Raw genomic sequence first — 57,671 nt, 5'->3', positions numbered from 1 at the left:
GGACGTGGCGATCGTTTCGTCAACGATCCCGTCGCGGTAGTTGGCGATGGCGATCGCCATCTGCGTGGTCGCGACACCATCGACCTCACCGGTTGCCGGATCAACGACCAAGGGCAACATGGCCAGCACCTCGGCGGGAGCCGTGTTGATGTTGATCCGCCCCTGCACGGGAAGGAGACGCTCGGCGTCGTTGTTCACCTGCTCGCGGCTCAACGCGCTCGGCCGAAACACATCGAGATCGTTGTCGATCGGCTTCGGGAGCGTGTCCCACATGGCGTCGGGCATTTCGGCACCGAAATCGCCGGCGTTGTCCGAACGAGCCGGGCCATCGGTGAGACGAAAGTCGTAGAGCAGCGTGTCAACGCTGCCACCGGCCGCGTCGACGTAGGGTCCCCACTCCTCACGCCGGACGTTAGGGAAGTAGTCGTTACCCGGCACCTGCCCAGCACGAACCACCTCGAACAGATCGGCGGCGAAGGTGTAGTCATCAGTGAACCCGCCCTGTATTGGATCGAACCGGCCGATGTTCGACGGGATGCCAGACACCGTGGCGGTGGTGTCAAGCGGGTCGGGGACGGTCATGTAGCCGAGGTCCATCGAAACGGACGTCAGCTCAATCACGCGTCCATCTGCAGCATTCGCGATCGCGTCGGACGTGTTGTTGCCAGTATCGTCGTCTTGCAAAATCGTACCGACCGCAGGGCTGACGAACAGTTTATGGCTTCCGAACATCGTCACCTGCAATAGGTCGCCGTCCCGCGGAAACATGCCGAACGGGAAGGCCCGAAGCTCAGGAGACGCGGTGGTGCTGCCATCGGGCAACGTCTCGCCGTCTTCGAGAGTTGTGCCAAGGTTGGCTGCGTCCGACTCGCGGAAATTCTGCACCTGGATTTCGGTGACGGACTGAACCGTGGGTTCGTTCGGGAGGCCGAGGGTGTAACGTGTGCCGAAATAACCGGGGTCCTCCGCAAGCAGAACTGATGCGGCTGGGTTATGAACTTCGATATCCGTCTGAGGTAGGCCATCCAGTGGCGCAGCCCCGTTGTTCGACAAGGCAATGCCGTCAGGGCCAAACGTGGGTGAATTGGTGACGTTGTCGACATCACTGCGATCATGTCGCCCGGGATACACCATGGCCCAAGATCCGGTCTGACGTTGGTAGAGATAACGATGATCGTCTTCGATCATGTTGCGTAAATCGACCTGGTCGACCGGAACCATATTGGCGAAGTTTGGGGCCGAAACAGTACCCGATTCCTGACCATGAAGCTCAAGTCCGGCCACGCCAAGCTCCGTAGCTTCCGTATCAGACTTTTGAATCTCACCATCAAACAAGTTGTCCGAATCGGTAGCGGGTAAACCGGTTTCGGCCAGCGGACGCATGAGATACATTTCCTCGTCGACAAACGCAGCGAGATCAGCACCGGAATCAAGGTCGGTATCGAGGAAGAACTCGCCGCCCCCGAACGTGCCAGGATTACCAATGGTGGCTTTCCAAGTCGTAGCCCCTGGTGCGATTGGAGTTGGATCGCTAGCAATAACGACATATCCGTTCGCCGGCACAACAACCGAGTCGAGTGAGATTTGAGCCGCAGGTGTCGCAGGCAACGTAAGTTCTGCAGCCGCACCAGTAGTTCGGTCACCCGCGACGAGATACCAATCATTGAGGGTAATGTCCGCTTCGTGAGGGTTGTACAACTCGATAGCGACGCTGTCGGTGCCGCCAACATCCCACACCACGACCTCGGTGATGTACGGCTGGCGCTCCACGCCGTAGACGATCGCCGAGACGTTGGTGCCGGCCCAATCGGTACCGCCACCGTAGATCTCGTCGCCATCGGGGTCCGTGGCCAGCGGGCCGAGGTCGATCCAGTAGGCGGTGATGTCGTCGTCGGCGTCACGCAGGTCCTTGGTATTGACTGCAGCGGTGAACGCACGGAGCAGCGCCATTTGGGCCGCGCTCAGGTTTGGTTCGGTCCCTCCCGCAGTCCTGGGATACCGAAGCGTGGAGCGGAACACGCTGTTCTCCGTACCGTTCACATCGTCGACCCCGCCAGCGTCAAGGGTCCCTTCGAAGCCCCCCGGCTGTGGGATCGGCACCTCGCCGGCAAGCCTGTTAGTCGGGTCGGCCATCAGGTGGTAGTACGCCCTGCCCAACTCGCGGACCGTCGAGGTGTTGGCCGAGGCGGCACTGGCAGCGATGGCCGCGTCACCGTCGGGCGTAAGGCCCGGGTTGGTCACCACCAGCGGTTCCTGGGTCCACCCCAACAGCAGGTGCGTCCGTGCCAGAGCCTGGGCCGAGGCAGAACCGTACAAACCGGGGTCGGTCGGATTGGCCGGTGTCCCGACCGTATCAAGCAACTCGATCGGCTGAACACCGAGGACGATGCCGTTCTCGGTCGTGATCAGGGAACGCAGGGAGCGAAAATACGCAAACTCACCATCATTTGCACCATGCAATACTCCGGGACCGACGAACCGGCTGTTCTCAGCGGAGGCGTCGGAGAATTTCCAGGTATACGCCTCCGGGGAATTACCCGCGAGAAGAAAGTCTGGATCATCGGTGAAGATCTTACCGGCTGCAAGCCAAGAGCCATGACCGTCGGCCGGGGCCACGTTGGGGTCGAAGAACGCACCGTCATTGATCGGAACAACGGCATTGATCGTGCCGCCGGTCCCGTCGGCCGTCTCGAGTTGGAAGATCCGATCGCCGTCATCTTCAACGACCATGAACGGGTAGACCTGGCCGAGAAACGGTTGGGCGACGACATTGAAGCCGCCATCGATCAGCGGACCACGGCCGCCGGACTGGTTGTACGCCGGCAAGCCGACGGTGATGCGCAGGTCATCCGCCACCGACGAATCGCCAAACCGCGGCTCGTAACCGCCACGGAAGTGCAGCGCGTTGCTCTCGATCTTGAGATACGGGGCAGCTGCCAAGACGTCAGGCTCTTCCCGGTCCGCAGCCCCGTCCCAGTCCGGCGACTCGAAGAACCGGCCACCGATGTCGGAGCGGGCCGCGAGGTTCCACTCCATCACGTCGCCAACACCGTTGTAGTAGAAATCGGTACGAACCTCCGGCTCACCGCCACTCGCCGAGAGGGCCACGGTGTTGTCTCCCGCGTCCCAGTCGTTGTTGAACACGTCCAACGGTCGCGCGAAAATCTGGGCCACCGTCGGGATGTCGTTGCCAGGATCGCTTTCGTTCACCAAGCCAAGCCGGGCGCGATCGAGTTGATGCAACTCCCGCAACCGTGCCAAGGTCGCATCTTCCGCGTCGTCGAAGGTCACGGCGTTGAGCCCGGAGAACTCGAAAAGCTCGATCAGCCCGACATCCGAACGGAAGAAGCCCCAACGCTGCGGTTCGGCCAACGTCGGCCCGAAGATGTTGCCGCCGAACTCGCCGTTGTCCTGATCGGTCAACGCCTCGAGTTCGACATTGCCATCGGTCGTGGCAAACCGCATCCCGTCACGACTCCTGGCCGTGTTCACGTTGACCTGAGCGTTCTTGTCGACGATGCGATAACCGACGACGTAAATCCGATCGCCACGCAGGTAACGGTCGATGTCGCCAACGGGGAACGAGTCATCGAGGACCACCAACGACATGCCGCAGTCGGCGATCCCGTCACCATCGGCATCACCGGCGAAAACGGGCTGTCCTTGCTGCAGAAAATCACCCGCATCCGTCAATTCACCAAGCGAATCCAAAGGACGCAAAGCCGGGAAGATCCGCTTCCGCTCGGGCAGCGCGGCCTCCCCGCCCTGGTACCACTCCAACTCTTGATCCCAAATCCCGACCATGCGGCCATCGTCGGAAAGACCGTACACGCCGTTATGCCAACGAAACCCCGCCGCATCGGTGAAAGGGTCTTTGATACTGCCGATGAAAAAGTCCTCGGCGAACGTCGTCGAAGCAATAGCTCCTAGCGGCGCGGAGACTTTCGGCCAAACGCCAACGAACTCTTCGCTACTCGTCGCATCCGTCTCCAAAACCAAACGCGGCAACAGCGAGGCCATGTATCCGTCGCCCAAACCATCCACATCCAACAACGGGTCGTTCGACAACCCCTCCAACACCGCCTCGACAGCTTGGTCGTAGACGTCGCGGATGTTGGGGTCGCGCTCGATGTTGCGGCCGCCGAGGTTGCCGATCTGCATGCGGTCGATCCGGGTCGCGCTCACAAACGCCGCCCCGATGATCGCCAACAGCACCAGGAACACGACGACGAACACGAGGATCACGCCGCGATCGCCGTGTGGAGTGGATCGGCGGCTGGGCGCGGGATTGGGCTGAGGATTCGACATGGGGGCGTGGGTGTCGATGGGCATGGTGGGATCGCTCCGTGGGTCGAGCCGGGGATCGGTCGTCGATCGGCCGGCTTCGGGGAACTGTCAACTATTCGCACTGTCCTGCCCCACCGGCCCCAATGCAAGCCCGCCCCAAACCGACACCGGCCGCCCCGAAACGGGTCGGCCGGTGGGCGGAAATCGCGTGATTTTAGGGCGGAACGCGGGAAAGTAAGCCGCGACGACGTTCAGTTCACCGGCTCAAAGTTCGCCGGCCCCCGAACCCGGAAAACATGCTCCTGAAACACCGTCCCCTCAAGCCGACCCTGCGGATCGGTCGCCCCGACGACAATCCGGATGAGGGAGGGACGGAGGCGAATGTTCACTTGCTGACCACCGACATTCGCAACAAAAGCTGGCTCGCTGTAGGTGCCAAACAACTGCGGGCTCCAAGAGACTTGGTACACGCCATCCCACCTTACATTATCATCTGGATCAATACGCTCGAAATCGCCGTACAAACCACTGCTGTAATCATCACCGTTGTATCCATAGCTTTCATCTGACTCAGGGCGTTCGCTGAAGTCGAGATTGTCGATCGGATGGAGCCGTTCAAACGGCCACGCCGTCTGAGCACCCGTGCCACTCGTTCCCTGCCACGGAATCCAATCGAACAACGGAAGGATGTCCTCGGAAATCTCGTCATTGCTGGGATCTCCGTTCTCGTCAGGCCGTTCTCGGGCGATGATTCCATCACCGTTACCGTCTCGTGGATACCCATACCAACGGATGCGGCGAACCTCCTCCGTATCATCATCTGCCTCTCCGCTTGCGTCGCTTCCGTTGAAATCCTCATTAGCGATGTAGAAGTCGAGCACGCCATCCGGGAGTGGTGAAATATATTCACCGTCGGAGTTTTGCGTCGCAAAATCTCCAGCAAACTCAACGATGAACTGCGACGCTCCGGGCATTAGGATGTGATGTCGCTGCGCCATCGAATCTGGATCGAAATACAACTCATCGCTTGCAGAGAAATCTGGCAAAAGTACGTTCCCCATAAACCGGAAAGCCTCGTTTGTTGTCGTGCTGCCAGATGTAAGCGGAAATGCCCCGAAAGCGACACGCCTATCCCACCAGTAAGGATTGGTAAGCCCAAGCCCAGCGACATAGTCGACACGCTCGCGAAAATCTTCGAGGTTTACCGATGCAAGATCAACGCGAGCTTCATCCATTGAGAAATCAAGACCGTCAATATTCTCAAGGCCTGATTCAACATCCGTTACACCATCACCATTTGTGTCAACACTGAAAACCACACGGCCGCTGCCCCCTGACGCGCTCAAAGGCCGCATTCCCGTCGTACTGTCGTCATTGGGTTCGGCCCAATTCCGATTTATGTAGGCGGTTCCAGGAGCCAAGCCTTCCAAAACACCGTCGCCATTAACATCATCTGTTGGATCAGCGAGCAAAATAGCCATACGGCCTAAAACCAAGTCGCTGGCAAACCGATTGTTGCCATTGACCCCTGCTCCGCCTTGAGTAAAGCGGCGACCCGGGTACCCGTAAGCTGATGTACGATTTAAATTGGCCCAGTCCCCGTTGAACATACGAAGGTGTCCATAATGCACGAATGCTTGATCAGCGTCGTATGGATCAACATAACTCTCTAGCCCGCTCTGTGATCGGAACTCGCCGCGCGTAAAAAACATCAATGTGTCCACTCGAGAGTTTCGAGCCTCGAGAATGGGACGTGGGATGATCTCTTCTCCCGACACCGCTCCGTCACCATTGAAGTCGTCATCGCGAACAATGTTGTCCCACGCCTCGTCACTAACGGACCCATCCGTCAGATCAGGAGCGTCGTCATCAAGCTCCGCAGCAATCGCATCAGGGAAAACCGCAACACGAGACATCACAATGCTGATGAACGGCGTCTCCGCCGTGTCGATGATTCCTGATGCACGGAGTTGTTCTTCGTTGCCGGGGGCGTCGGTGCCGGTGAAGTCTCGGGCGAGGACTTCGCGGACGGCTTTGTGGTTGCGAGTGATCTCGCTCAGGGCGGTGCCGGCGGCGACGGTGTCGCTGGTGACGGTGAACACCTGCACCACGGCAACGCCGAGCAACAACACCAACGCCGTCGCGATCAATGCCTCGATCAACGTGAACCCGCGTCGCAGAACGGATCGGCCTGTAAATCGTAACGTGTGCATGGCGAAAAGAGTGTTCGTGGAGTCCGGCCGATGGTGGGCAGCGAGTCAGAAACGCCGACCCATCACCGCAGCGGCATCCTGGCCTGAAAGAACCCGATCGGCATGGGCTGGCCTTCGAAGCCGGTTACCTCGGCGTCATTGTCAAAGTTGATGACCGCCTGTCGGCCGATGACCCAGACCAGCGGGTTTTCATCGCTCCCATCGGGAATCGCACCGCTGGGCGTGTCGATCACGGGCAAGCCGAAATCCGGATCAAGCTCGTACGTCCGCACATCTTCGTCCGAGCCATCGTCGGTGCGCCGGCCAAGGCGTAGCACGACACCTTCCAAGTCGTTGTACAGCTCCCGGTCGGTCTCGATGTTGTCGTTGGCGACAACCACATACGCCCCTTCGGCTATTGCCCCCATCTTCGTATTGCTGTTCCAGTCAATGTCGCCGGTGTAGTCGTCATTCGGATAGTCGCCGGAGTAGTAGCCATCGGTGGCTCCATCAATGTCCGTGTCGACGAAGGTGATCGACGCTGGAGTGAGTACGCCCTCATTGAGGGTTTCGCCGCGGAGTTCACTGATTTCGAAGAGGTGGGGCTGGTTCGCCGGGTGCCACACGTCGCGAGTGGTGAACGCTCCGCCGGATTGGTTCTTCAGTGCGATGACGGTTGCAGTGATGGTATTGGAGGGCACCACGCCAGGACCGGTGCCGTCTTGGGTAAGGGCGCGTTGGTACAAGACAATCCATGCAAAACGTGGGTCAGACGTAAGCAGCCGATTGCCGAAGGTCCGACGCATGGCCGAGTTGTTTGGTCCCATCGACGCGGCAAGCCGTGCCCCTCGCTCGTCTCCATCGGCTAAGGGAAACGTGACATAACCGTTAGTCGGATCGGCAAAGCTGTCGACGTAATCGTCGAGATCGGTACTGTCGACCAGCATGGTGCCGACGGCAACCTGTTCGCCAATATCATCCGCGCTAGCGATGTCAGACAAATCCTCCGTGACGGGGAACCCAATGGGGAAGTAGCCAATGAAGTTTCCGCCACCGCTGTTAACAGCCAGAACATCCTCATTGGCGGCGGCCTGAAGCGTGAAGAAGCCGTTTTCGGCGATGGCGCGGCCGGTGACGTTGTCGGCGGTTTCGGTGGTCTGGCGCATGCCGACCGGGAGCAGTGCGGCGACCATGATCAGGCCGATGCCGAGGATGACCGTGGCGAACATGACCTCGACGAACGTGAAGCCACGCGTGGCGAGGGCCGCGCTGCGGCTCGGGTTGGTTCGGGGCGAGTACTTCATCAGTTGACGCTCCCTGCGCCGTCGGTGTTGAACGGCGTGCCGGTAAAGCGGTTGATCATCAGCGGCGTGGCGTTGCGATCGAGCCATTGCTCCTCGATCAGTTCCGGACCGGCACCGCCTTCGCGGTAGTCCGTGACATCAAAGAAGCCGTCCGCGACATTGGGGATCGCACTCCGGCCGACGTACGGACCTTCGTCGGGTGTGATGATTTCTCGACCCGAGTCGAACCAGTCGGCGTCTGTGCGATTCTCGTCGGCGGTGAAGTCGGCGTTGTTATAAGCGACGATGCCGAAGCCGGTGGCAAAGGTCACGGACAGGGGGACATCATCGGTGCCGTCGGTAGGTGTGTCGTTGTCGAGTCCCAGCAGTACGCCGAGTGACGAGTTGACGTTGAGTTCGACCGTGGTGGAGAGCAGCTTGCCGTCGGCGTCGAACATGATGACACCAGTGCGGGCGTAGCGGTCGGAGATGGGCTGGCCGGAGGTGTTGGTGGCCGGCTGGATGATGACCTGCAAACCGACGCCGTTGGGCAGGACTTCGGTGCCGAGGGTGACGTTGCCGGTGGAGTCGCCGTTTTCCTGGTCGAAGAGCAGTTCGAGGCCGCCGGACGGGACGGTACCGATCAGGCCCCATGTCCCGTTGGAGGTCGCCGGCGGCTGCGGCGGTGCGTTGGCCGGGTCACTCGTGTGGTCGGCGATGCAGACGAACTTGCGGACCAACGGCCGGCCGGTCTGGTCGTCCTGTTGCAACGCGATGACCACGTCGGCGGTCTGGACCGGCTCGACCGACGTGTCGTCGGTGACGTAGCCGACGTTGTCACGCCAGCCCATGTATTGATCGAACGGGTCGGGATCGGTGAGGCTGGCCGCGGGGGTGCCGACGAGGGCCATGGTGGTGCGGCCTTCCTCGGGGTCGAGGTAAAACAGCACGCCGACCGGGGCGGCACGGTTGACCGCTTCGGCACGGGCCCGGCTGAGCATCGACGCGGCGACGTTGGCCCCGGCCTCGGCGCTGCGGGTGCCGCGCAGGGCACTGACCGCCGGGATCGCCAGCGTGGCCAGCACCAGGATCAGGCCCAGCACGACGGTGAGCTCGATGAGCGTGAAACCGCGGCGTGCGAAACCACGAGATTTTGTGCGACGTTGTATCACTTAATCCACCGGCTCGATTTTCACTTCGGTCGAATAGACGTTGTCGGCATCAGTTTGATATAGCCCGTCCGGTCCGGGCGAGACCCAAAAACCTTTGCCATTGGAAGAGATCACCGTGACGTTGCCTCCACTCTCAGTCAGGACATTGGTCAGCCCGCCAGCATCGCCAACGACCGACGTTACGCCAATACCGGAAGGGTCACCTGTGCCGGGGCAGTAGATGATTGGGAATCCCCAGGCATCGGAGACGAGCAACATGCGATCTTGGATCGACGGCGCCAATGTATCGCCCGATGGCCCCGGATCTTGAATCAATCCATCAATCGCTGTCGCATTGGATGTGTCGATCCCGATCGGAAATCGTTCTGAGTCATCCAATGCCGACAGAACATCGACGTTGGTGGGGACAGTTTGCAATGAAGCCATGATGGCCAGCGTGTCACGCATTGCTTCCGTCGCGAAGAAAGCCGATTCCCCTGCGGCGACGGCCGGATCAAGTTGGCCTGCGTTGACGGCGGAAAGGGTCTTTACCTGATTGGGAGGCGTACCGACTGTTGCACCGTCATAACGAAAGCCGACCGCTCCACCAATGCCGTAGAACGCACTCCCGATCGACCGCTCGGCCTCGTCGGTCATGGTGCGTAGCTTTTCGAGCGTCAGGTTTGTCGCGCGTTCCTGAGCCGCGCCGGACGCGCCTGACAAGCCGACGACCAGGGCGACGGTCAGCAGCGCGATGATGCCGATGACCACCAGCAGTTCGATGAGCGTAAAGCCGGCGGACCCGGGATGGTGCCGCCGACGGCGTGGCGGTCGTTGAGGGTGGCGCATGGCAGGCATGGTCGCCCGAACGGTTCGCAATGTCCACCGAACGGGGTGTTACAGGCCGTGTTCCCAGCCGCCCGGGGGCAGGGGCTGACCGTCGATCCGCACGACCGGTTCGGCCGTCACCGTGCCGATTCGGGCCACGCCGCAGCCGTCGGCGATCGCAGGGGCGGCGAGGAGCAGTTCGTAGTCCTCCCCATCGTTCAGAGCCGCTTCGAGGGTGGCGTTGCACGGGATTTGGTCCGATTCGAGGTCGGCACCAACGCCCGAAGCAGTGCAAAGCCTGGGTAGATCGCGGGTCAGGCCGTCGGAGAGGTCGATCATGGCGTGGATTTCGGACGTCCGCACCAGCCGACGGGCCTCGCGGATGCGGGGGCTGAAGGTCATGTGCCGGCCCGAAGCGAGCGAATCGCCCAACGGCCCGGTGACGAACAGCCCGTCGCCGGGCCTGGCACCGCGACGCGTGATGGGCGTGAACCCCGCCGGATCGGCCAGAATCGTCACCGAGAGCGCCAAAGGGCCGTTCCAACTACCCGTGTCCCCGCCGACGATCGGGCAGTCGAACACCGCCGCCGCGGCTTCGAGGCCGAGGTAAAGTTGTTTGGCGTTCTCCAGCCCGTAGCCGGTCGGCAAGGCGGCGGTGACGATCGCCGCGTGAGGCAGCGCCCCCATCGCCGCAACGTCGGAGAGGTTCCGGTTCATTGCCTTGCGGCCGACCAGGACCGGGTCAGTCCACTTCTCGAAATGCACGCCTTCGAGAACCTGATCGGAGCCGGCGAGAAGCATGCCCGAAGGCACCGCGATGCCGGCCAGGTCGTCCCCGGCCGGCATCGGCACGTGTCGACTCGCGCGTTGCCGATCGGCGAGCCAGCGATGAAAGTCACTCTCGCTCATCGTCCACCTGTGACTCTTCCGCCGGTGGGTCCGTGGGATCGGTCTTGGCGTTCAACCGTCTCAAGAGCGAGAGCTTGGGTCGGCCGGTGACGTCCCACAGCCCCGCCGCCTCGGCCCGGCCTTGCACGAGACGGATGTCGTCCGTCTTCGGCCCGATCCCCGTCACCGGATCATCCCAAAACCGCCCCCACAACACCGCGACGATCCGCTCATCCTCCCGGGCATGTCGCACCGCCGCCCGCCAACGCTTGACCGCTTCGTCCTCCGACATCCCCGCAAAGCCAGGCCCGGCCATAGGAAGGGTGACGATTTGGATGATCGGTCCTTCGAGATCTTCGGGGACGACATCGCCGCGGTGGATGAGGCCATCGAAACCGGGAGCTTCGGCGAAGATTGGCGTCGAAACGCCCACAGACTGCATCTCCACATGGATGGCGTCACGCACCAATGAGGCATGAATACGTCGTGCTGTAGCAAGGTCTTCTGGGTTCAGTTCGACGGAGGCACGAGCGAGTTGACGTACAGATGTCACGTCGTACTCCTTCATTAGAGCATCGCCGTCACCGGCATAACTCTCTGTGTGCAACGCTTCGAGAAGCATTCGTTTCACTGGCGAATCACCGCCGGCCATGACTTCTTGAGTCGGCACGAAGTACGGGACTCTCTCTTCGTCGATGAGGCATGCAACCGCGCCTTCCCCAAGGGCCATCGCAAGCGCGATCACGCGAGGATCGTCGTTTCTGACGAGTGAGATCATCGACGGAGTGTCTCCGCTCGTGAATGTCATGTCCGGACCAAGTCCGCTAAACCCAGCCTGAGCGAGTGTGACTTCGAGTTCGGTCGACCATCGACTCAATCCATCCGGGTAGCGCTGTAACAGATTTGACCAGTGGTGGGAAACATACCGCATCCCCAAATCGCCTACACGCTCATAGGGATTCACCGCTGTCGCGACAGGATTCAGCTCGCCCAGTCCGTCGAAGAGAAACTCGCGGCCATCAACAGGCGTGAACGGCAGAAAGCCTTCCGAGCCGACACCGACGTACAACCGTGGTTCGTCATCAAAGAGAAAAAGCTTCCGAGCAGCGTCCCACTTCCACGCTGCGGGTATCAGGTCAAACTCTTCACCGACCAACGGAGTGTCGTTGACGAAAGGGGCCACAAGCTCTACAGCTTCTTCAACCTTCCCCTCCCACGCCCCCGCCGTCGGCTGGCCGAACTCGTCGACCCACGGGGCACCTTCGTCCAGCTTCTTCTCGAGCTCCGCCACCGTTTCCGGATCGGCGGTGAAAAGCGACAGGTCGGCGACAAGAAACAAGGCGAGCAGTAGCATTCCCTGAAGATAACACCGACACCCAACGGGTTGAACCCGCGCGATTACGCCGGGATGCGGTCGGTCAGCTTGGCGATCTCGTCCTGCGGGGTGTCGAGAATGAGCTCGATACCGACGTGGCAGTTATCGGAGCTGATCTCCTCGCACCGGACGACACGGCCGAGCAGGTGGGCGATGCCGCCGTGGGTATCGCTGGAGATCTCCAGGAGCACGGTTTGATCCAACTCGAACGTCTGCCCGACGAGTAGCCCGAGACCCTTTCGGGACACGTCGCGCACCCACGCTCGCTCGGCATGTTCGGGCAGCGGAATCTGGGCCGGGTCGCAGGGGATGAGGCGGACCGTGTGCCGCATGCCGACGCGCGGCTGTCGGCGGCGCTGGGCTTGGTCGACGTCACTGCGGAGGCTGCGGACGATTTCGAGCAAATTTTCGGCCGATAGGTGCTTCACGGGGTCTCCACGCGGCGCATCGGACCGATCGACGGGCCGCTGAAGGCCGCTCGCGAGAATGCCGGCCCCGTTTGATCGCGGCGTTTGATCGCAACGTTTGATCCGTCATGGGCCGCCGAATATGGTCGCGGCTGCACCCGCACCTCGCCGCCAGCGGCAACCCCACCACCATGCCCGTCGCCAAGCCCGTCGCCCGAGCCAAGGCCTACCTCAAGGCCCGCCACCGCAACCTCAAGAAGGCCCTCGAAGCGCTCAAGCTCGACTGCCTGCTGGTGAACCACGCCCCTGATTGCCAATACCTGACCAACTTCACCGGCCACGACAGCGTGGTCGTTTTCCGTTCCAACGGTCTGATCCATCTCGTCACGGACTTTCGCTACGAGGAACAAGCCAACCAGGAAGCGGGCTGGCTCAAGCTGCTGGTCCGCGGCGACAAGAAGATGCCTCTCGCCCTCGCCGAGCTGATCGGCGAAGTCGAAGCCAAACGCATCGGCTTCGACGCCAACACCTACACCTACGGCCAAATCCAGACCATCCGCAAGCAGCTCGCCGAGATCGACCCCGACGCCGAGTTGGTGCCACTGGAAGACGTGATGCTCAACCAGCGAAAGGTGAAGGACGACCACGAGATCGGCCTGCTCCGCAAAAGCGTCGCGCTGGCCGAGGAGTCATTCGAGGCGATCCGCGATTCGATCGAGCCGGGCGTCACCGAGGCGTATCTCGCGGGCTTGCTCATCAGCGAGTTGCGCAGCCGCGGGGCGGACGGGACGAGCTTCGAGCCGATCGTCGCGACGGCCGAGAACAGCGCCCTGCCGCACTACGGCCCCAAGGATGTGCTGGTGAAACCCGACGAGCCGTTGCTCTTCGACTGGGGCTGCCGGCTGGGGGGCTATTGCTCGGACCTGACGCGGACCTTCGTCATCGGCCGGGTCGCCCCCGAGGTGAAGAAGATTCACAAGATCGTTCTCGAAGCCCAGGAGAAAGCCATCGCGTTCCTCCGGCCGGGCGTCTCGACGCAGGAAGCCGACGGCATCGCACGCAAGCACATCGAGAAAGCTGGCTACGGGCCGAAGTTCGGCCACAGCCTCGGCCACGGCATCGGTCTCGACATTCACGAACTCCCGTCGCTCCGCAAGACCGAGCCGGTCGATGAGCTTCGGCCCGGCATGGTTGTCACGGTCGAGCCGGGCATTTACCTGCCTGGCATCGGCGGTGTTCGCATCGAAGACGACGTACTGATCACCCACAGCGGCTGCGAAGTGCTCAGCACCCTGCCCCGCGGGTTCGAGGACTGCCACATCGGTTGAGTCCGTCCGCCGCAGTCACCGCACTTCACAGTCATTTGGAGTCACCGTTGAGCAAGAAGAAAGTCACCAAACGTCCGGCCCGCAAGCCGATCGGAAAAGCCGCGCCGAAGAAGTCGGCCGCGACAAAGCCCGCAGCGAAGTCCCTGGCCAAGCCCGGCTCGCCGATGGACCTGAACCTGCTCGAGCAACTCGGCAAGCTCATGTCCGACAACGACCTTTCCCTTCTCAACCTGCGCGACGGCGAGCAACGCATCTACCTTCGTCGCGGGCAGATCACGCAGACCGCGCCGGTCGCCGCACCGGCACCGACCGCGGCGCCCCCGGCTCCCGCGCCGGTTGCCCCCGCGGCTTCGACGCCTCCGCCTGCCCCCGCCGAAGCCGCTGACGACACCGCCGGACTCACGCCCATCAAGAGTCCCATGGTCGGCACCTTCTACGCCGCCCCCAACCCCGACGCCAAGGACTTCGTCACCGTTGGCTCCAAAGTCACCTCCGACACCGACGTCTGCATCATCGAAGCGATGAAGGTCTTCAACAACATCAAAGCCGAAACCACCGGCGAGATCGCCAAGATCCTCGTGAAGGCCGGCGACTCCGTCGAGTACGGGCAGACTCTGTTCCTGGTGAAGGCGTAAGCGCATGTTCAATCGCATTCTCATCGCCAACCGTGGGGAGATCGCGCTTCGGATCATCCGGGCCTGTCGCGAGATGGGCGTCTCGCCGGTGTGCGTCTACTCCGAGGCCGACGCCGAGGCGTCGTACCTGCAACTCGCCGACGAAGCGGTCTGCATCGGCAAAGGCCCGGCCGGCGATTCGTACCTGAACATCCCGCGCATCATCGCCGCCGCCGAAATCACCGGCGCAGAAGCCATCCACCCCGGCTACGGCTTCCTCGCGGAGAACGCCGCCTTCGCCGACATCTGTCGTGAGTGCAAGATCGAGTTCATCGGCCCCTCCGGCGAGGCGATGCGCAACCTCGGCGACAAGGTCAACTGCAAACGCATCGCCCGCAAGGCCAAGACCCCCACCGTCCCCGGCTCCGAGGGCGCGCTCGAAGACGAACAGGAAGCCATCGACGTCGCCAAGAAGATCGGCTACCCCGTCATCGTCAAGGCCAGCGCCGGCGGCGGCGGGCGCGGCATGCGCGTCGCCACCAACGAGCAATCCCTCCGCAACGCCGTCGGCCAAGCGATGCAGGAAGCAGAGGCCGCGTTCAAGAACCCCGCGGTCTACCTCGAGAAGTTCATCGAAAAGGGCAAGCACGTCGAGGTGCAGATCATCGCCGACCGCCACGGCAACGCGGTGCACCTCTACGAACGCGACTGCTCCATGCAGCGGCGCCATCAGAAGCTCATCGAGGAAGCCCCCTGCCCGGTGCTCGATCCGAAGACGCGCAACTCACTATGCGAGAGTGCCGTGCGGCTGGCGAAGGAAGCGGACTACAGCGGCGCGGGCACGGTCGAGTTCCTGCTCGACGACGACAAGAATTTTTACTTGCTCGAAGTCAACGCCCGCATCCAGGTCGAGCATCCGGTCACCGAGATGGTCACCGGCGTCGACCTGATCCAAACGATGATCCGCGTCGCCGCCGGCGAGGAGTTGCCGTTCAAGCAGAAGGACATCACGCTCACCGGGCACGCGATCGAGTGCCGCATCAACGCCGAAGACCCGAGCCGCAACTTCGCCCCCCAGCCCGGCACGCTCGAAACCTACATCGCCCCCGGCGGCCCCGGCGTCCGCCTCGACACCCACGCCCACGCCGGCTATCGCATCCCGCCCAACTACGACTCGATGATCGGCAAGCTCATCTGCCACCGCCCCACCCGTGCCGAAGCCATCGCCACCAGCAAGCGCGCCCTCAACGAGTTCCAGATCGGCCCAATTGCCACGACGATCCCCCTGCACCTGCGCCTCCTCGACGACAAGAACTTCCAAGCCGGCGACGTCGACACCAAGTACATCGAACGCGAAGTGCTGGTCTGAGCCGTGTTCGCATCACTGCGTACCTTTGCCCCCAAATAATACTGAGTCCTGCGGTTACGAAACACCTGTGTCGCCCATTAACTTGGCCGCTCACCGCTGATGCTGCTTTTCGACTTGATCGTTGCTGCTAGTGGCACAGTGACGACTTTGAATTTGTATCACCGTGTCGCAGACACTGTCGAGATACCAAGTCCATCTTTCATCATCAGCGAACCGGCCCAGATAGCGCTCAAGCTTTGGATGCTTGTGCCGCTCCATCATCAGCAACCCCTCGACAACAAGAGACCCAGCTGATTCTTCGACTAATCGCTCCGCAAGTTGATTGGGATTGTCCGAACGGGACTCCACGCGTTCTAGCATTCGCGTGGCATCGTCGCCCCAGTTCTGCTCTCCGCGGCCGATCACCGCGCGGATTGGCCGAAGCTCGTCGGTCCACCACGAATACAAAAAAGCAGTTCCGCCTGCGATAAACAACACCAGTGCGCTAAACAGGATGACTGTTGAACGACGTGGCATTACCGCACCTCGACCTCATCCCCAACTATCACCGGCGTATTGCCGGTTGCGATCGGGTTGTTGCCGGTGCAGCGCATCAGGATGCGGGGCGTGTCGTCGGCCCGATACCGGGCTTCGAAGACGACGAACACCACGCGCTCGGTCGGCTCATCCTCGTACCCGGCTCCACGGGTGTGAAGCACATGGGTGCCATCATCGAGTCGGCCGACAACGCGGTACGCGAAACCGTCCTCGCCGGTGATCCAGCCCGCGTCGTCCACACCGGCCGGGAAGCCAGGCGAAACACCGGCGGCAGTGAGGTCCACCGCGTGAACCACCGGGCCGACCTCCGTCGGAAACGCACTGAACAACTGCACCAACGCCGGCGAGATCGACGTGCCCTCGTAGGCGAAGCTGCCACGAATCGCCTCCATCTCCCGGGGTTCCGGTCGCCCCACCAACGCACAGCCACCGACCAACACACCGAGCCCGAGCATCATCGCTGCATTTCGCATGGTGCAACCGTAGCAAACTACCCAGCCCACCGCACGACACGCGGTTCCTGAGCTTTCCGTTCGCGTCGAGCCTGATCAATGCGTGCATGAGCATCACGCTCATAGGCGGCCGCATGAGGGAGTTCGGCCACGAGGATTTCTAACGAGGAAACAGAACATGCAAACCATCCTGACCCGCGGCAGCTTCGCTGCCGTCGTTGTCGCATTGTCGGCCGCCACCGCATCAGCGCATATCAGCGGCATCACCAGCACCGACAACAGCAGCGGCGTCTTCGACGTCGCGACTCACCAGACCAGCGTTGGCCCGGTCGGCGTCGCCGGCAATGCCGTGAGCTTCACGCATACCACGCAGTTGGTGAACACCGCAGCCTTCACCGGCGGCGTCGTGCAAACCAGCGTCGGCAACTCCAGCTTCCAACTCGCCTTCACCGTCGAAGATCCGGGCAATGTCGGCTTCGAGATTTCGCTCGACCAACTGCTTCGCGGATACTCGGGCGTCGACGTCCAGGTCGGCCAGGGCAACGCGACCGGTGTGAGCTATTTCGTCCAGTTTGATGACTCCACCGACGCACCGGACACGTTCAGCAACTTTGTCCCTGCGTTCATCGGCACCAGTGGCGTTGGGCTGACCGTTCCCGACGGATCGGAGCCGGACTCGGCACGCGACTTCTTCGAAGCCATCGATTCGGATGTTCTTGGATCTTACGTCGGCACCACCGACTTCGTGCTCGACTTCACGACGGGCTTCAGCCCGACCACGAATGTCTTCTTCCAGAACGGCGGCGTCGGCTCCGGCGAGATCAACTACGGGCTCGGCACGAGTCAGATCGGCGACGACTTCACCGCCGATGAGCTGGGTCACTTCCTGACCGTGACGGCGACGTTCGTTCCCGAACCGGCCAGCCTCGGCCTGCTCGGCGTGCTGGGCTTGGGCCTGCTCCGGCGTCGGTAACCGACAACACGAACTCAACCAATCGCCCGCGCATCAACCGATGCGCGGGCGTTTTGCATGGCCGCATGGTGATTTGCAAAATATCGCCAAACGTTATCCTGCGACCTGTGTCGATTCGTTGACCGGTCGGTCGACCGGTCGGGGTTCCGCCGGCAACTTCATCATCGCGCACTCGCGCTCGCCACAACGAACGAAAGGGTTCTCGTGACTCGTCCCATGAACGCACCGAAACACCGCCTGGCGTTGGCGGCTTCCGCCACCGTCATCGCCGCCGGACTGGTCGGCTTCACCACGCTCGCTCAGATCACCGGCACGCCCGGCGACGACCGCATCGACGCCAACTTCGAGGTCGACGGCCAGCCGCGTGGCACCACCGACGGTGACGACCAGGTCGACGGCCTCGCCGGTGACGATCGGATCTACGGGCTCGCCGGCAACGACCAACTCGTCGGCGGTGAGGGTCGCGACTCGGTCTACGGCAACGAGGGCGACGACGCCCTGGTCGGCGGCATGGACGAGGACTTCCTCGACGGCGGCCCGGGCAACGACGGCATCGACGCGGGCGACTTCGACGACGAGGTCAAGGGCGGCGGCGGCTCCGACACCATCGCCGGCGGGCCGGGCAACGACGACATCAACGGCGGCCCCGGCAACTCCGCCAACCCCGACGGACCCGACTCCATCAACGGCAACGACGGCGACGACACCATCCTCGGCGGCAACGGCAACGACACCCTCCTCGGTAACGAAGGTGCCGACGACCTGCGCGGCAATGCCGACGACGACAGCGTCAACGGCGGCGGTGGCAACGACGTGCTCTACGGCGATCTCGGCAACGACGTCCTCCAAGGCGAGGCCGGCAACGACACGCTCTACGGCGGCCAGAACAACGACACGCTCTTCGGCGGCGCGGGCGACGACCTGCTCATCACCGAGCCGGGGCAGTACGAGTTTTCATTCGACTACTTCGACGGCAACGAAGGCGCTGACGTCCTCTTCGGCGGCGGCGGTACGCAGGTGCTCATCGGCCGCGACGACAACGACACACTCATCGCCGGGCCAGGCGATGACTACTTCGTGCTCATCGGCGCGACCGAGGTCGGCAACCACACGCTCATCGACGCCTACGAAGACGACGACCCGTCCAAGCCCGTCATCGACGGCGGCACCGATGCGCTCTTCTTCGCCAGGGACATCAACCCCGACCAAATCACGCAGACCGACACGCAGCCGGTGTTCTACGAGCTGAACATGGGGCTGATGACCGACCAGCCGATCACGCTGGACATGAACTCGCTGCCGGCAACGGCGTTTGTCGAGGTGGTCATCACCGGAAGCGCCGCCGATACCGTCACCGGCACCGATCTGACCGGCCACCAGAGCTACCGCCGACGCTTCCTCGAAGGCGGGCAGAGCTTCTTCTCACCCGACGAACTGTTCTTCACCGGCCCTGGCAACGACACCATCGTCACCGGCGCGGGCGACGACCTGGTCAGCGCCGACGCCGGCGACGACGACATCACGCTCGGCACCGGGCAGTGCAACCTCATCCTCGGCCCCGGCCGCGACACCGTCCGCCAACCCGTCGAGGGCATCATCGGCTTCTCCGACCTCGGCGGCGGCGACGGCATCCAACGCCGACGCATCCTCGACCTCCGCAACGAAGATGTCCTGCTGCTCGAAGGCAACGTCACCGTCGACCAGATCAGCGTCGAGGACCAACGCCGCTACGGCCAGACGCGCTACGCCCAGCTCATGCTCGACGGCGAGCCGATCTTCGAGTTCTGGGCCGTGCGTGCCGGCGACATCGAGCTCACCGACAACAACGGCAACGGCGTAATGGTCAAGGTCAAGCCCGGCCCCGACGTCGCCGGCCCGCCGCAGCCGATCGACGACCCGCCGGCCCAACAACCCGGCAAGCGCTAATCGGCTTGCTTTCAAACCATTCACCCACCGCCCGGTCGGACCGTCCGACCGGACGGTCGTCCTATCGTTCTTGCAATGCCAAAAGCGATTGTGATCGGTGGCGGATTTGGTGGGATAGCGTCCGCGCTGCGCATGCGGGCCAAGGGCTACGACGTCACGCTCATCGACAAGCAGGACAAGCTCGGCGGACGCGGCTACCAGTACCACCACGAAACCGAGCACGGCACCTTCGTCCACGACGCCGGCCCGACCGTCATCACCGCGAAGTTCCTCTTCGACGAACTCTTTGAGCTCTTCGGCAAACGCCGGGAGGACTACGTCGAGTTCCGCGACATCTACCCGTGGTACCGCATCCAGTTCGCCAACGGCGAGCAGTTCAACTACGGCGGCACGATGGAGCAGTTCGAGGGCGAGATCCGCAAGTTCGGCGGCGATCGCGACGTCGAGGGCTTTCGCAAGTACCTCGCCCACTCCAAACGTATCTTCGACAAGGGCTTTACCGACCTCGGCGATCAGCCGTTCGACAAGTTCACGACGATGCTCAAGTGCGCCCCCGACCTCGCCAAGCTCGGCGCGTGGCGGACGGTCTGGCAGATGAGCAGCAAGTACATCAAGAACGAGAACCTGCGCCGCGTGTTCAGCTTCCAACCGCTGCTCGTCGGCGGCAACCCGTTCAACACGACGAGCATCTACTCGCTCATCTTCTACCTCGAACGCGAATGGGGCGTCCAGTTCGCGATGGGCGGCACCGGCGCGATCGTCCGCGGGTTGCAGAAGCTGATGGAGGAGGAAGGGATTGAGCTGCGGTTGGGGGAGGAGGTGGCGTCGATCGACATACACGACTGGCCGGATCGACCCAAGCAAGAGAAGTTTGGCCTCCGGCAATGGGCGAAGTCAGTGCGACTTCGGAGTGGTGAACAAATCGCTCCCGGGAATCCTGGTATTGACCCACGGGACGTCGATTGGGAGCCAGTGGTCATCGTCAACGGCGACCCGCCGGCGATCTACCGCAACCTCATCGCCCCCGAGCATCGGCCGTCGTTCAAGGATGCCAAGCTCGACAAGATGAAGTACAGCATGGGCCTGTTCGTGCTCTACTTCGGCACCACCAGGAAGTACGACGACGTCGCCCACCACACCATCGTCCTCGGCGAAACGTACAAGGAGCTGCTCGACAAACTCTTCGACATGAAGCAGGTCGAGCGCGAGGACCTGAGCGTTTACCTGCACCGCCCCACCGCGACCGACCCGAGCATGGCCCCCGAGGGCATGGAGAGCTTTTACGTGCTCGTCCCCGTCCCCAACCTCCAACCCGGCGGCAAGGCCGACCCGGCCGACATCCCCACGCACCCCGACGGCACCGTCGACTGGGCCAAGTTCGGCGACGCCTTCCGCGACGACGTCGTCCGCTACCTCGAACGCACGATCCTGCCCGGCCTGAGCGAGTGCATCACCGGTGACTTCTACGTCACCCCCGACCACTTCCGCGACAACCTCAACACCCACTTCGGCAGCGGCTTCTCGATCCAGCCGATCTTCAAACAGTCGGCCTGGTTCCGCTTCCACAACAAGTCCGAGGACATCGACGGCCTGTACTTCGTCGGTGCCGGCACCCACCCCGGCGCGGGCATGCCGGGCGTCCTCTGCAGCGCGAAAGTCGTCGACAACCTCATCCCCGCGGTCGAGCCGGCAAACGCCGGGGTATGAGGGCGCAACCTAAACGTCGCTGCGCCAACATGTTGTAAGCCGCCGTCACGTCCGAGTTTTGACGAAGCACGTCCCATAGCGGCTCTCGATCGCTTGGCTTCGCATTTACCAGTGTTGACCGACGGGTCGCGGCAGGTTTTCGCGGGCCGGCACGGTTTTGGAACTTGATCGAAAGGCTCATTCGGGCCGTCGATGAGACTTCTGCGGCATATCGCCGCGATGTTCTTCCAAGACCCATCATGAAGATGCCCGCCCAACGGTTGAGTGCCCCCGGTACCGTTTCCCCACAACTCGTGCTCGAGAAACTTGAGCGGCGCGTTTACCTCTCCGGTGACGCCGCCGATGTGGTGCGGACCAGTTCGACGGATGTGCCGACCGAGGTCGTCTCGGCGACACCGGAGGTCCAACCCGTCCGGCGCGTGGTGGCGATCGATGCCGCCCTGGCGGCCGAGGAGCTGAGCGTTCTCGACGACCCGGCCACCCGCGTTGTTCTGCTCACCGGCGACGATCCACTCGGCCAAATCGGTGCGGCTTTGCATGGCTTGCGTGGCGTCTCGGCGGTTCACGTCATCACTCATGGCCGCAGCGGCGCGCTGGCCCTTGACGGCCGGCTGGTCGACGAGGTCACCCTCGAATCCGCGGCCGACGAACTCAACGCCTGGTCCGACGCCTTGGCCGATGATGCGTCGATCCTCCTGTACGGCTGTGACGTCGGGGCCGGCGAAACCGGCTCGGCGTTCCTCAAGGCCCTGGCCCGGCGAACCGACGCAACGGTCGCCGCCTCCGACGACCCGACAGGCCATGCGAACGACTGGCACCTCGAACAAATCGTCGGCGACACCGCCGAAGTCGAAGCCGTCGAAGGCATCGAAACGCTGGTCGATCTCTCCCGCTTCAGCGGACTGTTGGCCGCGCCGACCGTATCGGCCGTGGACAGCGTGGGGCACTTGGTCGGCACCGGGCCGCAGGTGCTCGACAATGCCCTGACCGTCAGCGGCGCCGGCACCTTCAACCGCATCGACGTCCAGGTCACCGCCGGCTATCGCAACGGCGAGGACATTCTCTCGGCCACCAACACCGGCGTCGGCACCGGGCTGTTCGACGCCACGACCGGCACGCTTTCGATCACGGGCCTCGCCAACAACGCGTCGACCCTCCAGTCCATCCTGCGCTCCGTCCGTTACGAAAACGCCCAGTCCCCTTACGCGACACTCGGCGCCCGCACCCTCACGATCCGCATCGACAACGTCGCGGTGGAGACGGTCACCGTCACGCAAGACCTGCCGCTGGATGCGTCGATCCGGCAACGGCTCAACGAAGCCGCGACGCTGATCCAGGACATCGGCACCCGCATCAGCGGATTCAGCGCGCCCGGGCAGTCGGAGACTGCGATCGTCCCGCTCATCAACGAGACCATCGGTACGTTGCTCTACCCCACCAACTCCGACGGCTCGACCAACTACACGAGCTCGATCCAGCCCACGCAGATCGGCGACTACCTCCAAGTCAAGAGCGCCGTCAGCAGCTACCTCACGGCCAACCCGACGCTCACCGACGTCACCGGGCTCGTCACGGCGTTGCAAACGCAACTCACCACCCTGACCGCCGGCACCACCGCCGACATCGAAGTCACCGGCAACTTCGTCAAACCCTCCGCGTCCAACGCGCGACGCATCGACCTTGTTCTCAAGGCACAAAACGTCAAGGGATTCACGAAAAGCCTTGATTTACCCGAACTTCAGCGCGATCTCGGGCTGACCATAAACACCGCACCGTCGGTGACGGTCGGCGGCGGCGCGGACATCGAAGTCCGCGTGTCGCTCGAACTCGATGCTCATACCTGGGGCTCGACGCTGCCGACCAACAAAGTCGGCGTCAACTTTGCCAAGCTCGCGGCTCAAGCCGGAGTGAGCACGAATGACTTCGACGCACCGATGCAGCTCGGTGTCATCGGCGGCACGATCACCGACGGCTCGATCGCCTCGGTCGGTCAGTATCCCGTCAGCTTCAGCGGCGGTGCAAGCAAAACGCTGGACAATTGGAACGCGACCGCCGCAACTGGCTTCGGCACCCTTACCGGCACGGTCACCGCCGACCTGCCGATCAGCGCGAGCATCGGTGGCGTTGCGGCCACCTCCACCGGAACGAAGTTGACGATCTCGTCGACCGACCCCTTCGGCGACGACCCGCTTGTCTACTCGACCAGCCAGTTCGGTTCGTTGCAGTACTTCGCCGCCCTCACCGTCGATGACCTCATCCGCGGCATTCAGGACGTTGGCCAACTGTACCACGCGCTCGACGCTTCCAACACCGACCTGCTCGGCCTACCGGTGCCGTTGACCGACGCGACCAGCTTCGGCGACGCGCTGAAGTTCGGCGAGCTGTTCGATGACGCGATCGGCTCGAAGATCGACGTCGTCGAGCCGATCATGAGCCTGGCCCGGACCGACGAGCTCACCGACTACCGCCTCCCACTCAGCGACGATTCGACACCCAAGCCGGCCGAGTGGTCGGACTTGCGTGGCGCGTTCAGCTTCGGCGTGGTGACCAGCATCGACGGAACCGCAACGACCGTGAACGTCGCCGCCGACGGGACCCGGACCAACTTCACCGACCTGCTCACGGACATCAACGCGGCACTGACTTCCGCGGGCGTTCCGCTGGTCGCTTCGGGCACGGACGCACTGACGTTCAAGGGCACGAGCAACGCGGTGAAGTGGTTCGCGCTAGTGCCGGCCGCGCCGCCGGCCGAGCGCGCCGCACCGCTGCCCCAAACGACCGCCCTCTCGACGTTGGCAAACGACACGCCTCGGTACATCAGCGTCACCGGCACCACGTCGGGCAGCGTCGTCGGGACCAACTTCTACAAGCTCGACACGCCGATCGCTGCGGCCGCGGTGCATGCGGGTCTGGTCGCCAACGGCGAAACCGCCGTGGTCAAGGTCACGCGCAAGAACGGCCACGCCGGCTTCGGCGGCTCCAACCGCAACGGCATCAACTCTGCCGGCCACGGCAGCGCCGACGGCTACCTGCTTGAATCGGCCGCCCCCGACTTGGTCCGACTCGGCGTGCTACCGGTCGGCGAGTCGATCGGCGTGCTCGACACCTTCGCCTCCAACCGGATCAAGGGCACGTTGCCGATGGCGACGAACCTGCCCAGCGACATCTCGTTCAAGATCAACGACGGCAGCAACGACTTCGCCGTCACCGTCGCTGACAACAACCGCGGTTCGGTGACCGACACGATCGCCGACGTCAACGCCGCCCTCGTCGCGGCCGGCATTCCGGCAACCACGCTCGTGGCCGAGTTCGAGGACGACCGGCTCGTACTGCGGTTGCCGACCGGGTCGCCGTGGAGCAGCTTCTCGGTCGAGCCGACCAGCGACGTCAACGCGCATCAACCCGTGAGCCTGGGCCTGATGGTCGGCGGCATCGCGGACCGGCCACGCCCCGTCGCGTTGCAGACGATCGACGATTTCACCACGCCCGGGATGTTCGATGGGCTGAGTGTCACACCGATCTACGACAAGGCGGCCGGCACCGTGACGTTCGAGTTGGCGGCTGCCGACACGCCGACCGCCGCGCTGCCGGTCGGCGTCGATTTCGCCACGCTGCCGCTGACGAACATCCGTAGTAACAGCCCGGTCACCGTCAGTCCGACGATCGGCCGCTCGCTCGACTTCGGCGTTGCCTTCCGCATCACGCCGGCCGAGCCGATCGTCATCGCTTCGGCCCCGGTGACGAGCAATGTCCTCACCGCCGACGCCACGTTCGATCTCGACTTTGCCCTGCAACAGAGGAACACCGTCACGATCCCGCACGGCTGGACCACCGGTAACGATCACGTGCAGGCATTGATCGGCGATGCGAACCAGGCGCTGCAACAAGCCGGCCTCGACGGCAAACTCATCGCCCGCCACGGCATCAACGACGGCCAGTTCGAGCTCGTCACCGCCTACCGCACGAACGGCAACAGCGCGATCACCCTTACCCACACCGCCGGCGTCCTCGCGTCGGACCTTTCGTTCACATTCACGCACGACGGCACCACGCACACCGTTACCGTCGCAGCGGCCGACACCGCGACCAACACCTCGCTCGGTCAACTCGTCCGCCAGATCAACGCCGCGCTCGCCGACGTCGGTGACCCGACACTGGTGCAGGACGTGTTCTTCACGACGTTCTCCACCTCGACCGGCGCACAGACCAACGAGATTTATGTCTACGCGGTCAACCCGCCGGACGTCGGCTGGCCGACGCAGCTCCGGCTGATCAACAGCACGACCAATCCCGCCGCGACCGTGTTCGGGTTCAACGACGGCGCAGGCGCGGCCGAGTCGACCCTGACCGCGCGGACCGGCATCGCCGCACCGACGGTCAAGGCGCACACCAACGGCCGACCGTTCGCGGACGGAACGCTACAACTGTCCGACGCGAGCTTCGCCGGTGCGGCGGACTACGGGCTCAATACGCTGCGATTCACCGGCACCGACGCCGACCTCGACGCGCGGGTCACGCTCGCCCTGCCGACACCGACGTCGCTGACCGGCTTCTCGCCGACACTCGTCTCCGACTTCACACGCACCGTCACCGGCTCCGACGGCACCGGCAAGGGCACCGCCGCCCTCGCCCTCACCGGCATCACCCGCAACGACCTCGCCGCGGGCGACGACGACATCGCCGACGGTGCGACCGTCACGGTGAGCATCGCCGACATCGCGGATCGCACCGTGACGAAATCGGTCGCCGAAGGCGCACCGATCGCCATCCCCGGACAGTCCGCCGGCAAGTTCAAGACCGCCACCGGTGCGCACACACTCTACTTCATCCACGACGACATCCGCTACGGCGCGACCGTCAACAAAGCCGACACGCAGAGCAACACGACGTTCGCCCAGCTCGCGACGCAGTACAACGCCGCGCTGACCTCCGCGACACGCTTCAACGCCGACGACACGACCACCGTCATCGACGCGTCGTCGCTCTTCACGCTCACCAAGGACCCGGACACGACGCTGGTGCAGCTGGGCGTCTATCAACCGGTGGCGAATCCGAACTACGCCTCGGTCGCGTTCGGCCCGAACAACGCGGCGTTCGGGGAGGCCGGCTTGCAAGGCGCGTTCGGGCTCGGCGTCATCGAACAAGCACTCACGGACGTGCTGCCCGTGCTCGACACCGTGCAAGACGAGCTCACGCTCTTCAACGGGTTCGACGTTCCGCTGGTGGACCGGCCCGTGCGTGACCTGATCGACGTCAAGGGCGACCTGCTCACCGGCATCGCGCGGCTCGGGTCGGCCACCGCCAGCAACATCGCCGACCTCGCACCCGCCATCGCCGCCGCCCTCGACATTCCGAGCTCGACCGTTGCGCTCGGCTTCGACTCGGCCAACAACAGCTACCGGCTCGACCTGACCTACACCACCGCCGCGGCGTCGGCCCGGTCGCTCTCGATGACGCTGGCCGACTTCTACCGCTTCACCGGCCAGGACGTGCCCGACGCCCTCTCGGTCTTCAACGACATGTCGCAAAGCAGCCCGCTCGAGACCAGGCTTGTCGCCACAACCCAACTCTCGCTCGGCATCGATCTGACCGACCCGAACGCACCGCGGACGTTCCTGTACGGCCACGACGGCACCAACGGGACACGGGTGAATGTCGGAATCGAAGCCGTGGTTGACGATGTCAACTTCACCGCCGCCGCCGGTGCGCTGGGGATTTTTGTCCGCAACGGTCGAGTGCATCTGGCCGGCCCCGCCGTGACCAACGACGACGCGCCCGTCTACACCCACGACAGCGGCACCGAGCAGCTCGACCTGCAAACCACCGGCAACACCGCGACCCTCACCGCCGATCTCGCCGTTGGTCGGCACTACCTCACGCCTACCGGCAGCGAGACCGCCCCGACGGCCGAACAGTTCAGCGCCGACTTCGCCGGCTCGGTCGAGGCGCACCTGCCGCTGTTCACGCCGACCGAGTTCATCGACCCGTTCACCGACACCGACGTCGACGTCCAGATCCAAGGCAGCGGTGAACAGACCGTTGAGCTTGCCGGCAACGTCTTCACGATCGTCGTTCCCGATCTCGGCGACTTCGCGGATGCCAGCGAACTGCTCGAAAGCTACCGCAGCCAGATCTCCGCCGTCTACGCCGCGGCCGACGATGACCCGCTTACGCCCGCACAGCAGGCCCAAGTGGACGCACTCCAGGCCAGCATCGACGGCCTTGCGACCGGCGAGGCGGTGAGCATCTACGCCCCGGACCTCGACGCAGCCACCAGCGGCGAGAACACGCCGACCCTGCTCGACGCGCTGCGTGATCCGGCTTTGCTGCTCGACGGAATCGACGTCATCCTCGGCACTGTCGAATCGGGCCTGCGTGGACTCGACTCGCTCAACATTCCGGTCATCGGCCCGGTCCTGGGCGACGCCGTCGATGGGGTGTTCGACTGGCGCAGCGGCTGGCTCGAGGACCTGCGTTACGACCTGCGTGGCCAGGGCGATGCGTTCTTCCAGTCACTCAAGGAATCGGTCTACGACTTCCTCGGCCCGGCGGGGATCGACCTGCTGCTCAAGGACAATGGCATCTCTTCGGTCGAGGGGCTGGTCGGTGCCGACAGCGTCGATGACGTGGTGCTCGACTTCTTCGACGCCGACGGCAAAAAGCTCACCGGGCGCGGCGGCTACGGGGCCGACTCGTTCGAGTTCAAGGTGCGGCTCGGCCAGACGCTGCTCGATACCGGGCTGGATCTGTCCTTCGACTTCGACAGTCTCGCACCGGCGTTCCAACTCGGCATCGACGGCGGACTCTCGTTCAAGCTCGGCTGGGACCTAACGGTCGGCTTCGGCTACTCGCTGACCGACGGGTTCTATGTCGTGACCAACTCCGACGACGCCTACAACGAGTTGCAGCTTCAGTTCGAGGCCGGGCTCACCGGGCGGCAGACGGGCTTCACCGTCGCCAGCCGTGCGTCGTCAATCACCGGCTACTCCATCCGCGACGCGGCGGGCTTGTGGGTCCACGGCCCCGCCGATGGCAACGGCAACACGTCCATCCTCGACGTCATGCCCGTCCTCTCCGACGGCACCGACTGGTCCGCAACCGGCACGCCGACGCTCCCGCAGGACTGCGTGCATGACGGCAGCGCCGAGCCGGGCAGCGACGAGATGCCGTTCTGGGTCGTCGCCGTCGACAACGGCAGCGGCACCGCGGTCCCGGCACAACTCGACTTCCTCGGCAGGTATGTGCCGCAGACGGGAAGCCGCGATACGACGCAGATGGTGCGGTTCGACCAAACCGCGCCGTTCGCGGCGTTCGGAAGTCTTTTCTTCTTCAACCTCGCGGCGACCGACACCGTTCGCGTCGGCCTCGACCCGCTGGGCAACGGCGACTACTTCTACGACCCGAGCCAAGCCAGCACCACCACGCCCTTCGGCCGCAACGACGGGGACTACGGCGTCAATCGCAACAACGACCTCCCGACCCGTGTGGCCGGGCGCATCGGTGTCAACGTCGTCGACCCCTCCACGGCCAGCGGCGATTACCTCGCACGCCCCGGTGCTTCGCCGACCGGCTTCGTACTCATGGACGGCTCCGATCCCGTCAGCGGCGGCGAGCCTGTCCTCGACGACGATGGGAACTTCACCCCCGTCATCTACGAGTCCGGCACCTGGTACATCGCCGAGGAAGACGAAGGCACCTGGGTCAGCAGCGGCGACGAGATCACCGCCGACGCGACGCCCAACCGCATCACGTTCGAAGAGATCAGTGAGGCGGGCCTGGACCTGTTCGAGCTCGACGTCTCGGCCGAGGCGGTAGTCAACCTCGACGTCGAGTTCTTCGTCAGTGAGAACGCCGCCATCCCTCGCCTGACCGGCACGCTCAACGTCGACTGGCGTAGCGACTCGGTGAAGGTCAACCCCGACGGCAGCGAGAAGCGCGACTTCGTGCCCGAGATCGGGATCAACGACATCCGGCTGGACCTGGGCTCGTTCCTCAACAAGTTCATCAAGCCGATCGCGGTCGAGGCGGACAAGGCGTTCAAGCCGGTCGATCCGCTGATCGACGTGGTCAACTCGAAGATCCCCGTGCTCAGCGACATCGCCGGCCGCAACGTGCGACTGACCGATCTGCTCACACAGTTCGGCGGGCCCAAGGGCAAAGCCGTCGCGGCGGTCATCGACACGATCACGCTCGTGCGCGACCTCTCGGCCGTCATGGCAGCCGTGCCGGACAACGCCAACGTCTACCTGCCGATCGGCAACTTCTGGCTGGCCAAGGTGCCCGGCGGGAAGATGCAGATCTACTACGACAACTCCGAGGTTCGTGCCCCGTCGATCACCCAGCGTAACCAGTCGCTGCTGCAAGACCCCGGCGCCGGCGCGGACGCGGCGACGAACGCCCTCGGCAAGCTCGATGAAGCCGACCGCAAGGAACGCAGCAACAACAACAGCAAGTTCGGCTCCGCGACCGACCCCGGCGGCTTCGACATCCCGATCCTCAAGGACCCGACCACGATCTTCCGCCTACTCATGGGCGAGGACGTGCCGCTGGTCACTTTCTCCCTGCCGTCGGTGGATTTCGTGTTCGACAAGCGGATCACGCTGGCCCGCATCCTCGTGCTGGAGATCGGCCTGCGGATCAACGTCGAACTCGAAGCGCAGCTCCACATGGGCTACGACACCAAGGGTTTGCGTCTGTTCGCCGACTCGCGCGATCCGGGCGATCTGCTCGAAGGGTTCTACATCTCCGACCGCGAGAACGCCGACGGCACCGGTGCCGACGTGGACGAATTCAGCTTCAGCGCGAGCCTGGGTCTTTACGGCGGAGTCGATGCATACCTCGCCCGCGCCGGCATCGAGGGCGGCTTCAACTTCAACGCCCGCATCAACCTCAACGACCCTGACAACGACGGAAAACTCCGCGTCCTCGAAGCGATCGAACTGGTGGAGTACACCGGCAACCCGCTGGACCTGGCCGACCTGCATTTCTCCGGCGAGGTTTACGCCCGGTATTACTACTGGGTCGGCCTACGCATCTGGACGCCGTGGAAGAGCTACACCATCACGCTCCACCGCGGCGGCAAGACCTTCGCCCGGGCCACGGTCTTCAGCTTCACCCGCGGAGGTAACGACGGCCCGCCGGTCTTCGCCTCGAAGATCACCGCCGTCGACGACGCCGGCAACGAAACGCCGAACACGCTGCTGCTGCACATGGGCGGCGCCGCCGAGAAGCGTGTCAGCAATCAGGACCCGCTCAAGCTCCGCGACGGCAACGAACACTTCACCGTCTGGAACGACGCCGGCAATCCGTCCACCGTCAACGTCCGCTACAACACCTTCAGCGGCACCGAGACGCAAACGTTCACGGGTGTCGCACGGGTCGTCGCGTCCGGCGACGAGGGCAACGACACGATCGACGCCTCCGGACTGAGCGGCATCTCCGTCGACTTCGACGGCGGTGCCGGCAACGACACCATCTCACTCAACACCGCCCCCACGGCCACCCTCACCGGCGGCAGCGGCAACGACGACCTGCGCGTCAACGGCTCGGCCGCTGCAACACTCGACGGCGGTGGCGGCAACGACACCCTCCGCGGCGGCACCGGCACCAACGACTTCCGACCCGGCGGTGGCAATGACACCGTCCACGGCGGCGCGGCCGGCTCGTTCAACACTGTCCGCTTCGCCCGAACCTTCGGCGTCGATCAACTCCTGCTCAACGGCAACGCGACGAGCAACCTGATCTCGTTCGTCGAATCGACCCTCCCCGTCACGGCCAACCTCTCGGGCAACAACAGCACCGTCTCGGCCGGCGACAACAACAAGGCCACCTTCGATCTGCTCGCAGTGACCGAGATCCACGGCAGTCGCGGCCGCGACGTGTTCAACGTCACCAACCCAACCACCCGCAGCCGCACCGACAACGAGGGCTTGGTTCTACGCGGCGGGCTCGGCAACGACGAGTACAACCTCGTCGCCGATGATGTCACCAACGTCAACGCCGAGGGCATTCGCATCGACGATGCGATCCTCCCGACCACTCCCGCAACCGTCGGCACCATCGACGTCGACGGCACTTGCGGACATCTCAAGAAAATCGAAGTCGCCACCGGCGGCACCGGCTATGTGGTCGCGCCAGAAGTGCGCATCACCGACGCCACCGGCCGCGGCGCGAAAGCCGTCGCTTCCATCGACGATAACGGCGTCGTCACCGGGATTCATGTGATCGACCCCGGCGAAGGCTACTCCGCCACACCGTCCGTTACGCTTCTCGACCGCACCAGTCGCGACGATTCGGTCACTTTCTCCTCCACCACGACCGGCGATGTCGTCTTCGACCGCAACGCGTCGATCAACCGTCTCACGACCGGCGGCAAGTCGATCCGCTTCGCCGGCTACGCCAACCCAGGCACCCCTCGTCCGTCCAACGCGCCGGCGGAGATCGACGACGTGTCGCTCAACATCCCGGCCGGTTCGGTACGACTGGCCAGCGCGATCGATGTCCGGCAAACGCTGGAGATCGACGCGAAGCACGTCGAACAGGAGGCCGCGCTCCACGCCGACACCGTTCGCATCACCACGGCCCAGGGCTTCAACGCCGATCACGCCATCCATGCGACCAACAACGGCGACGTGCTGCTCCGCGTCACCGGCCAGTACCCCGACGCCGTCACCGAAGCGACCGCCACGGCCACCGTCGTCGATGGCGTGATCACCGCGTTGAACCTGACCGCCGGCGGCTCCGGGTATACCCACACGCCGGTCGTCACCATCGTCGACCCGATCGGCAACGGCACTGGTGCTCGCGCCACCGCGACACTGACCAACGGCGTCGTCACCGCCCTGACCCTGCTCGATGGCGGTAGCGGCTACTTCGCCACGCCCGCACCGATCATCAAGTTCGCCGCGCACGACTCGATTCGTCTCGACGCCCATGTGACCAGTTCCACCGTCGGCTCGATCGCCGGTAGCGGCGACGGACGCGGCACCATCACGCTCCGCTCCGAGGGCGGCGCGATCCACCAGTCCGGTGACGTCGACTTCGGCAGCTCGAATCTGGACTGGCGGCATGGCGACTTCGCTTACGCCAACGTGCAGAACCCCGACACACTCGACGACCTCACCGGCGGCGGCAGCGGCGCGACCGCCACGGCCGTCGTCGATGCCGACGGCCAGGTCACCGCGATCAATGTCACCAACGGCGGCAGCGGCTACTCCACGGAGTTCCTCCCTTCGGTCCAGCTCGAAGGCGGTGCGACCGCCACGGCGATCGTCGACGACGGGACCGGCACGATCACCGGCTTCCGCATCACCTACCCCGGCAACGGCTACGCCCAGTCCAACCCGCCGGCGGTCAACATCGTTTCCAACGGCTTCGCCCGACTCTCCGGACCAGCCACCAACCGCGCTCACATCCAGGCCGCCGGCGGCTCGCTGGTCGCTTCCGCCGTCACCGGCATCGGTGACGCTCACAAACCCCTCAAAACAGACGTCGAAACCATGGTTGCTCACACCACCGCTCTCGAAGCCGCGATTTATGTTCTCGAAAAGGACGGCACCCGACTCGGCCTGCTCGACTCGATCAACGGTGTCTCCACCATCGACGGCGACATCGCCATCACCAACTTCACCGGCACCCTCGCACTGGGTCAGCCGGTCCAGGCCGTCGATGCCTCGGGCAACCTTCTCTGGCAAGACGCGGCACAGACCGTCCCGATCTACGAGCGCGACGATCAGGGCCGCATCGTCTACCGTGGCGGCAAGATCGACTCCGGCGACGGCGGTATCAAGTTCGTCGCCGACGACATCGACGTGAACAGCTTCGTCGGCGCCGGCGGTGGCAGCATCGAACTCTCGCCCGTCCGCCCCTCGGCCGAGATCGGTCTCAACGGCACCCAGGCCACCGTCGAAGCCACCATCAGCGGCGGCGTCGTCACGGGCTTCACCAACCTCTGGGAAGGCCGCGGGTACACCGGCGAACCCATCGTCACTCTCACCCCGCCCGGCCAACGCGCCTTCGGTGTCGCTGATGTCCGTGACGGCGAGCTGCAAAGCGTCCGCCTGACCTTCGGCGGCAGCAACTACAACGCCAGCTTCCCGCCGACCGTCAGCCTCGTCGGCGGCAACCCCGACGAAGCCGCCACCGTCACGGCGACCTACAACAGCGACGGCCAAGTCACCGGCTTCACCGTCACCGACCCCGGCAGCGGCTACGGGTCCGCGCCCGAGGTGCGCATCAGCCTACCCGGCCAGCAGGCCACCGCTCGCGCCGTCATCACCGGCGACCGCGTCACGTCGCTGACCATCGAATCGCCCGGCGCGAACTACCAGACGCCCCCGACCGTCGAGATCGGCGACCCCTACCCGTTCAGTCTCAAGGAAGCCGAGCTCGACTATTTCGAGGACGGGTTTGAAGAAATCATCATCGGCCGCATCGACGGCAGCCACACCTTCCACTCGGCCAACGCGACGTTCACCGACGGTATTCGGCTCCGCGCCCCGCGCGGCGGCACCATCAACGTCGAACGTCTCGAAGCCACCGACTCGCCGGTCGTCATCGTCGGCTCCGGCAACACGCTCAACCTCGATTCGGCCAACCCGATCGTCTCGGGCACGTTCATCGAAGTCGACGATAACATCGTCGTCCACGACGACGTTGACGCGATCCTCCGCGCGACCGCCGGGCATGTCTCGGTCTTCGGCGCGGGCAAGGGCAAGATCGACGGCGTCGCCGGCTCGCTCACCGAGAACCTGCTCATCGAGGACGTCTCCGACATCACCGTCACCGGCGCGATCGGTAGCAGCTACCCGATCCACAACCTCACGCTCAACTCGTCAGGTCGCGGCAACGTCAGCCTCGAACGTTCCGTCGAACTCGAGGGCACGCTCACCATCACCGAGGCCGGTGATGTCACGTTCGGGGGCGACGTCACCATCGACGGCGACCTCATCATCACCGACGCCGACAACGTTGACTTCCTCGGCAGCCTCACCGTCACCGGCGACATCGTCGTCGCCACCGCCGGTCGGCTCTCCTTCGCCCAGGATGTGGAGGTGCAGGGCAACGTGGACATCGGCACCGACACCGACCTTACCGCCGTCGAGCGCGTCACCTTCGCGGCCAACACACTCCTGGACGTCAGGGGCAACGCGAGCATCTACACCAACGACGACATCCGCCTGGCGATCGCCGAGATCATCGGCGACCTGAACCTCGCCACCAACGACGACGTCACCGTCACCGGCAACATGGAAGTCGACGGCACGCTCACCCTCGGCGTCGCCGACAAGGTCAGCTTCGCCCGTGACCTGGAGGTCGTCGGCGACGTGTCGATCGGCAATCTCGGAGACCTCACGCAGATCGGCGAGATCACGTTCGCCGGCGGTGCCGACATCGACGTCTCGGGCGCGATGACCCTCGCCGTCAATGACGACATCGCCCTGGAGAACGTCGAAGTCGTCGGCAATCTGGCCATCCACACCAACGGCGCCCTCGAAGTGGCCGGCACCATCGACACCGATGCCGACTTCGTCATAGGCCGGGCCGCTTCGGTCTCGCTCGATCAGGACGTCACCGTCGCCGGCGATGCTACCTTTGGCACCACCCTCGACCTCACCCTGCTCGGCACCGTCGCGCTGGGCGAAACCATCAGCTTCGACGTCGACGGTACCGCCGCGATCTACGCCAACGACGAGATCACCCTCGGTGCGCTCGACATCGGCACCGACCTTCTCGTGAGCACCAACGCCGGCCTGTCGGTCGCCTCGGACTTGTCGGTCGACGGGAACTTCACCCTGGGCCGTGCGACCGCCGCCAGCTTCGCCCGGGATGTCGGCATCGTCGGCTTCGTCTCGCTCGGGTCCGCCGTCGATCCGACCCGACTCGGCGCGCTCAGCTTCGCCTCCAGCGCCCGCTTCGACGCCGGCGGCCTCGTCACCATCTACACCCAGGGCGATGTCGTCTTCGGCAACCGCGTCGGCCAGCTCGAAACGCCCACCAGCATGCTCGTGCGATCGGAAGCCGGTGACATCTCGTTCAACGACACCGTCGACCTCGACACCGCCCCGCTCACGATCGCACAAGCCCGCGATCTCACCTTCGCACAGGATCTCACCGCGGGCGACCTCGTCGTCACCCTTGCCACGGGGCAAACCCGCTTTCAACGGACTGCCGTGCTCGGCTCGGTCGATGTGACCAGCGTCGCGGCCGTGCAGGTCGTCAACCAGCTTGTCGTCACGACCGGCAACCTGCGCTTGCGGACCAACGACGTCGATTTCAACGGCGGGGTCAACTCGATCATCCATCAAGCCGCCGACACGCGGACGATGACCGTCGAGCCGTACGCCCTTGATCGCGCGATCGCGATCGGTTCGCCCGCGGGTGCCGGTGGTCTGGACATTTCCGACCTCGACCTCGACGCCATCAGCGGCACCTTCGCCGAGCTCGTCATCGGCACCGCCACCACCGGCACGGGCCCGGTCACGCTCGGCTCGATCGGCACGCAGCAAGGGGCCGGCAACTCCCGCATCAACAACCCCACCCGCATCGTCGGCGGCTCGATCACCGTCGCGCAGAACGTCGACTCCGCCGCCGGCGCCGGTTATCTCAAGCTCGTCGCCAACACCGGCGACATCACCGTCAACGGCGCGCTCAACGAAACCCCCGGCGAGCGTAACGACACCATCGAACTGCTCAGCCACACCGGCGCGATCGCGCTCAACGCTCCGGTCTATGCCGGTGACGAGCTACGCCTTTACGCCGCGACGACGGTCACGGCGACCAGCTTCATTGACGCGGACCACCTGGCCGTCGACGCCGGTGCCGCGGTGAGTCTGAACCACGAGACCAACCGCGTCTCCGTCGCCGCGTTCGACATCGCCGATGACAACCTTGTTTTCCGCAACGATCACGACTGGGCGATCGGCACGGTCGACTCCCGCGTCGGCCTCGACATCGGCACCGGCGATGCCCATCTCACGAGCAACAACGCCACCGTCACGCAAACCGACGACATCGTCGCGGCCGACCTGCGCACCGACGGCACGGCCGGTGACTTCACCCTCACCCGCGCCACCAATGACGTCGATACCGCCCGTGGCAGCGCCGACGATGTCCGGCTCGTTGACGCCGATGATTTGAATATCACCGCTGCCACGACGACCGGTGTGCTGATCGCCACGGCCGCCGATGCGCTGACCGTCGGTGTTATTGACGCGACCGGCAACGTCGCCTTGGACGCGGGCACCACCTTCACCTCCACCGATATCAGCTCCGACGCCAACATCGCCGTCACCGCCGACGATGCGTTCAACTCGACCCGCATGTCCACGCTCGGCTCGGTACAGCTCGACACGCCGGCCGCCATGGTGCTCGATGAAACCATCGCCGGCACCACCGTCACACTCACCGTCGGAGACACGCTCACCAACAGCACCCGCATCTCCGCCGGCAGCGACATCGACATCAACGTGACCAACGCCGTCACGAGCAACGTGATCGTTGCGGGCGGATGGGTCGACATCGCCGCAGCGAGTCTCGGCGCCGAGCGGATCACCGCCGACGGCAACGCCGTCGCGCTCATCGGCGGCGACCTCGACGTGACCGTCACCGTCGCCGGCAACGTCGACTACACCGCCGGCGACAACCTCGTCGCCGACGACGTCACCAGCGCCGCCGACGTCCGGCTCGATGCGACCGCCACCATCGACAGCGCGACCGCCATTGTCGCCGCCGGCAACCTCGCCATGGTGACCGACACCGGCACCATCACGACCAACGTCATCGACGCCGATGGCACCGTGATCACCACCGCCGCCACCGCGATCGGCTCGACCGATCTCGACGCCGGCGGCAACGTCACGCTCGACGCCGGCACTTCGATCACCTCCGGCAATCTCGCAACCGACGCCGACCTCTTGGCCACCGCCGTCACGTCGATCGACCTGGGCACCACCACGACCGTCAACGCCAACCTCACCAGCGGCACCACGCTCGACTCCGACAACTTCACCGCGACCGGCAACGTCACCATCGACATCACCGGTGCACTCACGTCCGACGAGCTCGACGCGGCCGGCATCCTGCTCGTTACGGCGACCGACGCCGCCGACTTCACCGCGACAACCGCAGGCAACGCCGACTGGACCGTGACCGGGGCCTTGACCAACGGCACGCTCGACGCATCGGGCAACGTCGACATTGATGCCGATGACACGTTCACCTCGACCGGCGTTACTGCCGGCGGCACGGTGAACATCGACGTCGTTGGTGCGTTCGACTCCGACACCATCGACGCCGAGGGCGATCTCGACATCATCGCCGGCAGCACGGTCGATCTCGACACCACCGCTGGCTACGACGTCGACATTCGCGCGACCGGTGCCATGACCAGCGGCAGTCTGACCGCTGCCGGCAGTGTCGTCATCGACGCCGACGCATCGCTGACCAGTTCCACGCTGATCGCCGCCGGCACGGTCGACATCACGGCCGAAAACGCGTTGAACATGCAAACCACCGACGCCGAGGGTGATCTGACCATCGATGCCGAAGCGGGCGTGCAACTCACCAACACCGATGCCGCCAACGTCGACATCGACGCGGTCGGCAACGTCACCAGCGGCACCCTCAATGCAGCGGGCAACGTCGACCTGGACGCCGACAGCTTCAACAGCACCACACTGACCGCGACAGGCAACGCCACTCTGACGACCGCCGGCCTGATCGACTCCGGCACCATCGACGTCGAGGGCGACCTCACTGCCAACGCAGGCACCACCCTTGATCTCGACACGACCGAGGCTAACAACGTCGATCTCACCGCCGCCGGCGATCTGACCAACGGAACGCTCGCCGCCGTCGGCAACGTCGTGATCGACGCCAACGCCACGCTCACGAGTACGCAGCTCACCGCAACGGGTACCGCATCCATCACCGCCGAGGATGCACTCAACGCCGGCACGACCGACGCGGAGGGTGATCTCACGATCGACGCCGAGGCGGGCGTTCAGTTGGCCGACACCGCCGGGGCCAACGTCGACATCGACGCGGTCGGTAACGTCACCAGTGGTATGCTCGATGCCGCGGGCAACGTCGATCTCGATGCCGACAGCTTCAACAGCACCACGCTGACCGCGACGGGCAACGCCGCTCTCACGGCCGTCGGCCTGATCGACTCCGGCGACATCGACGTCGAGGGTGACCTCGACATCAGCGCCGGTGGCACCGTCGACCTCGACACCACAGCCGGCGACAATGTCGACATCGACGTAGCCGGCCAAATGACCAACGGCACACTCACCGCCGCCGGCAACGTCATCGTGGAGGCCGACGACATTCTCACGAGCTCCGTCATCAACGCCGGTGGCACGGCGACGCTCAATGTCGTGGGCGACCTCGACTCGCACACGATCGACGCGGCAGGCGACCTGACCGTGACCGCCGGGGCGAGCGTCGATCTGACCGTGACCGCCGGTGCCAACGTCAACCTCACCGCTGCGGGCGACCTGACCAACGGCGCCCTCACCGCAACCGGAAACGTGATCGTCGATGCCGATCAGTCGGTCACCAGCACCAACCTGATCGCCCTCGGTAATGCGACACTCACCGTCGACGGCCCGCTCAACAGCACGGCCCTCGACACCGACGGCGATCTCGACATCGACGCCGGTGCCGGCGTCCAGCTTGGCACGACCGAAGCCGTCAACGCCGACATCGACGCGGTCGGCAACGTGACCAGCACCACCTTCGACGCCACAGGCACTGTGCAACTCGACGCCGACAGCGTCAACAGCACCACGCTCGACGCCGACGACGACGTCACGATCGCGACGGTCGCTGGCGTCGTCTCCGACACACTGCGGACCGACGCGGACCTCGCGATCGACGCCGGCACAACGCTCACCCTGGCCACGACCGAATCCAACAACGCCAACCTGCTTTCGACCGGCCAGCTCAGCAGCGATTCGCTCACGGCCGACGGAAACGTCACGGCCGACACCGACGCCAACATGCTCGCTGGCACCATGACCATCACCGGCACCGCCGACCTCGACGCGGGCACCGACCTTCAGGCGATCAATCTCAGCGTCACCGGCAACGCGAACGTCGATGCGGGCAATGACGCGGACATCGCCCGCCTGAGCACGTTGTCGGTCGCGACGGTCAACGCCGGCCGGGACGGGAGCTTCGGTGAACTTCTCGCGGACGCCGACCTGACCGTGACCGCAGGCCGTGACATCACCGCCGACAAGCTCAGCAGCGGCGGCAATCTCACAGCGACCGCGACCAACAGCTTCGACGCCGACCGCGTCACCGCCGCCGGCAACGCCGTCGTCAACGCCACCGACATCAACAGCGACACCTCCATCGCCGTCACCAACAACGCCACACTCACCGCCGACGAAACACTTACCGCCAAACTCGTCGACGTCGACGGCCTCGCCGACCTTGACGCACGGACGATCGCCATCACCGAGTTGACGGCCGGCACGCTCGACACCGACGCGACGACTTCGGTCACGGCCACACGTCTCGCCACGACGGGCAACAGCACCGTTGACGCAGGCACCACCGTCGACGTCGACACGCTTACCGCCGACGGCGCCGCCGCCATCGACGCGGGTGATGACATCAATATCAACACCCTGCGTGGCAATGCGGGCGTGGACGTCGACGGCGCTGCGGACGTGACGCTCGGCACGACGAACGGATCGGGCATCGACATCGACGCCGACGGTGCCGTTCTGACCGACACCACCACCGCAACGGCCGACCTGCGGATCGTCGCCGGTACCACGCTCGACGGCGTGAGCATGACCACCGCCTCCAACGCCTCGCTCAGCAGCGGCGCGAATCTCAATGTCGACAACATCACCGCAACCGGTGACGCGACGATCGACTCGGCCGCGGGCGTCATCGTCGACGAACTGACCGCCAACGACGCCGACATCGACGCCGTCGGCAGTGTCGAACTCGATCGCGCCACGACCCGCGACCTGAACGTCGATGCGGGCAACGCGCTCGACTCGCAACGGCTCATCGGCCGCAACGTCACACTCTTCGCCGACGCCGGCATCACCAACACCGACCGCATCGAAGCCACGGGCGACATCAACGCCGTCTCCGGCACCGGCGGCAACTACAACACACTCCAGGCGGGCAACGATCTCACCCTCGATGCCGGCTTCTGGACCACCGCCGACGCCATCCGCGCACGCCACGTCGATGTCGATGTCACCTCCACCTTCGCGACCAACACGATCGACGCGGCCGGCACGGTCGACCTCGACGTTACGGAACTCGACAGCGAACGCATCACTGCGGCCGAAACGGTGGACATCACCACCACCGGCGCGATCGACAGCGAGCGGATCGATGCGAACGACCTGCGTATCCGTGGCGGTGGCCAGACCGACCTGAACGTCGTCCGCACCAACAACAACGCCGACATCGCCGTCACCGGTCGCACGGCGATCACCGATGCCCAAGTTGGCGGTGACGCGACGATCACCGCGACGCAGAACCTGTCGCATGACCGCCTGACCGTCGCGGGCGATGCCGCCCTCTCGACGCCGACGACGCTCAGCCTCAACGTCACCGACGTTGCCGGCACGCTCACGCTGTCGGGACGGACGGTCGGGTTGGCCGGTGCAACGAGCACTGGCAACCTCGCCCTGCGAGCCACTGCCGACGCCGCGACCCTGGGCGACATCACCGCCACCGGCCAGGTCTCGCTCGTCGCTTCGGCGCTCAACCTGCCCGACGGCTTCTTCATCGACGCGGACGGCGACGTCGCGATCGACGCCGACACGCTCGGGCTCGGCACCGACATCCTCACCGGCGGCGACGTCACGCTCGACGCCGACACCCAACTCACCGGCTACGTCGGCATCAACGCCAGGGGCTCGATCGAACTGCTCGGCAGCATCGACGGCGTGCAGACGCTCTCGGTCGCCGCCGGCGGCGACGTGCGGTTCGACGCGGCCGTCGGCACCACCGACCGGCTCCGCCGCGTCATGGTCGTCGATGCGATCAACGTCACCATCGACGCGCCCCTGCTCACGCAGCGGTTCGATCAGTTCGACGGCACCGGCACCACCTTCGTCCGTGACACGCTCTCGACGACTCACTCACGCGGCTTGCGCATCAACACCGGCGACATCGTCGTCGATGCCGCGCTCGGCTCACGCCGCCGGGCCGTCATCAACCTCGCCGCCGATGGCGGCATGCGGTTCACCGAAGACGCTCGCCTTTGGAGTCATGGCGGCATCAACCTGACCGCCGACGCGATCGAGGCCGACAACGGCGCCATTCTCGCCGCGTCCAACCGACGAGACTTCGTCATCACCGCCGACCGTGTCAGCCTCCCGACCGCGACCGAAAGCGTCAGCGGCAACGCGGACTTCCTGCTGCAACCTCGCACGATCGACGGCCCGACGGCCATCGGCGTGGACGGCGCGGCGTTCGGACTCCGCAGTGCGGCCGGCCTGAGCCAGTACTTCGCGCAGGTCCGCGTCACCGGCGGCGAGGTCACACTCGGCGACATCGACCTCAACGTGCCGTTGAGCGTCGAAGCGAGCGACGACCTCACCGTCGAGGGCTCCGTCACGACGCACACACAGCGCGGTGCGATCGACCTCCACGCCGGCGGCACTGTGACCGTCCTGGGCGATGTGCAAATCGTCCGTGGCGGAGACCTGATCGTCGACGCCGACGACATCCGCGTCGGCTCGGACGACCGTGTCGCCAACATCACGATCCCCGGATCGCTGCTGTTGGGCACAAGGGCCGTCGACTCCACGACGCAGGTCATCAACCCGCTCACCACGCTCCGGGCCAACGACATCCTCATCGGCGGCATCGATCAGATCGAGCCGGCCGAGGTCCGCATCACCGGCAACTTCTACGCCGGCGACGACTTCAACATCTACACCACCGGCAACGCCATTGCGGACCGCTTCCGCATCGTCGCGACCAACAGCCTCAACATCGACGCCGATGGCGACATCCGCGTCAGCGACGGCACCGGCATCAGCCGCACGCAGCTGCCGATCTTCACCGCCAACCGCGACGGCAACCGCACCGGCCGGCTCGAAGAATCGTTCGTGTTCTACAACAACCCCCGCAACGTCCGCCTCGCCGCCGAGTTCGAGAACGTCTCCTTCGGCAACGGGCTCAACCGCAACGGCTTCGCCGACGTCCGCATCGTCAACCTCGACGACGTCCCCGCGGCCGCGTTTGCCCGGGTCGCCCTGCGGGCTTCGCTTGATGGCACGCTCGACGGCTCGGACGTGCTGCTGGGCTGGTCCTCCGACGTGCTCGAGTTCGCCCCCAACGGCAGCCTCCGCATCCGCATCGAGGCCGGCCTCCCGGTCGACCTGCCCGAAGGCTCGTACACGCTCTTCGCCGAAGTGCTCAGCTACGCCCCCGACAAGGACGCCTTCCGCAACATCGCCACAAGCACCACCCGCATCGCGGCATGACCCCAAACGTCCCGCACCAACACACCCCGCCGCGATCCACGGATCGCGGCGGGGTGTGTTGAGCGTAAGCGGAGACTCTGCTTAGCTCGTTGCGCCAAAGCCAAGCTGCGGCATAAACGTTGCCCCACGGGTCAACACCTGCCACACAATCGCATTCGGTGAGCACTGGCCGACCCGTTCGGCATGCCTGAACACGCCGAACGCGGGAAACGCCACGGAAAAGCCGATGGCGGGAATCGGCGGGTTCGTCTTAAAAAAATTTGAAGCACGCGCGAAAGGTTGTGACCGTTAGTCAGACTTCACTACGTTGGACAATCTCGAAGCCGCGGCCACTTCGCCGAGCGGCTCTCATCATTACCATCGGTCGCGTTTCCGCGCGGCCAAACAAGGAGAGACTGTGTACTCACTGAAAACTATCACGACCGTCTCGGTCGCTGCGTTTGCGGCACTGGGCACGCTTCAACTCGCCTCGACCGCTTCGGCGCAGACCGTCTCGGTCACCGTCGAGAACCTTCAGCCGGCCGGCGGCGTGTCGCTGACGCCCTTCTGGATCGGCCTGCACGACGGCACCTTCGACAGTTATGACGGCGGCAGCTTGCTGAACCCGGATTTTGCCTTCCTGGAAAGCCTCGCCGAACTCGGCGCGACGGCTGACATCGCCGCGGCCTTTGCCGCCAGTAACCCCGAAGGTATCGACACCACCCTGGCCAGCGGCAACGCCGTCCCCGTTTTCAGCCCCGGCGACAGCGCGACCTTTGACTTTGTCGTCTCTGACCCAACGGAGCAACGCTTCTTCAGCTACGCCAGCATGGTCGTGCCCAGCAACGACCTCTTCGTCGCCAACGGCAATCCAGTCGCCAACGAAGTCTTCGACGCGGCTGGTAACTTCAACGGCCCCTTCACCATTGAAATCTTCGGCAGCGGCATCAACGACGCCGGCACCGAACTCAACGACGTCTTCGACGGCCCCGCCTTCGTCATCAACCAGCCCGGCCCCGGCGGCACGCCGCAAAACCAGGTCGTCACCAACTACTTCGACCTCGAGCCCGAGGGCGACTACCTGCAGACGCTCATCGGCATCGTCACCCCGGTCGGCACCGTCACGAGCGTACCCGGCGAGTTCGACCTGGTCGGCCGCATCACCGTCGCCGTGCCGGAGCCCGGCACAGCTGGCGTGCTCGGCGTCGCGGGGCTGACGCTCCTGCGTCGTCGTCGTGCGTGATGCTGTGAGAACGAGTTTCGCGCTCTTGCGGGACCAGTCCCTGCGGCTATCGCGTGATCTGCGAGTCTACCGCTGACTAGCAATCACGACGAGCGACTTCATTTTCTTCTGACGAAGCTAGGCCTGCCTCGTTGTGAAGCGGGCCTAGCTTCGTTGGGTCAGACCGTAGACGGACGTTTTGCCGTCCCGCCGAGATCTTCGACATGAATCAATGACAGCTTCTGCAGGCACGCATGGTGTTGTAACCATGTCACAGTCCTAGCTGTCCTCACCAGACTTGGAGAAATGAATGAGAAGCACCCCGCTTCATACAATGACAGTGATCGCTGGCCTGGCCTTGGCCCACACGGCCGTCGGTCAGACGGTTTCCACCGAATTCAACACCATCGACGGCTTCGTCACCGGTCCGATCAACGGTGCCGATTCCGCAGCCGGTGTATTCGACGACGTGACGCTCGAAAGCGACGGCTTCGAGGTCACCTTCGGCGGCGGTCAGCAGCAGCAGTCGTTCGACGGCCCAAGCTACAACATCGGCCCGGCAGCATACCTGTTCGTCAACACCGGCGGCGGCGATGCCGTTTTCACCGGCTCCTTCGGCAACACCCTGACCGGCGGCGCCAACAACGGCGACCAGACGGGCTCGATCACCTTCAGCGGCCTCGGCGCGGCGGAGGTCTCTTTCTTCGGTGCCAACCGCGCCAACGGGGCGGCAGCGACCCTCGACATCTTCGACGTCGAAGGCACGCTCCTGCTCGAAGACTTCGAGATCGCCAGCGGCTCGGTCAGTGACAATGAATTCGTGTTCACTGCGGCCAATCTGGGTGGAGCGATCGGCGAGATCACCTTCGACCTGCCCGGCCCTGCCGCCAACCCGCCGTATGTCCTGGCGATTGACACCTTCTCCGCCACGGCCGTCGTCCCCGAACCGACTTCCCTCGGTCTACTCGGCCTTGCCGGTCTCGGCCTCATGACACGCCGTCGGCGCGTCTGAGATAGCCGAACTCAACACACCAAACGGGAGACGGTCCTGAAAAGGGCCGTCTCTCTTTTTGAACTCGAACGGGTCAGGAGTCGCCGCCAATCTTGGTCTGACAGATCAAGCACACCCCGTCGACTGTGACTCCTGGCCCCTTCCGCCTTCCGGCGATGCATCGCGGTGCCGAGTCGCCTTGACGCCCGGACACACATAAACCCCAGCATTTGCCAGGGTTTATGCGTCGCTATGCGTTTCGATGCCGTTAGGCGTTTGTAGTGGAGGCGGGGGGAATCGAACCCCCGTCCCGGGATAACCCGAATGACGGCTTCTACATGCGTAGTCGTCTGTTTGATCTCGCTACCACGGACGGGAGGCGACGCCCTGCCGTGGTGGCCAGTTGTCTAAATCTCGCCGTGATGCCGACAACGGCTCATCACGGCCAGCTCGCTGGTTGTCGGATCAAGCGCTCGCGAGCACTTCACTTGACCCGTCGGCGGCACTTAGGCGGCCAGGGTTACAGGGGCATCGAAGCCGATGCGACCTGCGACTGCATTGGTGTTGGCAGTTATGGTTTTGCCCACTTTTTAACGAGGCCTGTTGGGCGTCCTCGGCATGCCACCGCCACCGTAGCCATCCGGTCGAAGCCGGTCGCCCCCGGTGACGTCGATCAGAACGTCGCGTGACGGAACGCCCGCCACAGACTGATTGTACGCCATGGCCAGCAGCATGTTCAATTCTGCTTCTCATTCTCATGCTCAAGGGTGAGGCACGGTTGAGCATGAGAATGAGAGGGAGTGCCCGACACGACATGGGGTGCTAGTCGGGCTCGACGGGGAGGCTATAGAAGCACTGGCGTCCTTCGCCGCGACGGGTGCGGACGCCGATGGTGCCGCAAGCACGCCGGAAGGTCGCCATGCTCATTCCCGCCTCACCCAATGCCAGGTGCATAACCCGTCCGGGGATCTCGCCATCGGCGAGTTTGTCGCGGACGAAGTCGATCATCTCTTCGAGCTTGGTCGGGCCGTCCTCGAAGGCTTCATGGTCGAGGCGGCGCAGCACGTGAGAGGCGTCAACCTCGCCCGGTTCGAGCAGTGCCACCGGCGTATCGGGGTCGGTCGGGTTGGTGGTGAGGGTGTAGGCACGTCCGGCCTGATCGCCCGAGAGGTTGTTCTTCACCGGCACGATCAACCGGCGGCGCTCGTCGTCGGGACTCTTGGTCAGCAGCAGCCCGACCCGCGCCGCGGCCATGAATGCCAAACTACCCATCGAACGGTAGACGGCCTTGCCGGTACCACCCTTGGAGAGGTGGGTGATGAGCACGACGCAAGCGCCAGTCCGTGTGGCCAACTCCGCCAGCGGCTTGAGCATGCCGCGCACTTCGGCATTGGAGTGTCCGTCCGAGCCGGACATGAACGCGCTAACCGGATCGATCACGATCAGGCGCAACTTGGGCGGCCCGATCTGATTAGGCCCGATCTGCTCCGGCCCGGTCGGATCCTTGTCGTCCTCGACGTCGAAAGGGTCGGCCTGCCGGCGTTGCTTGGCTTGCCAGTCTTCATGCCGTTGGCGGTGGGTGGACTTGATGGTCTGGATGAGTTGGTCGATGGCCTGGGTGTCGCGCAGGTCGAAGCCCCGATCCCGGCCGTTCTCGTCGATCATGTCGGCGCAGCCCACCCGCGAGGGGCAGCCCCCCGCCGCCATGATCCGTGGCAGGGTGGTGTCGGCCGGGTCGTCCTCGGCGCTAATGAACAACGCGTAGCCCCTTGGACATTTTCCGCCGTCGGGCCACCTGCCCCCCGTGCTGACCTGCGCACAGATTTTTGCCGCGAGCAGGCTCTTGCCCTGGCCCGGATCACCCGCGAGCACCACCAACTTTCCGGCCGGGAGCATCCCCGGCCAAAGCCAGCGAACTTTCGTGGGCCGAACGTCCGAGAGGAACCGGGCGTTGAGCTGGGTCGGGCCGTGTTGAGTCGGGCTGACCGAAGCCGACGCGGTCGCGTCGGCCGACAATGCGCCCTCCTCCTCGGCGTTCTCGACAAGAACGGAGGTGGCGCAACGACGTGTGATGGGTTGTGGTTTCACACAAGCCAGGCCGGCATTGCGCGCCTCGCCCCATGACGCGCTGTTTTCCGATTCGTTCTCATTCTCATGCTCAACCGTGCCTCACCCTTGAGCATGAGAATGAGAAGCAGAACTCCCGCCCCCGGTTATCCCGCCCCCCCGGTCATCCCGCCCCGGTCATCCTGCCGACAGACGCCCCACCGTGCGCATGTCCGCGATGAAGTCGCGCTTGGCCTGGGCTTGGCGGGGCTCGTTGGGGATGCGCAGGATCGCGCTGGGGTGGATGGTGGCCATGAACTTCTCGGCGTAGCGGCACCTCATCACCTGGCCGCGACTCTGCGTGACGCGGAACTGCCGGCCCATGATCGCCTGTGCGGCCGTTGCGCCCAGGGCGACGATGAGCGTCGGCTTGATCGTGTCGAGTTCGGCACGGAGCCAGGGCATGCAGGCGTTGACCTCGCGGGCGGCGGGTGTGCGGTGCAGGCGAAGTCGGCCGCGCTGCTCGAACTTGAAGTGCTTGACGGTGTTGGTGACGTACACCCGCTTACGATCGACGCCGGCTTCGGCGAGGAGTTCGTCCATGAGTTGCCCGGCGGGTCCGACGAACGGCCGGCCGGCGAGGTCTTCCTTGTCGCCGGGTTGCTCGCCGACGAACACGATCGGCGCGTCGGTCGGACCCTCACCGAAAACCGTCTGCGTTGCGGCCTCGCACAGATCGCAGCCACGGCAACCCGCCGCCGCTTCGCGCAACACCGGCAAGCTGCGGTCGACGGGAACGAAGTCGGCGGCGGAGCGCGTCGGTTGTGCCGTGGCTTTGACCATGGCCTGCACCCGCTGCGGCGCGTCGGCGAGCATCCGTGGCATCGCCCGCGTCTCCGGCAACAAATCCCAGAACCGCTGCGGCATTTCCTTCTTCATCGCATTCATCTTGATCCGGGCGGGGTTGAAGATGGACGCGTAGTAAGTCTGCCAGAGGTCTTCGAACTGATCATCGGTGGGCGCCTGGTCGCGTGGGACGCCTGGGCCAAACGTGAGGTGCTCGCCGTCCCACGTCGCCGACTCGTCGGGCGCGAGGATGGCCCAGCGCATCGCCCGGTAGCGTTCGACGAAGTGCGGTGCCGAGAGCGGCAACGTGTAGTGATCGGGGCGATACCACGCAACCATCCGACCGTCCCCCATCTCATCATTTACTTCGCGGAACCGCACGAACGCATGTGTCTTGTGGCGGTCGAAGCGGATTTGCTTTTCCATCCGAGCGAGCCGGGACACGTCGTCATCAGTCGCGAGATCGAGGACGTGCCGCTCGCCCTTGGTGACGCGACGGATCAGGCGATACAGCAACGCCCAGCGTTGTTCGTCGCGGTGGTGGGCGACGAGCTTGACAGCGCTGGCGAACTGCGGCGGCAGGTTGAGCGGCCGACTTTCCACGCCCGATGGCAACGGGTCGCCGCCGAAGAGCGATGCCTCCTCAAAGCTCACTCCCGCCGGCTCGACATCCAATGCGACGAGCGTCCGCACCGCCCTGCGGAACGCCGCAAAGTCGCGACCGATCGGCACATGAAACATCAACCTAACGATAGGCGCGAGCCGCCTCGATCTGGTACATTCCCAGACGTGAAACGCTCCACCCTCACTGCCGTCGGGACGCTCGTGATGCTCGCATCGGTCGGCGCGCACGACCCCAAGCGGGCGGTGCTGGTTCGGGCCGACTTCGATCCGCACGGGTACGCCTACAGCTTCGCCTACCAAGGCCACGACTACGTCGGTGAGCCGCAACACGCCCACGAGATCGTCGAACGCAACGGCTCGAAGGTGCTCCGAGGGAGTGCCGACTTCTCGGCCCTCGAACTCTTCGGCGAGGACGCGTTCAGCGGACGTTACTTCGGCTTCGGCGTGGGTACCGGCGCGTTCGTCGCCGACGAAAAAGCCGCGACCGTCGAATCGCCCCGCGCCTACGTCCTTCACTTCGACATCGGCTTCGAGGGCGCGACCGGAACCTTCCTCGACTTCATGGTCACCGCCAACTTCCAGACGTATGACGGTGAGAAAAACGTCGAAGTGATCGAGCTCACCGCCGACCGGCCGTCCTACGACCTCAACGCCGGTGGCATGCAATCGTTCGTCGTCCAGCTCAAAAACATCGAGCGCGGCAACCTCGACGATCTCAACGCCGTCCTCGCCGCCGGCGAACTCTCCAACATCGACGTCAGCTTCCTCGCCGACGGCGAGAAGTTCGGCTTCGACACCGACAACGCCATTCTCATCGACAACGTCGTGCTCGTCGGCCCGGTGCAATGAGCGCAGGCGCAATGAGCGCCAGCCGAGTGAGATCAGTACGGCCCGCGGATGTGGGCGTGGACTTCATCGCGGTAGAGCCCGTGCAATGCCGCGTGCTGCGCGTCGGTCAGGCTCGGTAAGTCACTTGCGGCGGCGTTGTCGCGGACTTGATCCGGCCGGCTCGCGCCGGCGATGACCGTCGTCACCGCGTCGTGATCCAACACCCACCGCAATGCCGCCTGAGCCATGGACGCGCCCTCGGTCCGCAAGTGCGGCCAGGCGGCTTCGGCGAGTTCGACGCCCTTCTCGAACGGCAAACCGGCGAACGTCTCGCCCACGTTGAACGCCGCGCCGTCACGGTTGAAGTGGCGGTGATCCTCGTCGCGAAACGTGGTGCCCTTCTCGAACTTCCCCGCGAGTAGTCCGCTCGCCAGTGGTAGCCGCACGATCAGCGCGACGCCCTGCTCCTCGGCCATGTCGAACAGCGGTTGGATCACTTTCTGGCGAAACACGTTGAAGATGATCTGCAACGACGCGAGGTCGTCATGCCGCAGGCAAATCATGGCCTGCTCGACCGACTCCACACTCGCCCCAAAAGCCTTGATCTTGCCGGCATCGCGCAGCCGGCGCAGTGCGTCGAAGCAGCCGCCGTCGCGGAGCAGATCGGTGTCGATGCAGTGCAACTGCGTGAGGTCGATCGCCCCGACGCCAAGGTTGGCAAGCGAGCGCTCGGTGTAGGCGGCAAGGCGTTCGTAGCTGACCGTCGCCGGGTCGGTCGGATCACCACGACGGCCGAGCTTGGTCGCGACGGTGACATTGGCATCGCGCTCGCGCAGGAATCGGCCGATGAGCTTTTCTGACCGGCCGTCGCCGTAAACGTCGGCGGTGTCGAAGAAATCAACACCACCCTCCCGGGCGGCGACGAGAACGTCGAGCGCGGTCTCGTCGGTGACCTCGCCCCAGTTGCCCCCGATCTGCCAGCAGCCCAGTCCCATCTCGGACACGTCACGATTCAACGCGGTAAACCGCCGGTGCTTCATGCGTCCGATCATGCCACATGACGATCCGTGCTCAAACCCCGGCACCCACTGAGAATGAGAAGCAAACTTGGAGTGTGTCACACTTCGCCGCTCAGCGAGCTCGCCTGCAGGTCAAACAGTTCCAGTTGCTTGGGCTTGGTGATTCGCAGTTTTAGGTCGTCGGCGTCAAGGTGCTTGGTGGCTGGATTGCGATCGGCCACGACGACCCAGGGCAGCACCTTCTTGAGCGAGACGCGTAGCTTTTGCAGGTCGTCGCTTCGGACCGGTTGCCAGCGTCGCATCTTCAGGATGCGGCCGACCGTGCGTTTGCCCAGACCGGGGACGCGGAGCATGCGTTGTGGGCTGGCCGTGTTGAGGTTGACCGGGAAGTACGCCCGGTTACGCAAAGCCCACGCGAGTTTGGGGTCGATTTCCAGCGGCAGGTTCGGCTCACTCTTGGTGGTGATCTCATCAACACGAAAGCCATAGAACCGCAACAACCAATCGGACTGGTAGAGCCGATGCTCACGAACCAGCGGCGGCTTTTGCAGCGGCAAGCGATCGTCGCCGTGCGGGATCGGGCTGAATGCGGAGTAGTAGACGCGCTTGAGTTGATGCTCGCTGTAAAGACGGTTGGACTGGTCGAGGATGTCGGCATCGGTGGCCGCGGTCGCGCCAACGATCATCTGCGTGGACTGACCGGCGGGCGCGAACTTCGGAGCTTTGCGTTCGGCCTTGGCTTCGTCGATGCCGGTCTTGAGCGTGGCCATCGTCGCGTCGGCATCGGCAATCTTCTTTTCAGGGGCAAGCGTGTCGAGGTCGGCCTGGCGCGGCATTTCGATGTTGGCGCTGAGCCGATCCGCCCAACGCCCCGCCTCGGCTAACAACTCCGGCGACGCCAGCGGCACCGCCTTGAGGTGGATGTAACCGTTGTACTTATGCGTCGACCGCAACGTCTTCGCCACGGCGATGAGTTGCTCCATGGTGTAATCGACATCGCGGATGATGCCGGAGCTAAGAAAAAGGCCCTCGATGTAGTTTCGCTTGTAGAAATCGAGCGTCAGATTCACGACCTCGTCAACCATGAAACGGGCGCGCTCGACGTCGGAAGAAACACGATTGACACAGTACTTGCAGTCGTAAATGCAGTAGTTGGTCAGTAAAATTTTGAGTAGCGAGACGCAGCGGCCGTCGGGCGTGTAGGAATGGCAAATGCCGACGCCAGTGTTATTACCGAGGCCGCCGTCATTCTTGCCGCGTCGACGAGCGCCCGACGAGGAGCAGGACGCGTCATACTTGGCCGCATCGGCGAGGATGCGGAGCTTGACCGGCACGGATTGGCTTGCCTGAGCCATACACCATCATCCTACCGGCAACGGTGGGGGCGGATCAGGTCAAACACCACGGGTTGTGGTTTGTTTTGAAGGATCGGACAAGGTGAGTGCGAGGAAGCTCACAATACGATCAAAGGATGCGGGCTTGCGGAAGAATGCCACCGACTCGGGCAGATCATGAAGTGCGGCCCGATCCTGGGCTGTCACCAACGCGAGTCGGACCGCCGCATCGAAACTTTCCAGCCACTGGAGGAACGAAAGACCGTCCGCCCCGGGCAGGTTGTAGTCGACGAGGACGGCTTGAGGGCGAGCGGCCACGGGCGTTGACCGGACCAGCCGGGCGGCGGCCTCGGCGTCGCCGACCTGCGTCACTTTGACGCCCAGACGGCCCAGCAGGTGATTGAGCGCGACCCGCGAGGCTACCTCGTCCTCGACCACCATGACACGTAGCCCCCGTAAATCGGGCAGCACTCTCACATGTGTGGCGGGAACGAGAGACTGTCTGGAGGACGCATCCACGCACGAATGCACACACATGGCGTGCCGCGACGCCGATTGGCGCCGGAAAATTCACGCGAACTTTCAAAGTTCGTGGATCAGATTCCTTATCGCCGAGTCCGATTATGCGGCAACACCCCCGGCTGCGACGGGGTGGCGTTGTCCTGCGGGTCAACGCTGCCATGATGTCGCCATGGCTTCTGCTCCATCCAAGGGCGACGGTTCGCCCAACACCGCCCGCCACGCCGACCGCCAACGCCACCATCGCGGCTCCTTCCGCCGCGCCCATCACAAGGACCAGCACGACGGCGACGCTCCGAAACTCGGCCCGCTGCCCGACAACCCCCGCGTGCCGACCGGTAAAGCCGTGCTGATCGACAACGACGCCGACCTCATCGACGCCCTGGGGCGGATGCGCCAGACTGACGGGATCGCCTACGACACCGAGTTCATCGGCGAGTCGAGCTACCACCCCCTGCTTTGTGTGATCCAGCTCTCAACCGTCGACGAAATCGTCCTGGTCGACCCGCTTGCGGACATCGACATCACACCAATCTGGGAGCTGCTCGCCGATGCGGCGGTGCGTAAGTGGGTGCATGCCGGCGAACAGGACCTGGAGCCGGTCGTGCGACACCTCGGCCGGCCGGCGGCGAACGTGCTCGACACGCAGATCGCGGCGGGCTTCTGCCACATGGCGTATCCCGTATCACTCGCGAAGCTCACCGCCGAACTGCTCGGCTACCGGCCGGGCAAGGGGCTGACCTTCACCGACTGGTCCGAGCGACCGCTTTCGGGGCGGCAGCTTCACTACGCGGCCGACGATGTGCGGTTCCTGCCGGCGATGGCGGCGATCCTGGAGCAGCGCCTCGCCGACGCTGGGCACGCCGACCACGCCCAGACCGAGGCCGACGCGCTCTGCTCGCTCGATCGACACCGCTTCGATCTCGACGACGCGACCGGCCGGGTCAAATCCGCCGGCTCACTCACACCCGCGCAAAAGTGCGTTCTGCGCGAACTCGTCGCTTGGCGCGATCAACGTAGCCGCGACAACGACCTGCCGCCGCGGGCGTTTGTGAAAGACGAGGTGCTGATCTATCTGAGCCGAAAGCGCAAGCTCAAGGTGAGCGAACTCAGCGGGATCAAGTTCATGCCCCGGCCGGTCGCGCAAGACTTCGGCGACGAGATCGTCGCGGCATGGCAGGCGGGCACCGCCGAGGCCGAGAACGCCCCGCCGCCGCCGAAGATCCCCGACGAGCCGACACCAACCGAGCGGTTCCACGCCAGTGCCTTTCACGCCGCCGTGGCCGCCCTTTGCCACAGCCGCGGGATCGACCCGGACCTCGTCGCCAGCCGGCAGGAAACCATGAAGATCGCCCACCGCCACCTCTCGGGTCGGTCGATCGACGGGCTCCCGATGTTCAACGGATGGCGCGGCGTGGCGGTCGGCGAGTCCGTGAAAGGCCTGCTCGACGGGGTCGATGTCCACATCAGCTGGAAACCGTAGAATCCGCCATGCCCGTCTACGAATACGCCTGCAAGTGTGGCCATCGGTTCGAGAAGCTGGCCAAGTCTATGAGCAGCCGCGACAAGGCCGACTGCCCCAAGTGCGACGTCAAGGCCGAGCGCGTCCTGAGTGTCATGTCGGTCGGCAGCGGCGAAAAGGAAGCCGAACCACAACTCCCCACCTGCGGCACCTGCGGCATCCCCGGCGGGCCATGTGCGATGAACTGATCCGTCGCACGATTCGGCCACGTGCGACTCGCCGTTACGGCTCCAGCGAACGACACCACCACCGTTCCTGCGGGTGACCAAACCGAGCTGACCGACGTGGTGCGCCGCGTGGCGGAGGTTGTAGATCAGCACGTCCAGCCGGGTGCCTTCGATGTGCCCGAACGGGCTCGGCTCGTCCATGTCGAGCGCGTCGATTACCTGATGTGCGTGGGCTTTCACGTCGGTGAGATACTGGCGGATCGTGGCTTTGTCGTACGTCACGTCCGGCGGTTCGAACATCGTGCCGTCGGGCTTCTTCCATGGCTCGAACAGGAACGCCCCATCGTGGGCAAATGACGCAAGCTCATGGGCATCCCAACCGGGGCACAAGTACGCTTCGGTGAAGTGCAAGCCGTGGTAAGCGAGCTTCCAACCGGCCGGGCCAACGCTGGCGTCGGTCCATGCGTCGTCGGGGCACTGCATGATCGCGGCGTCGAGCATGGCGAACATCGCGTCGTATTGGCGGATCAGCGCGGACTTGAGCGGGTCGGGCATGGCGAGAGGCTACCGCGCCGGCTACGGTGCTGCCATGCTCATCAGCCGCAACTGGCTTGCCGATTTCATCGACGGACCCGTCCCGCCCACCGCCGACATCGTCGACAAACTCACGATGGCCGGCTTCCCGATCGAGGACGTCCAGGAGCTCGGGTCCACGCTGGACAACGACACCGTCTACGACGTCGAAGTCACGTCCAATCGCCCGGACATGCTCAGCCATGAGGGCGTTGGCCGCGAGGTGTGCGCGCTGTTCGGGCTAACGTTCAAGCCGTTGACGTTTGAGCTGACCGAGAGCGACGAAGCATCGAGCGATGCGGTGGGCGTGGAGATTCGCACGGACCTTTGCCCGCACTTCACCGCGCGTGTGCTGCGCGGTGTCAAGGTCGGCCCCTCGCCCGACTGGCTCCGCAAGCGCCTCGAAGCCGTCGGCCAGCGTGCGATCAACAACGTCGTCGACGTGACCAACTACGTCATGCTCGCGATCGGCCAACCGAGCCACGCGTTCGACTTCGCCAAGGTCGCCGGTGACACAGTCACTAGCGGCAAGCTGATCATCCGCCATGCGACCGACGGCGAGCAGCTCACGACGCTCGACGACCATCCGCGCAAGCTCACGCCGGACATGCTCGTGGTCGCCGACACCGAGAAGGCGTCGAGCCTCGCCGGCGTCATGGGCGGGGCCGACAGCGAAGTGTCCGACGCGACCGACACGGTGCTGCTCGAATGTGCCCGCTGGGACCCGCTCAACATCCGCACCGTCGCCCGGCACTTCGCGCTGCACTCCGAAGCGAGCTACCGCTTCGAGCGCGGCGTCCCGGCGAACTGGCCCAAGCGTGGCAGCGACTACAACGCCGCGCTCATGCAGCAGATCACCGGTTGCACCGTGACCAAGGGATACAGCGAGGCGGGCAGCGACGCCCACGAGCCGCCGGTCGTCACGGTGGACCTCGGCAACGTTGAGCGCCTTCTGGGCATTCCCGTGGGCGGCGACGAGGCGAGCAAGGTTCTCGCCGCGTTCGACCTGCAACCGCAGCGCTCGGGCGACTTGATCCAATGCACCGCCCCGCCACACCGGCAGGACATTCGCATCGAGGCCGACCTGATCGAAGAGATCGCCCGCGGCATCGGCTACGAACGCATTCCCACCCGCGAGAAGATCGAGATCATCGCCAAGCCCGCGTCCCCCGAACGACGGGCGACCGACTTGATCCGCCGAACCCTGGTTGCCAGCGGTTGGTTCGAGTCGGTGACCTTCAGCTTCGCGAGCGATGCGGTGGCGAGTGACTTCCTTCCGCCGGACGCGACGGGGTTGCAGCAGGCGGACCCTCGCGTCCGCAAGGCCGACAACGCGCTACGCCCTTCGGTCATCCCCGGCCTGCTCGAAAGCGTCCGCCGCAACGAATCCAACGGCACACCCACCGCCCTGCTTTACGAAATCGGCAGCGCTTTCTGGTACGAGGGCGCCGAGCCGGTCGAACGGGTGAAGCTAGCGCTGGCCGGTGGCGACTTCGCGCACTTGCGAGGCACGCTCGGCACGTTGCTCCACACGCTCGACGGTTCACGCGACATCTCCGTCAAGCCCGACCATCGCAACGGCTTCGGCAAACAGGCGTGCGGCGTGTTGCACTGGGGCGACCAGGCGATCGGCCACGTCGGCATGTGCGGCCGCGGCGTCGCCGACAAGCTCGGCCTGCGCGAACCGGTCGCGGTGGCCGAGCTGGACATCGAACCGCTGCTCGCCGGCCGCGTCGCCGAGCCGGCGCTCGTGCCGATCCCCAAGCTCCCCGCCGTGCGGCGTGACCTGTCGCTGCTGCTGGGCGAAGACGTTGCCTACGCCGACGTCGACGCCGCGATCCGCTCGGCCGACCTGCCCGACCTCGAGACCGTCGAGCACGTCACCACCTACCGCGGCAAGCCGCTCAAGCACGGGCAGAAGTCCCTCACGCTCCAACTGGTCTTCCGTAGCCCTGACAAAACGCTCGTGGGCGAAGACGTCGATACCGCGATGGCCAAAGCCCAGGCGGCGGCCGCGGAAAAGGTCGGCGCGGAAGTTCGCGTGTGACTCCACGCCCACGGCTTCAGCCGTGGGTCCGCGATCGGTTACGCTTGCCGACCCACGGCTGAAGCCGTGGGCGTTCAGTTCTGATTTTCGTTAGCCTGTCGCCATGCAAGACGTGTTCGCCCTCGATCGCTTCGTCATCCGCAAGAAGGTTCTCAAGCTCTTCGGCGGCGCGTTCCATGTGTACGACGCCGACGACAACCTCGTCGGCTACTCCAAGCAGAAGGCGTTCAAGCTCAAGGAAGACATCCGACTCTTCCGCGACGAGGACATGACCGAGCCGTTGCTGGTCATCGGGGCACGCAGCGTCATCGACTTCTCCGCCGCCTACGACGTCATCGACCCGCGCACCAGCGAACACGTCGGCAGCCTGCGGCGTCTCGGGTTCACGTCGATGCTGCGTGATAGCTGGGAAATCCTCGACGCGCACGAGAACGTCATCGGCAAGATCGAAGAGGACAGCACGCTCAAGGCCGTTGTCCGGCGTGTGGGCGATGCCAGTTGGCTCTTCCCGCAAGCCTTTCATGCGGACGTCAACGGGCAGACCGTTTTCATCGCCAAGCAACGGTTCAACCCGTTCGTGGCGAAGATTGATCTCGACTTCAGCATGGACACCGGCCGACTCCTGGACCGCCGACTGGGCTTGGGCGCAGCAGTCCTGCTCGCGGCGATCGAAGGACGCCAGAACTGACCGGCCGTGGGGTACTCCCTTTGGCCACACCCGTGACCACCCTATGACCGCACCGACCCGAGTCACGCCGATCGACGAGCCGCAAGCGATGACGCCGATCGAGGTGGTGCCTTGCCCGCTTTGCGGGGCGGACGTTCCCGACGAGGTGCCGCGCTGTCCGAACTGCGGGTACGCGCTTGCCCACTCGCTCGCCTATGCCAGCGGCTCCGATGACGCGCCGCAATGGTTGGTCGAAGTGAGCCGGCTGCCGTGGCTCGCGTCGTGGAACACGAGCTTGCGCGGCCTGTGGCCGTGGACATTCTGGCAGACCGTCCAACCTCGGCACACGCCCGTCGTCCGGCGACTCGTCGGCTATGGGCTCGGCGCGACGGCGTGGACCGGTGGGCTACTGACGATCTGCTGCGCGGTTGTGCTGACGATCGACACCCACTATCGGAGCAACCGCGGCTGGTTTGGCGGGCAACTCGGCG

At 64.5% G+C, this 57,671-nt stretch carries 31 protein-coding genes and 1 other RNA gene (1 of these 32 running past the window's edge); 16 read left to right on the top strand and 16 right to left on the bottom strand.

Annotated elements, in window-relative coordinates; translation table 11 throughout:
- The 8 genes from AAGD32_07920 to AAGD32_07885 all read right to left on the bottom strand — a co-directional run.
- A protein-coding gene (locus AAGD32_07920) for a hypothetical protein (protein MEM8874173.1) crosses the window boundary here: on the bottom strand, positions 1 to 4,332 show its 5' portion. The gene continues 438 nt to the left of window position 1, outside the view; the window shows 4,332 of its 4,770 coding nt (coding positions 1-4,332); its start codon is at positions 4,330 to 4,332; its stop codon lies off the left edge, out of view.
- A gap of 206 nt (positions 4,333 to 4,538) precedes the next feature.
- Positions 4,539 to 6,500 (bottom strand): hypothetical protein, encoded by a 1,962-nt coding sequence (locus AAGD32_07915; GenBank protein ID MEM8874172.1) that lies wholly within the window; start codon positions 6,498 to 6,500, stop codon positions 4,539 to 4,541.
- A gap of 62 nt (positions 6,501 to 6,562) precedes the next feature.
- Positions 6,563 to 7,783: a prepilin-type N-terminal cleavage/methylation domain-containing protein gene (locus AAGD32_07910; GenBank protein MEM8874171.1), complete on the bottom strand. Its 1,221-nt coding sequence runs from the start codon at positions 7,781 to 7,783 to the stop codon at positions 6,563 to 6,565.
- Positions 7,783 to 8,934: a prepilin-type N-terminal cleavage/methylation domain-containing protein gene (locus tag AAGD32_07905; GenBank protein MEM8874170.1), complete on the bottom strand. Its 1,152-nt coding sequence runs from the start codon at positions 8,932 to 8,934 to the stop codon at positions 7,783 to 7,785. The genes AAGD32_07910 and AAGD32_07905 overlap by 1 nt, the downstream gene beginning before the upstream one ends.
- Entirely contained in the window at positions 8,935 to 9,762 is an 828-nt protein-coding gene (locus AAGD32_07900) for a type II secretion system protein (protein ID MEM8874169.1), read from the bottom strand.
- A gap of 48 nt (positions 9,763 to 9,810) precedes the next feature.
- Positions 9,811 to 10,650, bottom strand: coding sequence for a thiamine-phosphate kinase (gene thiL / locus AAGD32_07895; GenBank protein MEM8874168.1), 840 nt, complete (start codon positions 10,648 to 10,650; stop codon positions 9,811 to 9,813).
- Positions 10,637 to 11,983 carry a hypothetical protein gene (locus AAGD32_07890; GenBank protein MEM8874167.1) on the bottom strand — a complete coding sequence of 449 codons (1,347 nt, stop codon included), beginning with the start codon at positions 11,981 to 11,983 and terminating at the stop codon, positions 10,637 to 10,639. Before AAGD32_07890 ends, thiL begins: the two co-directional genes overlap by 14 nt.
- 44 nt (positions 11,984 to 12,027) lie before the next feature.
- A complete protein-coding gene (locus AAGD32_07885; GenBank protein MEM8874166.1) occupies positions 12,028 to 12,432 on the bottom strand; it encodes a PilZ domain-containing protein in 405 nt (134 codons plus the stop codon).
- Positions 12,433 to 12,539: 107 nt separating this feature from the next.
- Between AAGD32_07885 and AAGD32_07880 the strand changes: the two genes are divergently transcribed.
- From AAGD32_07880 to accC, 3 genes are read left to right on the top strand one after another with little or no spacing between them, the layout of a single operon-like run.
- Complete coding sequence (locus tag AAGD32_07880; GenBank protein ID MEM8874165.1) at positions 12,540 to 13,739, top strand: Xaa-Pro peptidase family protein; 1,200 nt, start codon at positions 12,540 to 12,542, stop codon at positions 13,737 to 13,739.
- 47 nt (positions 13,740 to 13,786) lie between these two features.
- On the top strand, positions 13,787 to 14,374 hold the full coding sequence (accB, locus tag AAGD32_07875; GenBank protein MEM8874164.1) for an acetyl-CoA carboxylase biotin carboxyl carrier protein: 588 nt from the start codon (positions 13,787 to 13,789) through the stop codon (positions 14,372 to 14,374).
- 4 nt (positions 14,375 to 14,378) lie between these two features.
- Positions 14,379 to 15,722 carry an acetyl-CoA carboxylase biotin carboxylase subunit gene (gene accC / locus AAGD32_07870; protein MEM8874163.1) on the top strand — a complete coding sequence of 448 codons (1,344 nt, stop codon included), beginning with the start codon at positions 14,379 to 14,381 and terminating at the stop codon, positions 15,720 to 15,722.
- Positions 15,723 to 15,812: 90 nt separating this feature from the next.
- Here accC and AAGD32_07865 read toward each other — a convergent pair whose 3' ends face one another.
- Positions 15,813 to 16,238 (bottom strand): hypothetical protein, encoded by a 426-nt coding sequence (locus AAGD32_07865; GenBank protein ID MEM8874162.1) that lies wholly within the window; start codon positions 16,236 to 16,238, stop codon positions 15,813 to 15,815.
- The gene (locus AAGD32_07860; GenBank protein MEM8874161.1) at positions 16,238 to 16,732 is read right to left on the bottom strand and encodes a hypothetical protein; all 495 of its coding nucleotides are present in this window, start codon (positions 16,730 to 16,732) and stop codon (positions 16,238 to 16,240) included. The genes AAGD32_07865 and AAGD32_07860 overlap by 1 nt, the downstream gene beginning before the upstream one ends.
- A gap of 157 nt (positions 16,733 to 16,889) precedes the next feature.
- On the opposite strand from AAGD32_07860, the gene AAGD32_07855 reads away from it, so the two are divergent.
- The 6 genes from AAGD32_07855 (at position 16,890) to AAGD32_07830 (ending at position 45,009) form a co-directional block, all read left to right on the top strand.
- Positions 16,890 to 17,684: a PEP-CTERM sorting domain-containing protein gene (locus AAGD32_07855; protein MEM8874160.1), complete on the top strand. Its 795-nt coding sequence runs from the start codon at positions 16,890 to 16,892 to the stop codon at positions 17,682 to 17,684.
- Positions 17,685 to 17,900: 216 nt separating this feature from the next.
- Positions 17,901 to 19,610 (top strand): calcium-binding protein, encoded by a 1,710-nt coding sequence (locus AAGD32_07850; protein MEM8874159.1) that lies wholly within the window; start codon positions 17,901 to 17,903, stop codon positions 19,608 to 19,610.
- A 75-nt stretch (positions 19,611 to 19,685) separates the two neighbouring features.
- Positions 19,686 to 21,317, top strand: coding sequence for a phytoene desaturase family protein (crtI, locus tag AAGD32_07845; protein ID MEM8874158.1), 1,632 nt, complete (start codon positions 19,686 to 19,688; stop codon positions 21,315 to 21,317).
- Between the two features lie 293 nt (positions 21,318 to 21,610).
- Positions 21,611 to 42,796 carry a DUF4347 domain-containing protein gene (locus AAGD32_07840; GenBank protein MEM8874157.1) on the top strand — a complete coding sequence of 7,062 codons (21,186 nt, stop codon included), beginning with the start codon at positions 21,611 to 21,613 and terminating at the stop codon, positions 42,794 to 42,796.
- 397 nt (positions 42,797 to 43,193) lie between these two features.
- The gene (locus AAGD32_07835; GenBank protein MEM8874156.1) at positions 43,194 to 44,018 is read left to right on the top strand and encodes a spondin domain-containing protein; all 825 of its coding nucleotides are present in this window, start codon (positions 43,194 to 43,196) and stop codon (positions 44,016 to 44,018) included.
- A gap of 313 nt (positions 44,019 to 44,331) precedes the next feature.
- On the top strand, positions 44,332 to 45,009 hold the full coding sequence (locus AAGD32_07830) for a PEP-CTERM sorting domain-containing protein (protein MEM8874155.1): 678 nt from the start codon (positions 44,332 to 44,334) through the stop codon (positions 45,007 to 45,009).
- 258 nt (positions 45,010 to 45,267) lie between these two features.
- Here the strand turns inward: AAGD32_07830 and ssrA are convergent.
- The 3 genes from ssrA to AAGD32_07815 all read right to left on the bottom strand — a co-directional run bounded on the left by ssrA (position 45,268) and on the right by AAGD32_07815 (position 48,621).
- Positions 45,268 to 45,650, bottom strand: a transfer-messenger RNA (tmRNA) gene (gene ssrA / locus AAGD32_07825).
- 160 nt (positions 45,651 to 45,810) lie between these two features.
- Positions 45,811 to 47,076: an AAA family ATPase gene (locus tag AAGD32_07820; protein MEM8874154.1), complete on the bottom strand. Its 1,266-nt coding sequence runs from the start codon at positions 47,074 to 47,076 to the stop codon at positions 45,811 to 45,813.
- Positions 47,077 to 47,232: 156 nt separating this feature from the next.
- The gene (locus AAGD32_07815; protein ID MEM8874153.1) at positions 47,233 to 48,621 is read right to left on the bottom strand and encodes a UdgX family uracil-DNA binding protein; all 1,389 of its coding nucleotides are present in this window, start codon (positions 48,619 to 48,621) and stop codon (positions 47,233 to 47,235) included.
- A gap of 48 nt (positions 48,622 to 48,669) precedes the next feature.
- On the opposite strand from AAGD32_07815, the gene AAGD32_07810 reads away from it, so the two are divergent.
- The gene (locus AAGD32_07810; protein ID MEM8874152.1) at positions 48,670 to 49,353 is read left to right on the top strand and encodes a hypothetical protein; all 684 of its coding nucleotides are present in this window, start codon (positions 48,670 to 48,672) and stop codon (positions 49,351 to 49,353) included.
- A 32-nt stretch (positions 49,354 to 49,385) separates the two neighbouring features.
- On the opposite strand, the gene AAGD32_07805 is transcribed toward AAGD32_07810, so the two are convergent.
- The 3 genes from AAGD32_07805 to AAGD32_07795 form a co-directional block, all read right to left on the bottom strand.
- Positions 49,386 to 50,384 (bottom strand): aldo/keto reductase, encoded by a 999-nt coding sequence (locus AAGD32_07805; protein ID MEM8874151.1) that lies wholly within the window; start codon positions 50,382 to 50,384, stop codon positions 49,386 to 49,388.
- A gap of 65 nt (positions 50,385 to 50,449) precedes the next feature.
- Complete coding sequence (locus AAGD32_07800) at positions 50,450 to 51,706, bottom strand: putative DNA modification/repair radical SAM protein (protein ID MEM8874150.1); 1,257 nt, start codon at positions 51,704 to 51,706, stop codon at positions 50,450 to 50,452.
- 39 nt (positions 51,707 to 51,745) lie between these two features.
- Complete coding sequence (locus AAGD32_07795) at positions 51,746 to 52,126, bottom strand: response regulator (protein MEM8874149.1); 381 nt, start codon at positions 52,124 to 52,126, stop codon at positions 51,746 to 51,748.
- 250 nt (positions 52,127 to 52,376) lie between these two features.
- On the opposite strand from AAGD32_07795, the gene AAGD32_07790 reads away from it, so the two are divergent.
- From AAGD32_07790 to AAGD32_07765, 6 genes are all read left to right on the top strand, one after another.
- Positions 52,377 to 53,687, top strand: a complete 1,311-nt coding sequence (locus tag AAGD32_07790) for an HRDC domain-containing protein (GenBank protein ID MEM8874148.1) — start codon at positions 52,377 to 52,379, stop codon at positions 53,685 to 53,687.
- Positions 53,688 to 53,695: 8 nt separating this feature from the next.
- Positions 53,696 to 53,914 (top strand): zinc ribbon domain-containing protein, encoded by a 219-nt coding sequence (locus AAGD32_07785; GenBank protein ID MEM8874147.1) that lies wholly within the window; start codon positions 53,696 to 53,698, stop codon positions 53,912 to 53,914.
- Between the two features lie 21 nt (positions 53,915 to 53,935).
- Positions 53,936 to 54,250, top strand: a complete 315-nt coding sequence (locus AAGD32_07780; protein ID MEM8874146.1) for a hypothetical protein — start codon at positions 53,936 to 53,938, stop codon at positions 54,248 to 54,250.
- A 124-nt stretch (positions 54,251 to 54,374) separates the two neighbouring features.
- Positions 54,375 to 56,513, top strand: a complete 2,139-nt coding sequence (pheT, locus tag AAGD32_07775) for a phenylalanine--tRNA ligase subunit beta (GenBank protein MEM8874145.1) — start codon at positions 54,375 to 54,377, stop codon at positions 56,511 to 56,513.
- Between the two features lie 103 nt (positions 56,514 to 56,616).
- Positions 56,617 to 57,201 carry a hypothetical protein gene (locus tag AAGD32_07770; GenBank protein MEM8874144.1) on the top strand — a complete coding sequence of 195 codons (585 nt, stop codon included), beginning with the start codon at positions 56,617 to 56,619 and terminating at the stop codon, positions 57,199 to 57,201.
- Positions 57,202 to 57,244: 43 nt separating this feature from the next.
- A partial coding sequence (locus tag AAGD32_07765) for a zinc ribbon domain-containing protein (GenBank protein ID MEM8874143.1) occupies positions 57,245 to 57,671 on the top strand: 427 nt, incomplete at its 3' end.

It is taken from the genome of Planctomycetota bacterium, from assembly GCA_039182125.1.
Taxonomy (GTDB): Bacteria; Planctomycetota; Phycisphaerae; order Tepidisphaerales; family Tepidisphaeraceae; genus JBCDCH01.
The sequence above is the reverse complement of the archived record's forward strand: the minus strand, read 5'-3'. Positions and strand labels throughout refer to the sequence as shown.

Excerpts from the sequence above, each read along its gene's own strand:
- AAGD32_07915 (MEM8874172.1), bottom strand. The coding sequence starts at position 6,500 with ATGCACACGTTACGATTTACAGGCCGATCCGTTCTGCGACGCGGGTTC.
- AAGD32_07910 (MEM8874171.1), bottom strand. The coding sequence starts at position 7,783 with ATGAAGTACTCGCCCCGAACCAACCCGAGCCGCAGCGCGGCCCTCGCC.
- AAGD32_07900 (MEM8874169.1), bottom strand. The coding sequence starts at position 9,762 with ATGCGCCACCCTCAACGACCGCCACGCCGTCGGCGGCACCATCCCGGG.
- thiL (MEM8874168.1), bottom strand. The coding sequence starts at position 10,650 with ATGAGCGAGAGTGACTTTCATCGCTGGCTCGCCGATCGGCAACGCGCG.
- AAGD32_07890 (MEM8874167.1), bottom strand. The coding sequence starts at position 11,983 with ATGCTACTGCTCGCCTTGTTTCTTGTCGCCGACCTGTCGCTTTTCACC.
- AAGD32_07880 (MEM8874165.1), top strand. The coding sequence starts at position 12,540 with ATGGGCCGCCGAATATGGTCGCGGCTGCACCCGCACCTCGCCGCCAGC.
- accC (MEM8874163.1), top strand. The coding sequence starts at position 14,379 with ATGTTCAATCGCATTCTCATCGCCAACCGTGGGGAGATCGCGCTTCGG.
- AAGD32_07865 (MEM8874162.1), bottom strand. The coding sequence starts at position 16,238 with ATGCCACGTCGTTCAACAGTCATCCTGTTTAGCGCACTGGTGTTGTTT.
- AAGD32_07860 (MEM8874161.1), bottom strand. The coding sequence starts at position 16,732 with ATGCGAAATGCAGCGATGATGCTCGGGCTCGGTGTGTTGGTCGGTGGC.
- AAGD32_07855 (MEM8874160.1), top strand. The coding sequence starts at position 16,890 with ATGCAAACCATCCTGACCCGCGGCAGCTTCGCTGCCGTCGTTGTCGCA.
- AAGD32_07850 (MEM8874159.1), top strand. The coding sequence starts at position 17,901 with ATGAACGCACCGAAACACCGCCTGGCGTTGGCGGCTTCCGCCACCGTC.
- crtI (MEM8874158.1), top strand. The coding sequence starts at position 19,686 with ATGCCAAAAGCGATTGTGATCGGTGGCGGATTTGGTGGGATAGCGTCC.
- AAGD32_07830 (MEM8874155.1), top strand. The coding sequence starts at position 44,332 with ATGACAGTGATCGCTGGCCTGGCCTTGGCCCACACGGCCGTCGGTCAG.
- AAGD32_07815 (MEM8874153.1), bottom strand. The coding sequence starts at position 48,621 with ATGTTTCATGTGCCGATCGGTCGCGACTTTGCGGCGTTCCGCAGGGCG.
- AAGD32_07805 (MEM8874151.1), bottom strand. The coding sequence starts at position 50,384 with ATGATCGGACGCATGAAGCACCGGCGGTTTACCGCGTTGAATCGTGAC.
- AAGD32_07800 (MEM8874150.1), bottom strand. The coding sequence starts at position 51,706 with ATGGCTCAGGCAAGCCAATCCGTGCCGGTCAAGCTCCGCATCCTCGCC.
- AAGD32_07795 (MEM8874149.1), bottom strand. The coding sequence starts at position 52,126 with ATGGTGGTCGAGGACGAGGTAGCCTCGCGGGTCGCGCTCAATCACCTG.
- AAGD32_07790 (MEM8874148.1), top strand. The coding sequence starts at position 52,377 with ATGGCTTCTGCTCCATCCAAGGGCGACGGTTCGCCCAACACCGCCCGC.
- AAGD32_07785 (MEM8874147.1), top strand. The coding sequence starts at position 53,696 with ATGCCCGTCTACGAATACGCCTGCAAGTGTGGCCATCGGTTCGAGAAG.
- pheT (MEM8874145.1), top strand. The coding sequence starts at position 54,375 with ATGATCGCGGCGTCGAGCATGGCGAACATCGCGTCGTATTGGCGGATC.
- AAGD32_07770 (MEM8874144.1), top strand. The coding sequence starts at position 56,617 with ATGCAAGACGTGTTCGCCCTCGATCGCTTCGTCATCCGCAAGAAGGTT.